Annotated in this window: 54 protein-coding genes, 1 tRNA gene and 1 pseudogene; 26 read left to right on the top strand and 30 right to left on the bottom strand. The window is 32.2% G+C overall.

Going from position 1 to position 51923, the window contains the following annotated elements; translation table 11 throughout:
- On the top strand, positions 1-162 hold the full coding sequence (locus tag FcAc13_RS12480; RefSeq protein WP_425499460.1) for a T6SS immunity protein Tli4 family protein: 162 nt from the start codon (positions 1-3) through the stop codon (positions 160-162).
- Positions 163-361: 199 nt separating this feature from the next.
- Positions 362-517, top strand: coding sequence for a hypothetical protein (locus FcAc13_RS00010; protein ID WP_187754167.1), 156 nt, complete (start codon positions 362-364; stop codon positions 515-517).
- A gap of 42 nt (positions 518-559) precedes the next feature.
- Here the strand turns inward: FcAc13_RS00010 and narL are convergent, their stop codons facing one another.
- Both narL and narX read right to left on the bottom strand, forming a co-directional pair.
- Positions 560-1213 carry a two-component system response regulator NarL gene (gene narL, locus FcAc13_RS00015; protein ID WP_187754168.1) on the bottom strand — a complete coding sequence of 218 codons (654 nt, stop codon included), beginning with the start codon at positions 1211-1213 and terminating at the stop codon, positions 560-562.
- Positions 1214-1216: 3 nt separating this feature from the next.
- Complete coding sequence (narX, locus tag FcAc13_RS00020) at positions 1217-3025, bottom strand: nitrate/nitrite two-component system sensor histidine kinase NarX (RefSeq protein ID WP_187754169.1); 1809 nt, start codon at positions 3023-3025, stop codon at positions 1217-1219.
- A gap of 219 nt (positions 3026-3244) precedes the next feature.
- On the opposite strand from narX, the gene rplU reads away from it, so the two are divergent.
- From rplU to FcAc13_RS00085, 13 genes are all read left to right on the top strand, one after another.
- Positions 3245-3553, top strand: a complete 309-nt coding sequence (rplU, locus tag FcAc13_RS00025; RefSeq protein WP_039103244.1) for a 50S ribosomal protein L21 — start codon at positions 3245-3247, stop codon at positions 3551-3553.
- Positions 3554-3568: 15 nt separating this feature from the next.
- The gene (rpmA, locus tag FcAc13_RS00030; RefSeq protein ID WP_187754170.1) at positions 3569-3829 is read left to right on the top strand and encodes a 50S ribosomal protein L27; all 261 of its coding nucleotides are present in this window, start codon (positions 3569-3571) and stop codon (positions 3827-3829) included.
- A 129-nt stretch (positions 3830-3958) separates the two neighbouring features.
- Complete coding sequence (locus FcAc13_RS00035) at positions 3959-4927, top strand: DMT family transporter (RefSeq protein ID WP_187754171.1); 969 nt, start codon at positions 3959-3961, stop codon at positions 4925-4927.
- Entirely contained in the window at positions 4924-6087 is a 1164-nt protein-coding gene (gene cgtA, locus FcAc13_RS00040; protein ID WP_187754172.1) for an Obg family GTPase CgtA, read from the top strand. Before FcAc13_RS00035 ends, cgtA begins: the two co-directional genes overlap by 4 nt.
- Before the next feature lie 536 nt (positions 6088-6623).
- Positions 6624-7187 (top strand): NADH-quinone oxidoreductase subunit J family protein, encoded by a 564-nt coding sequence (locus tag FcAc13_RS00045; protein WP_187754173.1) that lies wholly within the window; start codon positions 6624-6626, stop codon positions 7185-7187.
- The gene (gene nuoK, locus FcAc13_RS00050) at positions 7168-7470 is read left to right on the top strand and encodes an NADH-quinone oxidoreductase subunit NuoK (protein WP_187754174.1); all 303 of its coding nucleotides are present in this window, start codon (positions 7168-7170) and stop codon (positions 7468-7470) included. The genes FcAc13_RS00045 and nuoK overlap by 20 nt, the downstream gene beginning before the upstream one ends.
- Entirely contained in the window at positions 7467-9314 is a 1848-nt protein-coding gene (locus FcAc13_RS00055) for an NADH-quinone oxidoreductase subunit 5 family protein (RefSeq protein ID WP_187754175.1), read from the top strand. Before nuoK ends, FcAc13_RS00055 begins: the two co-directional genes overlap by 4 nt.
- A 29-nt stretch (positions 9315-9343) precedes the next feature.
- Positions 9344-10951: an NADH-quinone oxidoreductase subunit M gene (locus tag FcAc13_RS00060; RefSeq protein WP_187754176.1), complete on the top strand. Its 1608-nt coding sequence runs from the start codon at positions 9344-9346 to the stop codon at positions 10949-10951.
- A gap of 5 nt (positions 10952-10956) precedes the next feature.
- Positions 10957-12654 (top strand): NADH-quinone oxidoreductase subunit N, encoded by a 1698-nt coding sequence (locus tag FcAc13_RS00065; RefSeq protein ID WP_187754177.1) that lies wholly within the window; start codon positions 10957-10959, stop codon positions 12652-12654.
- 143 nt (positions 12655-12797) lie between these two features.
- Entirely contained in the window at positions 12798-13133 is a 336-nt protein-coding gene (gene yajC, locus FcAc13_RS00070) for a preprotein translocase subunit YajC (RefSeq protein WP_187754178.1), read from the top strand.
- A 48-nt stretch (positions 13134-13181) separates the two neighbouring features.
- Positions 13182-15038, top strand: a complete 1857-nt coding sequence (gene secD / locus FcAc13_RS00075) for a protein translocase subunit SecD (RefSeq protein WP_187754179.1) — start codon at positions 13182-13184, stop codon at positions 15036-15038.
- A gap of 9 nt (positions 15039-15047) precedes the next feature.
- On the top strand, positions 15048-16100 hold the full coding sequence (gene secF / locus FcAc13_RS00080; protein ID WP_187754180.1) for a protein translocase subunit SecF: 1053 nt from the start codon (positions 15048-15050) through the stop codon (positions 16098-16100).
- A 129-nt stretch (positions 16101-16229) separates the two neighbouring features.
- Positions 16230-16305 (top strand) — tRNA-Ala (locus FcAc13_RS00085).
- Positions 16306-17336: 1031 nt separating this feature from the next.
- Here the strand turns inward: FcAc13_RS00085 and FcAc13_RS00090 are convergent.
- From FcAc13_RS00090 to FcAc13_RS00120, 7 genes are all read right to left on the bottom strand, one after another.
- Entirely contained in the window at positions 17337-18035 is a 699-nt protein-coding gene (locus FcAc13_RS00090) for a hypothetical protein (protein ID WP_187754181.1), read from the bottom strand.
- Positions 18036-18096: 61 nt separating this feature from the next.
- Positions 18097-18780 (bottom strand): hypothetical protein, encoded by a 684-nt coding sequence (locus FcAc13_RS00095; protein WP_187754182.1) that lies wholly within the window; start codon positions 18778-18780, stop codon positions 18097-18099.
- A 61-nt stretch (positions 18781-18841) separates the two neighbouring features.
- Positions 18842-19519: a hypothetical protein gene (locus tag FcAc13_RS00100; protein ID WP_187754183.1), complete on the bottom strand. Its 678-nt coding sequence runs from the start codon at positions 19517-19519 to the stop codon at positions 18842-18844.
- A complete protein-coding gene (locus FcAc13_RS00105) occupies positions 19519-19818 on the bottom strand; it encodes a hypothetical protein (protein WP_187754184.1) in 300 nt (99 codons plus the stop codon). Before FcAc13_RS00105 ends, FcAc13_RS00100 begins: the two co-directional genes overlap by 1 nt.
- A 4-nt stretch (positions 19819-19822) precedes the next feature.
- Positions 19823-20749, bottom strand: coding sequence for a hypothetical protein (locus tag FcAc13_RS00110; RefSeq protein WP_187754185.1), 927 nt, complete (start codon positions 20747-20749; stop codon positions 19823-19825).
- A gap of 1064 nt (positions 20750-21813) precedes the next feature.
- On the bottom strand, positions 21814-22767 hold the full coding sequence (locus tag FcAc13_RS00115; protein ID WP_187754186.1) for a hypothetical protein: 954 nt from the start codon (positions 22765-22767) through the stop codon (positions 21814-21816).
- Between the two features lie 19 nt (positions 22768-22786).
- Positions 22787-23053 carry a hypothetical protein gene (locus tag FcAc13_RS00120; RefSeq protein WP_187754187.1) on the bottom strand — a complete coding sequence of 89 codons (267 nt, stop codon included), beginning with the start codon at positions 23051-23053 and terminating at the stop codon, positions 22787-22789.
- A 944-nt stretch (positions 23054-23997) separates the two neighbouring features.
- Between FcAc13_RS00120 and FcAc13_RS00125 the strand changes: the two genes are divergently transcribed.
- From FcAc13_RS00125 to FcAc13_RS00135, 3 genes and pseudogenes are all read left to right on the top strand, one after another.
- Positions 23998-25122, top strand: coding sequence for a glycosyltransferase family 4 protein (locus tag FcAc13_RS00125; protein ID WP_187754188.1), 1125 nt, complete (start codon positions 23998-24000; stop codon positions 25120-25122).
- Positions 25115-25918, top strand: coding sequence for a lipopolysaccharide core heptose(I) kinase RfaP (gene rfaP / locus FcAc13_RS00130; RefSeq protein WP_187754189.1), 804 nt, complete (start codon positions 25115-25117; stop codon positions 25916-25918). The genes FcAc13_RS00125 and rfaP overlap by 8 nt, the downstream gene beginning before the upstream one ends.
- A gap of 15 nt (positions 25919-25933) precedes the next feature.
- Positions 25934-26071 (top strand): annotated as a pseudogene (locus FcAc13_RS00135) (DUF2813 domain-containing protein); the annotation flags it as partial.
- Between the two features lie 20 nt (positions 26072-26091).
- Here the strand turns inward: FcAc13_RS00135 and FcAc13_RS00140 are convergent.
- From FcAc13_RS00140 to FcAc13_RS12265, 14 genes are all read right to left on the bottom strand, one after another.
- Positions 26092-26292, bottom strand: coding sequence for a hypothetical protein (locus FcAc13_RS00140; protein WP_187754191.1), 201 nt, complete (start codon positions 26290-26292; stop codon positions 26092-26094).
- 146 nt (positions 26293-26438) lie between these two features.
- The gene (locus tag FcAc13_RS00145; RefSeq protein ID WP_187754192.1) at positions 26439-27863 is read right to left on the bottom strand and encodes a hypothetical protein; all 1425 of its coding nucleotides are present in this window, start codon (positions 27861-27863) and stop codon (positions 26439-26441) included.
- Between the two features lie 4 nt (positions 27864-27867).
- Positions 27868-28638 (bottom strand): peptidoglycan-binding domain-containing protein, encoded by a 771-nt coding sequence (locus FcAc13_RS00150; RefSeq protein WP_187754193.1) that lies wholly within the window; start codon positions 28636-28638, stop codon positions 27868-27870.
- 96 nt (positions 28639-28734) lie between these two features.
- Positions 28735-29724 carry a hypothetical protein gene (locus FcAc13_RS00155; RefSeq protein WP_187754194.1) on the bottom strand — a complete coding sequence of 330 codons (990 nt, stop codon included), beginning with the start codon at positions 29722-29724 and terminating at the stop codon, positions 28735-28737.
- Positions 29725-29727: 3 nt separating this feature from the next.
- Positions 29728-30333 carry a hypothetical protein gene (locus tag FcAc13_RS00160; RefSeq protein ID WP_187754195.1) on the bottom strand — a complete coding sequence of 202 codons (606 nt, stop codon included), beginning with the start codon at positions 30331-30333 and terminating at the stop codon, positions 29728-29730.
- Between the two features lie 145 nt (positions 30334-30478).
- Positions 30479-31069: a hypothetical protein gene (locus tag FcAc13_RS00165; protein WP_187754196.1), complete on the bottom strand. Its 591-nt coding sequence runs from the start codon at positions 31067-31069 to the stop codon at positions 30479-30481.
- Between the two features lie 2 nt (positions 31070-31071).
- Positions 31072-31629 carry a hypothetical protein gene (locus tag FcAc13_RS00170; RefSeq protein WP_187754197.1) on the bottom strand — a complete coding sequence of 186 codons (558 nt, stop codon included), beginning with the start codon at positions 31627-31629 and terminating at the stop codon, positions 31072-31074.
- Positions 31630-31815: 186 nt separating this feature from the next.
- The gene (locus FcAc13_RS00175) at positions 31816-32358 is read right to left on the bottom strand and encodes a hypothetical protein (RefSeq protein WP_187754198.1); all 543 of its coding nucleotides are present in this window, start codon (positions 32356-32358) and stop codon (positions 31816-31818) included.
- Positions 32359-32757: 399 nt separating this feature from the next.
- On the bottom strand, positions 32758-33363 hold the full coding sequence (locus tag FcAc13_RS00180; protein ID WP_187754199.1) for a hypothetical protein: 606 nt from the start codon (positions 33361-33363) through the stop codon (positions 32758-32760).
- 414 nt (positions 33364-33777) lie between these two features.
- A complete protein-coding gene (locus FcAc13_RS00185; RefSeq protein WP_187754200.1) occupies positions 33778-34383 on the bottom strand; it encodes a hypothetical protein in 606 nt (201 codons plus the stop codon).
- Positions 34346-34636, bottom strand: coding sequence for a hypothetical protein (locus tag FcAc13_RS00190; protein ID WP_187754201.1), 291 nt, complete (start codon positions 34634-34636; stop codon positions 34346-34348). Before FcAc13_RS00190 ends, FcAc13_RS00185 begins: the two co-directional genes overlap by 38 nt.
- 161 nt (positions 34637-34797) lie before the next feature.
- Positions 34798-35403 (bottom strand): hypothetical protein, encoded by a 606-nt coding sequence (locus FcAc13_RS00195; protein WP_187754202.1) that lies wholly within the window; start codon positions 35401-35403, stop codon positions 34798-34800.
- A 27-nt stretch (positions 35404-35430) separates the two neighbouring features.
- On the bottom strand, positions 35431-35853 hold the full coding sequence (locus FcAc13_RS00200; RefSeq protein ID WP_187754203.1) for a M15 family metallopeptidase: 423 nt from the start codon (positions 35851-35853) through the stop codon (positions 35431-35433).
- An 18-nt stretch (positions 35854-35871) separates the two neighbouring features.
- Positions 35872-36000: a hypothetical protein gene (locus FcAc13_RS12265; protein ID WP_281382586.1), complete on the bottom strand. Its 129-nt coding sequence runs from the start codon at positions 35998-36000 to the stop codon at positions 35872-35874.
- Between the two features lie 281 nt (positions 36001-36281).
- On the opposite strand from FcAc13_RS12265, the gene FcAc13_RS00205 reads away from it, so the two are divergent.
- The 7 genes from FcAc13_RS00205 to FcAc13_RS00235 all read left to right on the top strand — a co-directional run bounded on the left by FcAc13_RS00205 (position 36282) and on the right by FcAc13_RS00235 (position 43672).
- The gene (locus FcAc13_RS00205; RefSeq protein ID WP_187754204.1) at positions 36282-38192 is read left to right on the top strand and encodes a BglG family transcription antiterminator; all 1911 of its coding nucleotides are present in this window, start codon (positions 36282-36284) and stop codon (positions 38190-38192) included.
- Positions 38193-38199: 7 nt separating this feature from the next.
- A complete protein-coding gene (locus FcAc13_RS00210) occupies positions 38200-38673 on the top strand; it encodes a fructose PTS transporter subunit IIA (protein WP_223064487.1) in 474 nt (157 codons plus the stop codon).
- 11 nt (positions 38674-38684) lie between these two features.
- The gene (locus FcAc13_RS00215) at positions 38685-38999 is read left to right on the top strand and encodes a PTS fructose transporter subunit IIB (RefSeq protein ID WP_187754206.1); all 315 of its coding nucleotides are present in this window, start codon (positions 38685-38687) and stop codon (positions 38997-38999) included.
- A 17-nt stretch (positions 39000-39016) separates the two neighbouring features.
- Positions 39017-40072 carry a PTS fructose transporter subunit IIC gene (locus FcAc13_RS00220; RefSeq protein WP_187754207.1) on the top strand — a complete coding sequence of 352 codons (1056 nt, stop codon included), beginning with the start codon at positions 39017-39019 and terminating at the stop codon, positions 40070-40072.
- Positions 40073-40091: 19 nt separating this feature from the next.
- Positions 40092-41363 (top strand): class II D-tagatose-bisphosphate aldolase non-catalytic subunit, encoded by a 1272-nt coding sequence (locus FcAc13_RS00225; RefSeq protein ID WP_187754208.1) that lies wholly within the window; start codon positions 40092-40094, stop codon positions 41361-41363.
- A gap of 252 nt (positions 41364-41615) precedes the next feature.
- Positions 41616-42566, top strand: coding sequence for a transaldolase (tal, locus tag FcAc13_RS00230; protein WP_187754209.1), 951 nt, complete (start codon positions 41616-41618; stop codon positions 42564-42566).
- Positions 42567-43012: 446 nt separating this feature from the next.
- Positions 43013-43672 carry an HAD-IA family hydrolase gene (locus tag FcAc13_RS00235; RefSeq protein ID WP_187754210.1) on the top strand — a complete coding sequence of 220 codons (660 nt, stop codon included), beginning with the start codon at positions 43013-43015 and terminating at the stop codon, positions 43670-43672.
- 346 nt (positions 43673-44018) lie between these two features.
- Here FcAc13_RS00235 and FcAc13_RS00240 read toward each other — a convergent pair whose 3' ends face one another.
- The 6 genes from FcAc13_RS00240 to metN form a co-directional block, all read right to left on the bottom strand.
- Entirely contained in the window at positions 44019-44708 is a 690-nt protein-coding gene (locus tag FcAc13_RS00240; protein ID WP_187754211.1) for a winged helix-turn-helix domain-containing protein, read from the bottom strand.
- A gap of 478 nt (positions 44709-45186) precedes the next feature.
- Entirely contained in the window at positions 45187-46530 is a 1344-nt protein-coding gene (locus tag FcAc13_RS00245) for a histidine-type phosphatase (protein ID WP_187754212.1), read from the bottom strand.
- Positions 46531-46618: 88 nt separating this feature from the next.
- Positions 46619-47314, bottom strand: a complete 696-nt coding sequence (tsaA, locus tag FcAc13_RS00250) for a tRNA (N6-threonylcarbamoyladenosine(37)-N6)-methyltransferase TrmO (protein ID WP_187754213.1) — start codon at positions 47312-47314, stop codon at positions 46619-46621.
- A 99-nt stretch (positions 47315-47413) separates the two neighbouring features.
- Positions 47414-48295 (bottom strand): MetQ/NlpA family ABC transporter substrate-binding protein, encoded by an 882-nt coding sequence (locus FcAc13_RS00255; protein ID WP_187754214.1) that lies wholly within the window; start codon positions 48293-48295, stop codon positions 47414-47416.
- Positions 48296-48315: 20 nt separating this feature from the next.
- Positions 48316-48975: a methionine ABC transporter permease MetI gene (locus FcAc13_RS00260; RefSeq protein ID WP_187754217.1), complete on the bottom strand. Its 660-nt coding sequence runs from the start codon at positions 48973-48975 to the stop codon at positions 48316-48318.
- Positions 48976-49087: 112 nt separating this feature from the next.
- Positions 49088-50119 carry a methionine ABC transporter ATP-binding protein MetN gene (metN, locus tag FcAc13_RS00265; RefSeq protein ID WP_187754215.1) on the bottom strand — a complete coding sequence of 344 codons (1032 nt, stop codon included), beginning with the start codon at positions 50117-50119 and terminating at the stop codon, positions 49088-49090.
- A 115-nt stretch (positions 50120-50234) separates the two neighbouring features.
- Between metN and gmhB the strand changes: the two genes are divergently transcribed.
- The gene (gene gmhB, locus FcAc13_RS00270) at positions 50235-50771 is read left to right on the top strand and encodes a D-glycero-beta-D-manno-heptose 1,7-bisphosphate 7-phosphatase (protein WP_187754216.1); all 537 of its coding nucleotides are present in this window, start codon (positions 50235-50237) and stop codon (positions 50769-50771) included.
- 36 nt (positions 50772-50807) lie between these two features.
- Here the strand turns inward: gmhB and FcAc13_RS00275 are convergent, their stop codons facing one another.
- Positions 50808-51527 carry a DUF4184 family protein gene (locus tag FcAc13_RS00275; protein ID WP_246415063.1) on the bottom strand — a complete coding sequence of 240 codons (720 nt, stop codon included), beginning with the start codon at positions 51525-51527 and terminating at the stop codon, positions 50808-50810.
- Positions 51528-51923: the final 396 nt, after the last annotated feature.

The following is a 51923-nucleotide window of genomic DNA, read 5'->3' on the forward strand; positions in this document are numbered from 1 at the left end:
ATTACCGATCCAAGCTATAAAACGCCCCGATTACGGGTAGAAATGACCTACCGAATTCCCGAAGACGAAACTCAGGGGTATACGCAAGAGCAGCTGATGGTAATTTGGCGAGAAATTACCAACAGTATTCGAGTGCGCGAGCGTGCTTTTGGATTGGAGTAAGGATAAATAATTGTGATATTGCCTTAATATATTGAGGTATTTTCTAATTAAAACTAATTCGATACTCGATCCCAAACGGCGGTGGTAGTATCCTCTAAAATGTGACGCTCTCCTTTAATGCGCCATCATTTTAACGAACAGTTTAGTTAACTCATTATTTCAGTTTATTTTCAAATTGAACAGGGGATAAATAATTCAAATGCGAATGTTTTGTTATCCAGTTATAGTAGGCTTCAAAATACCACAATCTTATCAATTAGCCTTTTTCGCCACGATTAATAAATATCGCAATGACATTGGTTTAGTGATTTTTGATGTTGGCAATATAGCAGTTATTTTTGTTTCTGTAGAATAATTGCTTATATATTGTTCAGTTATTATTATTTGATGATGACGATTATTCCTTGCTTTGTAAGTACCATACTGTCATTTCCATGCGTGATTTAAAATTGAGTTTTTTAAATATATTTTTAATATGGACTTTGACTGTACTTTCAACAATCGCTAATTCTTTAGCGATCAGCTTATTAGATAACCCCTTGACTAATAGATGAAAAATTTCCTGCTCTCTGGGAGTGAGTAAATTAACGTTATGTTGATGATTGGTTGTTGATTTATCACCATAACGCATATAGTCTAACATGATGTGAGAAATCGCATCATCCATCACCACTTTACCCATCGCAATATTGTGTAACGCTTTTAGAAAATCTTCTGGTTCCATATCTTTTAATAAATAACCATCAGCCCCGGTTTTTAGCGCCGTAATAATATCTTCTTTGGCATCTGAAACCGTAAATATGATGATCCGGCTAGCAATATTCTTAGCTCTTAAATGGCGTAAAATTTCTAATCCATTCATATCATTCATATTGATATCAAGTACAATGATATCGGGCTCAAAAGTTTCAGCTAATTGGATACCTTCGATACCTGATCCGGCTTCACCGATTACTAAAAGACGATTATCGGTACCAATAAGTTGTTTTATCCCGTTACGCAACATTGGATGATCGTCAATTAAGAGAATCGTATTGTGTATTTGATCCATTTATCACTCTTCAATTGTTTGATATGCAATCGCGGTGGTAGCTTTAAACGTTATCATTATTTGTGTTCCTTTATTGGGGTTGCTATCGATTGTAAGATTTCCATTTAACAAGTCAACGCGATCTTTCATTATAATTAGTCCGTAATGGTTTTCCTGTTTTATATTAGTAGGTAAACCAACACCATTATCGCGAATAGTGATCGTAATAATTTGATCATGGTTGATATTAAAATTAAGAGCTACTTCACTTGCTTTGGCATGTTTGAAGATATTATTCATTGCTTCACGAACAATTTGCAATAAATGAATAGCATATTTACTGGTGATCATATTTAACGGTAGTTGGTAATCAAATGCGATATTCAGTTGCAATTTTTGATTAAACTCCTCTATCAGTTCGGTAAGACTGGCGTAAAATCCCGTTTGATTTAAACGTAGACGAAATGAAGTGATTAATTCTCTCAATTGTGAATAAGTCATATTAACCTCCTTACGCATCGTATTGAGTAAATTAATGCTTTCAGGTGAGGTTAAATCGGCTTGCATTTGTAAACAGCTAAGATGAATTTTGATGCAAGAGAGTGACTGAGCAATCGAATCATGTAGTTCTCTCGCCATTGCGGTACGTTCTTTTATTAATAAATAATGTTTTTGCTGTTCAATTTGCCGATCGAGCATTATCGCCGTGGTCATCTGTTCAATAATACTGTTAAGTAAATTTTCTTGTTCTTCGGTTAGAGGATTGGTTGGCGATTGAACGGCAAATAGTATGCCATATTTTTGTTGATTATCTTGCAAATACCAGTAACGTTGCCTGCCATTTTTAGGGTGAGGTTTAGCCGGAATTAAGCAAGCATTGCATTGTGGATCTTGACAATAAGGGTGTTTTTGTTGATTTGCATAGCTAATTTGTTGATAGCGTTCTGGAGCATCTGATTCATATAAACGAATCTGAAATTGGCTTAATGGGACTAATTGTTCTAGATTGTGTAAAATGGTCAAAAAGCGTTCGCATAGCGGTAAGGAAGAATGTAACTGTTTTATGGCTTGATATTGAAAAGAAACAATATTATTTTTTTGCTGTAGTTCGGCAGTTTTTTCCGCTACTTTTTCTGCTAATAACGAGTATTGAAACTCAATTTGGTCGGACATTTTATTTAACGCTTGTCCTAGCAGATCAAATTCATTCATTCTGGGTCTAACAGTAAAACGTTCAGTAAATTGATGTTGTGCAATGGCTTCTGCCATAGAAATCAACTTACGCCAAGGGGCAAATAAATAACGTCGCAAATAATAAATTTGTATGATTAAGCATATGCTAATGAGTATAATAAATAAAATTTGTAACTGGGTAATATAACCAATTTGGTTTTCAGTTTTTAGATCGATTTGATGCACTAAAGCGTCAATACGTGCTACGTATTGATCAATGTCGTTACGTATTGTTTCGATATGTTGTGCTTGTTTGAGTTTTGGACTAATGTCAACTAACCAATCGTTTTTTAATTGATAAAATTCATTAATTAAATGGTAACGATTGAGAGTCTCAAGGTGTTGTGTTGTTGGTAAAAGATTATCAAAAAGATTAAGTCGAGAGTATTCATCCTGTTGCAATGGGATCATGGATAATAACTGATAATTTTTCATTCTTAGCAATCCTAATTGATTGATCATATAGGCACTGCCTTTAGTGTCATTAGCAAAGCGATTTGAAAGCGATAAAGCTAGTAAGGCGATCACGCCTAAGAAAAACATTAATAGCGTTAACCAATTGATTATTGATACACTATGGTTAATTTTTCTTTTTAGCATGGTAATGAGATGAATTCGATTATTGATATTTATTTTTAGTAATATTATAACGTTAAAATTTAATACGCTGATCTTTTTTTGTTACTTTTTGCGATCTTTTACTAAACAGCACTTGCATACCATATAAAATTTGCGTAAAATTCACGCCCTATATGATTAATCTATGCAGACCGTAAAGAATTTAAACGATGTTGTCTGCTTTTTATTGCGGAGTTAGATATGTACGCAGTTTTCCAAAGTGGTGGTAAACAACACCGAGTCAGCGAAGGGCAAGTTATTCGCTTGGAAAAATTAGAAGTCGAAACCGGTTCAGAAGTTGTTTTCGATAAAGTTTTAATGGTAGCAAATGGTGAAGACATCAAAGTTGGTGCTCCGTTTGTTGAAGGTGCAACAATTAAAGCAGAGATTGTTGAACACGGTCGTGGTGACAAAATTAAGATTGTTAAATTCCGTCGCCGTAAGCATTACCGTAAACAACAAGGTCATCGTCAGTGGTTTACTGATGTTAAGATCACTGCAATAGCTTAATAGGAGTAATTAACAATGGCTCATAAGAAGGCTGGTGGTTCATCACGTAACGGACGTGATTCCCATAGTAAACGTTTAGGTGTTAAACGTTACGGTAGTCAGGAAGTTTTAGCGGGTAACATTTTAGTTCGTCAACGTGGAACTCAATTCCATCCAGGGACAAATGTTGGTTGTGGTCGTGACCATACTTTATTTGCTTTAGTAGATGGTCAAGTGAAGTTTGAAGTTAAAGGCCCTAAAAACCGTCGCTATGTTAGTGTTGTCGCTAATAGCTAATTAAAGCGAATCTGATTGATGAAAGCCCCACAAATCCTGTGGGGCTTTTTTGCATTTTATTCTTTAAATCAATCACTTATCCCAAAGATGATGTAAACTATACATAATTATTCTTTGGGTGATGCGCTTATGAGTAAGCAACAAAACGTTAAAATCGGTTTTATACTCGCAATGTTAACCGCTATATTGTGGGGAGCTGTACCTATTGCAATGAAATATGCAATGGTATCTATTGATGCATATACCGTGGTATGGTATCGATTTTTGATCTCCGCCATCGGATTAACTGTTTGGTTAGCTTATAAACAACAATTCCCTAATTTTCAAATTTTTAAAAAACCACGGCGTATTATCATGTTAATTATTGCCGGATTGGGTTTAATGGGGAATTTTGTATTATTTGCGTCAGGGGTAAAGTATTTATCACCAACAACCTCGCAAGTTGTTGCTCAACTAGGAATTGTTATTTTTATGATCGCAAGTGCGATTGTTTTTAAGGAACATTTAAAAGCTTCGCAAATCGTCGGTATGATTATACTGCTTATTGGATTGGGATTGTTTTTTAATAAAAGTATTATTGAGCTTTTTACTAACATCTCGCAGTATGGTAAAGGAGTATGGTTAGGTGTATTAGCGGCTATTGCTTGGGCAATTTATGCGTTGGCACAAAAGGTATTATTAAGTAAATTACGAGCGGAACAGTTGCTGTGGTTGCTTTATATTATGTGTTCGATTGTTATTATCCCGATTACTACTCCGAGTGAGATTTTTAACGCTGATGCTGGACAATTATTAGCGTTAATTTTTTGCGGAATCAATACAATCGTATCGTATGGTGCATTAGTGGCAGCAATGGAACGTTGGCAAGCTGCGCAGGTAAGTGCCGTAACCACTTTAACCCCATTATTTGCGTTGATATTTTCCGATCTATTTGCGTTATTATGGCCAGAAAAATTTGCCATGCAATATCTTAATATTTGGGGTTATATTGGTGCGTTAGCTGTAATTTGTGGCGCCATGTTTGCTACGATTGGGCATCAGATATGGCATCAAGGAAAAGGTTTTCTGTTTAAGCAGAAAACGGGAGAAAAAGAATGAAATTTGTTGATGAAGCTTCGATTCGTGTTGAAGCAGGTGATGGCGGAAATGGTTGTGTAGGTTTCCGTCGAGAAAAATATATTCCAAAAGGTGGACCTGACGGCGGTGATGGTGGTGACGGTGGTGATGTGTATTTTATTGCCGATGAGAACTTAAATACCTTAATCGATTTTCGATTTGAGAAAGCTTATCGCGCAGGTCGTGGGCAAAATGGTCAAGGTTCTGATTGTACTGGAAAACGTGGCGAAGATATTACGGTGAAAGTGCCAGTGGGAACTCGAATTACCGATAAATATACTAATGAGGTGATTGGTGATTTAACACAACATGGGCAAAAGATCATGGTTGCTAAAGGGGGATTTCATGGTTTAGGCAATGCCCGCTTTAAGTCATCGATTAATCGAACACCACGACAAAAAACCAATGGAACACCTGGTGAAAAGCGCGATGTATTATTAGAGCTATTACTACTAGCGGATGTGGGGATGCTTGGTTTACCTAATGCCGGTAAATCGACATTTATTCGTAGTGTTTCAGCAGCAAAACCGAAAGTAGCTGATTACCCTTTCACGACCTTAGTGCCTAGTCTAGGGGTGGTGAGAATGGATAATGAGCAGAGTTTTGTGGTTGCTGATATTCCTGGTTTAATTGAAGGTGCTTCTGAGGGAGCGGGTTTAGGTATTCGTTTTCTTAAACATTTGGAACGTTGTCGGGTGTTAGTACATTTAGTTGATATTGCTCCGATTGATGAATCTGATCCTGCGGAAAATGCGCGCGTTATTGTTCAAGAATTACAACAATATAGTGATGAATTAGCCAATAAACCACGTTGGTTAGTTTTCAATAAAACCGATCTTATTGGTCAGGAAGAAGCAGAACTTAGAGCTAAGCATATTGTTGAACAATTAGGTTGGCAAGACAAGTACTACTTGATTTCAGCGGTTAATCATGATGGACTGAAGTCGTTGTGTTGGGATTTAATGACTTATATTAATGAGCATCCAAGAGAACAGGCGCAAGCTGATGATAAAAATGAGAAAGTAGAATTTATGTGGGATGACTATCATCAACAAGCGATGGAAGACGCATTAGCCGATGACGACTTTGACGATTGGGATGAGAGTGATGAAGAAGGTGTAGAGATAATTTATAAAAAATAGTTATAATGTGTGAGTCATTAATTGATTTTGAAATATTAAAACAATATAAAAAATAAAACTTGATTTTGCAAATGATAATTATTATCATCAAAGCCGTACTTGATTAGTTGCAGATGCTTCTAGAGAGTATGACATTGCTCACATTGCTTCCAATGTTTGCCAGCTTGATTCGTTATTAAGCTGGCTTTTTTATTTTATATGATTTTATATACCTTTTGAAATATCCAAAAGTTACAAAAATTGGTTATTATGGATTGTATTTAAAAATTGATGGTCTGTTTAATTTTTAATTTAATTTAAAGAAATTTACGATAAATTTTATTTAATTATACAAATTAGCTAGACTTTTTGCTTAATAAGCATAAGAATAAGTTAATAATGTCAATAAATAGTTTATATATTGCTATCCTTAATTAACTGCAAAGTAAAATTTCCGTGGAAGGATATCGAAACTAAAGTAGCTAATTTTATTTTGCTAAATGTTAATTGGTATCGTTAAATAAGATATAAACTATTATATAGATATGGATAATTAAATGGTTTGGGTTTTTTATATTGCTGCTATTATCACTGTCATAGCAAGTATTAAAGTCATTATTAGCAGAAATACGATGCAGGCTTTATTATATTTTGTCATTTCATTATTGGCAACGTTAATGGTTTTTGTCGCCATGAATGCTTATCTTTCTATTTTTTTAGTTATTATACTTTTTATTGGTGCGGTCTCATTAATTTTCCTTTTGCTGTTGTCTTTACTCAAATTACGAACGGATGTTGTTGAACAAAATAAATATGGCATCAATCCTAAAATATGGTTAGGTCCTTTAATTTTAGCATTTATTCTATTTGTGATGCTGATATATGGTATCACCAGCACGGATTATTCTACATTGCAAAATGGCCGGATTGATGAAGTCGCTACAGCCAATTTACTTTTCGAAGAATATATTTTAATCATTGAATTAGCTGTATTATTACTTGTTGGAGCGTTAGTGATTGCCTATCATTTTGTATATCGTCTATATATTAATCAAGACACTAAATTACCAACACAAAATAAAAACGATTCTGGGGAAAAACATGATTCCGTTAATGCATAGTTTTATTTTCGCCGTATCGCTGTTTATGGTTGGATTATTAGGTGCAATGATTCGTCGCAATTTCTTTTTTTTATTATTAAGTTTAATGATCATGATTAATGGTGCAGTTATTGCATTAGTTGCCGCAGGGGCTTATTGGCAGCAACAAGATGGTCAATTGATTGCAATGCTTGCTATTAGTACAGCATTAGCTGAAACATTAGTGGGTTCAGCTTTATTGATTAAAATGTTTTATCGACGTAAAACCGTCAATATTGATTCTTTGAGTGATATGAAAGGATGAATTTACTTTATTTAACCATTGTCATTCCCATACTATCTTTCTTACTATTAGTTTGTTTAGGTCGTAATATTGGTAAGGGTAACATTGTTGTTACAGGCATTAGTACTATTGGATTATTATGCTTATTAATGGTGTTTATTTGTATTGATTATCATGTTAATTCAGTACCGGAAACCTCATTAATTTATACGCGTTTTTTATGGAATTGGTTTACTATCAATGATCTTACTATAACGGTAGCGCTCTATTTGGACGGTTTATCTTTAATCTTTCTGATCATTATTGTATTTTTTAGTTTAGTCATCTATATTTTCGCTGCTTGGTACTTTTCGTCTTCTAATGATATTTATCCCTTTTATGCTTATGGTAATTTACTGATTGCCAGCATATTTTTACTGATTCTAGCCGATAATTTATTTATGCTTTTTGTTGGTTGGGAAGGTGTTAGTATTAGTTGTTATTTATTAATTGGTATTTATTACCGTGCCATGAGAGTAAGTTATTCAGCCATTAAATGGTTTGTGATGACCCATATTGTAGATGTGTTTCTGTTAATTGGTATTTTTTTGATTTATTGTGGCTTAAACACACTTAATATTCGCGAAGTTCTAAGTCTTGCTAATAATGATTTGGCTGTCGATTCAGACATTATTTTTGGGATAACATTAATGCTCTTTATTGGTGTAATGGGGCGTTTAGGATTATTTCCTTTTCATCTGGGCTGTGCACAATTTGTGGTTGCACCTATGCCTTCAGTGGCTCTTTTACAATCTTTCACAACAGTATTATCTGGCGGATATTTGATTTTAAGACTTAGTTCGCTGTTTGCCATGTCGAGTGATATCTTCGTATATATGGGAGTTATCGCCGGTATTAATATTATTTTCGCTAGTTGTATTTCACTTGTACAAAATGATATTAAACGTTTAGTAATATATATTAATTTAAGTCAAATTAGTTATATATTCTTAGCTTTCATGATCCAAAATTGGATTTTATCTCTAAACTTCATAATCAGCTATGGGGTAACGAGTGCATTATTATTGTTGTCAACTGCCATTCTGATTAAAGCATGTAATGGTGAACGAGACATTAATAAAATAGACTGTTCATATCGTAACCATCCATTATTATATGGTTGTTTTTTACTATCAGCGGGATCTGTCTCCGCTTTACCTTGGATTATGTCTTCATTTTATACTGAAGGTGACATTATTTGGGGATTAATAACAGCGAATAAAATGGGCTTAGGGATAATTGCTTTGGTGGGGATTTTATTATCAACATTAAGTATTTTAAGGCTAATTTTCCTCGTATTTCATCACAAAAGAAAAACCTTACCTAATATAAAGGTGAGTTATTGGATTTATATTCCGTTAATTGTTTTAGCAATTTTAGCGACGGCGATATTTGTTTATTTACCATTACCAATTCAAGGAATTATTCCTATTATTGATTTTAATAACCATAATCAATTAGCCTTACAATTATTATTAGTATCCATTACTATTTTAGGTATTCTAATTGCTTACATACTTTTTTATCACCCGAATCCAGAAATTAAGGAAATTGCTAGTACACCAATTAGTAAGGTTTTGATCAGATTATGGGGTAATGACTGGTATTTTGATAAATTAATATTGTTATTATTGGTAAGGCCATATATTTATATCGCACAATTAATCCAAAGGGATCCGATATCAAAATGGATGTATTTTATTAATTGGGGAATTAAGAAAATTAATTTTCAGATTATTTCCTTAGAAAGCGGGCGCTTACGATGGTACATTATGTCTATTGTGACTGGTAGTATTATCATATTATTCCTGTTAATTTTAATTTAATTGATTCATCACTCTAGAAAGGATTTTACGTGTTAGTTTGGCTGGTATTTTTACCTTTATTAGGTGGATTGGTAGGCTGGTTACTCGATGCCTATTTGCAACGCTCTTTTGCCCAAATAAAGCAAAATAAACGCAATCTGGATAATAGCTCAGATTTAATCTGTAAATTGCGCGATGAGTTCCGTTTGTTTTCGGCTAACTGGATTGCGTTAGCGTTTGTGCTAGGATCATTGGTTATAACAGGCATATTTATGCTTAAAGCGTTTAATGGAGAAAATCCAGAGTTAAGTCGGATAGAAGTTGTTGATCTTGATTGGATGCCATTACTCGGTATACGTTTTCATTTGGTGTTAGACGGCTTAGCTGTTTTGATGATTTTTCTAACCCTGATTATTACCGCGATTGCTATTATTTATTCTCGTAGAGAACGCCCCAATAGTTCAGGGTTGTTCTATTTTTGCTTATTATTTATGTCTTCAGCTGTAATCATGTCATTTGTAACTGTTGACTTATTTTTATTTTTACTAATATGGGAGGCGGTTTCCATTCCCGTATATTTTCTAATTGTATTGTGGGGCAGGCGAGATTCTAATGCACAATTGCGATTTAATGGTGCGAGTAAATTTTTGATTTACACTCAAGTCAGTAGTTTGCTTATGTTGATATCAATAGTATCGTTAGCTTTAATCAATTGGAAACTGACTAATAAATGGTCTTTTGATAGTGCGACGTTAATCAATACCCCAATATCAAGTTATGTTGAATTTTTATTGATGTTAGGATTCTTGGTCGCCTTTTTAGTTAGAATTCCTTTATTGCCTTTTCATGGTTGGTTTATTCAAGCACATATCGAATCTTCGACTACGGGATCAATTATGATCAGTGGATTACTGGTCAATACGGCGATTTATAGTTTGTTACGCTTGGTTATTCCATTATTTCCCAATGCGTCATTAACCATTATGCCTATTATGGTGGGGCTTGCCATAATCACATTATTTTATGTGGCAATATTATGCTTTAATCAAAATGATATAAAACGGTTAATCGCCTATGCTCATATTGGTTTAATGAGTGTCATGACAGCCGTACTTTATAGTGGTTCATTATTGGCATATCAAGGTATTGTTATTGAAATTATTGCTATTAGTTTGGTGATAGTTGGATTATTTATTATTAGTAATTTATTAATCGAACGTTATTTGACACGCAATATTAATCATTTTATCGGTTTAAAATCACATGTTAAATATCTATCCACTTTAACATTATTTTTTATTTTAGCTATTTTAGGCGTGCCAGGTACGGCAAACTTTGTTGGTAACTTTATGATGTTTTTAGGGAGTTATGAATCTTCAGCTTATTTTGGTGTATTATTGATAATCGGACTCTGTTTACTTTCGATTTCTATTATTATTCGAATCCAACCGATGTTTTATGGTCTGGTTGATAAACCAATCATAGATAAAAAACATATTTCCGTTAAAGATTTGTCATTATTAATCTTTATTTTAATCATTTTATTTTTCATTGGATTATATCCACAATGGTCATTGGATCTTTGCTACCCGGCGATGAATAAAATTCAGCAGATTATTGGCAGCGCACAAACCAATCTGATTAAAGGGGATGTATAAGTTATATGATGGCGATAACAACTTATGAATTTATTTATTTATTGCCTTTGCTGATATTAGGTAGTGCAATAGTCATATTAATATTTTTTCTATTGTTTAATCGAATTAGCACACAACAAACAGCAATGTTGGCAATTTTTTGTTTACTCTTGTCGTTGGTATCCTCTACGTGTATTGGTTATAAGATTATTTCCGGTTCTGATAATGATGCCCTTATTTTGACAAATCTGGCACAAAACGTTGATGAGGTTACGGATAAACCAACTGAAGTGACGGATGATATTAATGACGCTGCAACTAATGAGCAAATGTTACCGGAAATGCATACTGTTGAATTACCACCTTCAATGTTAAATGATGGAGCGTCGATCGAAGATGATATAGTAAGAAATAAAAACGTCATTTTAACACTATTTACTATTGATGGTTATGGTGCACTTTACACGAGTCTTATTCTGTTTTTATCTATTATTGTTTCTACTTTAGCTGCGACTTGGTTTAAGAATGAAGCGACACATCACGATTTATTTTATTTGATGGTGCTTTTCTCTGCTTTAGGGGCAACGACTTTAATTTACTCTAGCCACCTGATTTCATTTTTTATCGGTATGGAATTGTTGTCGATTATGATTGTCGGTTTAGTTGGCTATCAATATACACAAAAATACTCCTTAGAAGCTGCAATAAAATATATGGTGTTATCGGTTATCTCAACTTCCTTTCTGTTAATGGGTATTGCTTTTTATTATGCTGCAACAGGTGAATTAACATTTAGTGGTTTAAGTTATCAGTTATCAACATTATCATCGCCAAGCATATTATTATTGTTGGGTGTATGCTTAATGCTAGTTGGAATTGGTTTTAAACTTTCTTACGTTCCGTTCCAATTATGGTTACCTGATGTCTACCAAGGTGCTCCGACTTGTGTCTGTTTGTTATTAAATACGATCGGCAAAATTGCGATTTTTTGCGCTGTTGCTCGTTTATTTTTATTAGCGCCAATTGTTAATAATGAAACCATACGCATCATTATGACTATAATGGCATTTTGTTCCATAATTTGGGGAAATGTATTTTCCATCACACAGCATAAAATTAAACGTTTATTAGCTTATTCATCAATTGCTCATTTAGGTTATTTATTGATAGCCCTGATAGCCGTTCAATATCAAGTGTTAGCTTTGGAAACAATCGGTGTATATCTAATCGGTTACATGTTAGCCAATATTTGTGTGCTTGGTGTAATCAGTTTAGAGTCATGTTCAAATGCTAAAGAGGATCATGATAATGATGTAGATCTTTACGGATTATTCTGGCGCAGACCGATTATTGCATTGGCAATGGGAATTGGTTTGCTATCTTTAGCCGGTCTTCCATTGACAGTTGGCTTTATTGGTCGTTTCTCATTGATATTACTCGGTGTTACGGCAGAACTATGGTTGTTAGTTGGTACCGTAGTTATTGTAAGCGCCTTTAGTTTGTATTTTTATTTACGATTAGTGATTATTCTCTTCATAAAACCCGATAATATGATAAAGACTAATCTCACAAATACGAATATTTCTATTTTTGCCAAATTTAAACAGATTGGCATAAATGAAGTTTTTATTGTTGGTTCAGCCTTATTCATTGTCTTTTGTGGGGTATATCCGAAATGGTTATTTAATTTAGTGAGTATTGCACAATATTTAACACCACAATAAAGATATTATTTATTTTCCCAAATTATGGATTTAATGAGCAGCGGTTAACGCCACTAAATTTATGAATTAGTATGCTATAATTATGTTTTCATGTATTATTATGCACCGATATTATTTAACAATAACTGACTTAAGAGGAAAGTATGAACTTTTTTATCAGTAATGCTTATGCCAATGATGGCGCCTTTGTTCCAACTGACTCAAATACTATGACATTGATTATGTTAGTTATATTTGGGATTTTTTTCTATTTTATGATTATGCGCCCACAGCAAAAGAAAGCAAAAGCTCACAGAGAGTTGATGGCTGCCATTTCTAAAGGTGATGAAGTCTTAACTACTGGCGGATTAATTGGTCGTGTTGCTAAAGTGAGCGATAATGGTTATTTATCAATAGCACTTAACGATACTACTGAAGTCGTCATTAAACGTGATTTTGTTGCTTCAGTTTTGCCTAAAGGAACAATGAAATCTTTATAATTCATTGTGTAGAATGAATAATTAACATTAACCACAAGAGATTACGTCGTGTTAAATCGCTATCCTTTGTGGAAGTACATTATGTTGGTCGGCATTATCCTTGTCGGCCTACTCTATGCTCTTCCAAATATTTATGGTGAAGATCCTGCCATTCAAATTTCAGGTTCAAATAATAGTACCATAGTCGATATCAATACCCAAAAACAAGTCGAACAAATTATCAATAATAATAAGATACCTTTTAAATCAATTATTTTTGAAAATAAATCGATCTTAATTAGAGTAGCCACGAATGATATTCAACTCAAAGCAAAAGATGTGATCACAAAAGCGCTTGGTGATAACTATATTGTGGCTTTAAACTTAGCACCAGCAACACCATCTTGGTTGAATGCAATTGGTGCGGAACCGATGAAGTTAGGTTTAGATCTTCGCGGTGGGGTGCATTTCTTGATGGAAGTTGATATGACAACTGCCTTAGATAAAATACTTGATGCTACCCTTGATACATTACGTGCTGATTTTAATGCCAATAAAATAAATTTCACTGGTTTAAGTAAAAATAGTCAGCAACAAATTATTGCTTCTTTTGATAATAATGATGCGAGGAATGCGGCAATAACCAGAATTAGCTTGTCACCAGATTATCAACTTATTAAGCAAAACGACAAGCAAATCGTGATTGGTATTAGTGAAAGGCGCTTACAACGTGCCAGAACCGATGCTGTTGCGCAAAACACCACCATATTACGCAATCGAATAAACCAATTAGGTGTTTCTGAACCGATAGTTCAAAGACAAGGTGCGGATCGCATTGTTGTCGAGCTACCGGGTATTCAAGATACTGCTTTGGCTAAGAAAATCATTGGTGCAACAGCAACCTTAGAGTTTAGGCAGGTTAATACTTCAAATGCCTATGATATTAATGATATTGTAACAGGAAAATCAAGAGTACCTTATGGTTCAGAGGTCAAATTTACCAAAAACGGTTATCCCGTTTTATTGTATAAAAACGTTATATTGACAGGTGATCATATTATCGATTCGTCATATAAACTCGTTGGTGAAAATTCTCAAGTTTCCATTCAGTTGGATAATGAAGGTGGCAAAAAAATGTTAGCTTTCACGCAGAAGAATCTAAAAAAACCAATGGCAACCTTATATGTAGAATATAAAGATACTGGTAAAGTCGATAGTGACGGTAAGCCAATTATGGAAAAACAAGAGCAAGTTATCAATACAGCAACCATCCAAGATATATTTAGTAATAATTTCCAAGTTACTGGTATAAAAGATTATGACGAAGCGAAACAATTATCGTTATTATTAAGGGCTGGTGCGTTGATTGCTCCGATGAAGATCGTTGAGGAATTAACTATTGGACCATCAATGGGGCAAGAAAATATTATTCAAGGTTTAGAGTCGTGCTTATGGGGATTATTGATTTCCGTTGCATTTATGTTGGTTGTTTATCGTTTATTTGGTCTCTTTGCTAGTTTGGCATTAATAGCTAATTTGATTTTGATTGTAGGCATGTTGTCTTTATTACCAGGTGCAACCTTAAGTATGCCTGGTATTGCTGGTATCGTTCTAACGGTGGGAATGGCTGTTGATGCAAATGTGTTAATTAATGAACGCATTAAAGAAGAATTACGCAATGGTCGTGGTGTACAGCATGCTATTGATGAAGGTTATTCTGGGGCATGGAGTAGTATTTTTGATGCCAACATTACCACTTTAATTACTGCAGTAATTTTATATGCTGTTGGTACCGGTTCAATTAGAGGTTTCGCTATTACGTTAGGTATCGGTATTTTGACATCGATGTTTACCTCTATTGTCGGAACCCGTGCTTTAGCTAATTTAGTATACGGTGGACGCCGTATTGAAAAGCTATCAATTTAGGAGTCGAAGGTGGCAAATTTAAAATTACAGAAAGATAACGAAAAAAATCCATCGACGAATGTTGAATCACTCAATCACGGTCGTCGTGTTATCGATTTTCTTCGTTTTGGTTTTATTGCATTTGCGATTTCTATGCTGTTAGTTGTCGGTTCAATTGTTGTCGTTTTGGTAAAAGGTTTTAATTTAGGGCAAGATTTTTCTGGTGGTACTACGATTGAAATCACATTAAGTAAACGAGTTGATTTAGACGATATTCGTGCAAGTTTGAAGCAAGCTGGTTACGGTGAACCAATAGTACAAAATTATGGTTCCAGTCAAGATATTATTATTCGTTTACCACTTATTAAAGAAGATAATACGACTGACATCGATTCAAATCTGACAGAAGAGCAGAAAATTCAGAAAATCAATAGTGCATTAGGTGCCAAAATAGCTGATTTGATGCATAAAAACATTGATAATAATGCTGAAATTAAACGTGTTGCTTTTGTTGGACCATCAGTTGGTTCTGAATTGGCACAAGATGGTATCTTAGCTATTTTAGCGGCATTGGTATCAATTCTAATTTATATTGCCTTACGTTTTGAATGGCGTTTTGGCACTGGTGCCGTTGTTGCGTTAGCCCATGATGTCATCATTACAGCGGGTTATTTGTCGTTGTTTGAGCGTGAATTGGATCTAACCATTATTGCGGCAATGTTATCGATTATTGGTTATTCGCTTAATGATACGATTGTCGTTTTTGACCGAATAAGGGAGAATTTTAGGAAAATACGTCGTGCTTCACCGTACGATATAATTAATATTTCTCTGACACAAACCTTAAGTCGGACCTTGATGACATCAGGTACAACATTGGCGGTAGTAATCATCCTTTATTTTTTTGGTGGTAGTATGTTACGTGGTTTCTCTGAAACACTAGGGATTGGGATTGTACTTGGTACTATCTCTTCTATCTATGTTGCCGCCTATATGTCATTAAAGATGGGAATTAAACGAGAACATTTTATTCAACAGAAAGTTGAAGTAGAAGGAGCTGATCAAGCGCCTATTTTACGCTAATTGATGTTAAAAACACCTATTTATGTTGGTTATATAGCAATATAAATAGGTGGATAAGAAAATAAAAAATTATTCCATTTAACTATCTTGACAGAACGTCTTGAGTTGCATATCATTGCCTAGGTTCTTGGGGCCATAGCTCAGCTGGGAGAGCGCAACGCTGGCAGCGTTGAGGTCAGGGGTTCGATCCCCCTTGGCTCCACCAATTCACTATTCTGCAATATTCATTAATACCCATTTAAACACCTCTAACACACTAATAGTAAGCATTAAGCTGTATTTTAATATTTTATTAGTATTATTAAGATACATATACAACCATAATTTTTGGTATACGATTCGGTATATGGTTATCGTTTACTTTTTTACCGAATACCTTAAAATTTATAATTATGGCAAGGAAAATCACAGCATTGATAGATAAACAAATCAAAGTAAGCCTAGTGATAAAGAATTGGCATTGTTTGAAGTTGATAATAGATAATTGCTTGTTAAATCTAATAGATCAAAGATAAAAAATATGGTGTTTAATCCATACTTTCCCCATATACCAAAAAAGGACAATCAGGATTGAAGTAACCGTTGATTATCCTCATGTGATAAAACCCAATCGTTTAGCGTTTTGACCGTCAACTCTGGTTCATTATCTACTCTTATTTTTAAGTGATAGCCATACTATTCGGCTAAGTTGTCGAGCTTACGTGCCATTCTACCAGTCGGTAAACTGATGGGGTTATCATCGCAATATTTTTATATTTTGTTAATGATGAGTAAATTGATATTCAAGGGATAGTTATCTTGTACTTTCTTCATTATTAAGGTGAAATTGTAATTTATTCTTACTTATTTGGGCCTTCCCCAAAGGTTCATAACCACTCACATAGAAATCTATAGGGATTTTTTTACTTTTATGCTTAAAAATATATGGCGGTAACATATCTGTTTGTTGTATTTTTGTACTTCAAACAGCTAATATATTAGCTTAAAAGAATTTTATATATTTATTGATTTTATAATAAGTTAGGCAATATCAATGATATTAAAATTAATGGTTTCATAAACTATCCTTATTTATCGTAAGGATTTCCTATTATAATTGGTGACCTTGAATATTTATCATTAGAGAATAGAATTTTGACTTCATAAATCCCTAAGACCGCCTTAAAAATCACTGTAAAACTAGATGATTGAGATCCCTAAATTGATGTAGTACTTTACTCAATTAAAGCAAGCTGACTATTTATTTTTAAAATTTTTATTTTTACAAACCAATTTAAGACCGCCATTTTCGAACTGACATTTGATTTCATCGAGCAAATTAAACTTTCCTTTGTTATTAATTTTGTAATGTTGCCACAAAGAAGCCATTGCACTTTCTTCGAAGAAGAAATGTTCAAATAGCCAAATATTTAATTGCTTATCGATGTAAAAATCTAATGTCTTTTGAGACATGCTACGCTGATTATATTCACTTGAATAAACAATAAGTTGATTTATTATTTTGCTCGATGATTCAATAAACATCGTAATAATAAACTGTTCGGGGGAAACTGCACATTTACCTTCAAGCTGTTTTCCTTCAACAAGGCATTTTTTTGTATCGGTCGTTTTTTTTAAATAAATATTAAATTGATTGGATTGATATAAATAGACAATTTTATTTTTTTGTAGTTCTTCAAATATATTTCTAACATTCTGAGTTGAAGAAAAAGTCGATAATTTACACTTTTTATGATACTCTTTCTGCTTTTCCTCTGTATAAGAAAAATAATCGTCAATTCTACAATTATCGTTAATATCCTTAACCAGCTTTTTATTTATAATTTGAGGCGTTCCCACAGGTAATAAATTAGTATGAGTTAAAGCGTTCAACGAATGTGAACATGCTAAAATAGGTAAAAATAATAAACCATAAAATAAAGACTTTATCTGCATTATAGAAACACCCTTATTATTTCATATTGAAAGTTCTCAAATTACTGAATTGATATGCTGACTATTTATTTTTACAAACCAATTTAAGACCGCCATTTTCGAACTGACATTTTATTTCATCCAGCAAATTAAACTTTCCTTTGTTACTTATTTGGTAATGTTGCCACAGAGTCGCAGATGAACCTTCTTCATCTAAAATATGTTCAAGTAGCCAAACATTTAATTTTTTATCGATGTAAAAATCTAATCTCTCTTGAACCAATCCATTATGATAATATTTACCATAATAAACAATAAGTTGATTTATTATTTTGCTCGATGATTCGATAAACATGGTAATAATAAACTGTTCGGGTGATATTGCACATTCACCTTCAAGTTGTTTTTCTTCAACAAGGCATTTTTTTGTATCGGTCGTTTTTTTTAAATAAATATTAAATTGCTTGGATTGATATAAATAAACAATTTTATTTTTTTGTAGTTCTTCAAATATATTATTAGTATTCTGGGTCGAAGAAAAGGTCGATAATTTGCATCTTTTATCATATTCTTTCCAGCCATTCTTTGCATAAGAAAAATAATCGTCAATCCAACAATTATCGTTAATATCCTTAACCAGCTTTTTATTTATAATTTGAGGCGTTCCCACAGGTAATAAATTAGTATGAGTTAAAGCGTTCAACGAATGTGAACATGCTAAAATAGGTAAAAATAATAAACCATAAAATAAAGACTTTATCTGCATTATAGAAACACCCTTATTATTTCATATTGAAAGTTCTCAAATTACTGAATTGATATGCTGACTATTTATTTTTACAAACCAATTTAAGACCGCCATTTTCGAACTGACATTTTATTTCATCCAGCAAATTAAACTTTCCTTTGTTACTAATTTGGTAATGTTGCCACAGAGTCGCAGATGAACCTTCTTCATCTAAAATATGTTCAAGTAGCCAAACATTTAATTTTTTATCGATGTAAAAATCTAATCTCTCTTGAACCAATCCATTATGATAATATTTACCATAATAAACAATAAGTTGATTTATTATTTTGCTCGATGATTCGATAAACATGGTAATAATAAACTGTTCGGGTGATATTGCACATTCACCTTCAAGTTGTTTTTCTTCAACAAGGCATTTTTTTGTATCGGTCGTTTTTTTTAAATAAATATTAAATTGCTTGGATTGATATAAATAGACAATTTTATTTTTTTGTAGTTCTTCAAATATATTCCTAACATTCTGAGTTGAAGGAAAGGTCGATAATTTGCATCTTTTATGATAATCTTCCCTAGCTTTATCAGAAAAATAATCTTCAATCCAACAATTATCGTTAATATCCTTAACCAGCTTCTTATTTATAATTTGAGGTTTTCCTACAGGCAATAGATTAGTATGAACTAAAGCGTTCAATGAATGTGAACATGTTAAAATAGTTAAAAATAATAAACCATAAAATAAAGACTTTATCTGCATTATAAATAGACCTCAGCTACTTCGTATTGAAATTTATCAAAGTGCATATGATTATTATGTAAATTATCACCATTTTCTCCGCCAAGAGTGATTAATTTTTTATAGTGAGGAATATATGGTTTAAATGTATCCTCATCGGTATTAGGGTTACCAACTAAGATTTCTGTAAAATGAAATTTTTTCATTGCCAATAAAAAATTTTCATCATTAGCATTATAAAAATAGTGAATATCAATACAGGCACCATTTGCGTGATTTGCACTCGGAAAACACGAGCCTCGCTTATTTTTCCAGTTCATTGAATCATTTCTTCAGTTTATTTATTTCATCTTTATATTCATCTATAAAACAAGACATGACTTTTATTAAATAAGAATCAAACTTATCATCATAATTAGGAGGGGAAAAACTTAGACATTTTGAGTTTATTCTATTTTTTAACGAAACAATTGATTTGTTTTTGGTTTTATTTTTTTTATTAAACGCTATGATCTTATTCTCTAGTAGACGTTGATAATGGCTATATAAATCAAAATAACAACTACAATAGTAGCCTTCTTCGCATTCATTTAAACATGAATCATCAAATTGTTTATTAGAATTTTCCGAAAATTTATTATTCGAAATTGCACTAAATTTATCAGGATAAACAATTTTAAATTGATCATAATATCGGTTTATTGACATTTCTTTAAGAATAAATTTCTTATTTTTGCTATCAATTTTATAATGTTTCCAAAGTGTAGGCGAAATACCATCTTCTGTTTCTATTAACCATAAAGTATAAATATCGCCGTTGGATGAAATATAATAACGTTGATAAGCAACCCAACCTCCACATGCACTGCTACCATCACTCATATAACCATAAAGATTAATCTTATCTTTCACCTGATGATTATGAATTAAAGATAAAATTATGTCGTCACTTGATAAACTTATTTCCAGCTGAAAATTATCATCTTTGTATACAATGGGATCTTGCTCAATTAAATTATATACATTTCCATAATCAAATTTAATAGAATTTAGAGGACAACGGCGTTCTTCCTCATCCTGGATATCACTATCATTCCAATACTCGACACTCCTTGAACAATCCTCTTCTAATTTTTGCATATTTACATTTTTAAAGAAGGGGTCTCCTTGGTAACTTTTATTGATATTATACAATGCACTATTTGCATAAAAACTAACCAAACATAAAATAAGATACAATAAACCTTTCATAAATTAATCTTCCATTACCAATCTTTGAAAAAGGAAACACAGCGTGAAAGAGAGAATTACTTAATGTTGCGTCATTTTTCACGCCAGATAATCTAAAAAAATAATCTTTCGGCGCAGCATTTGCATTAAAATTGATGTTTAATATTATCAAAGTTTATAATAAAAATATGGTTATCGCTGTAATTTTTCGCATTTTCTTCCTCTATTTTATTTTTTGTTTTTCCGATCGTTGTTCCAATGCAGACATCTTTCTTTTATTATTTCTGAAAATATTTTGTTTAAAACTCTTTTGTCCCGAAATTAATTTAACTACTTTTCAAAGGGTTAAACTTTTCATTCGGTTCAGCTATTATTCCGGAAATAATAATTGAACGACTATTTAAATGATGCTCTATAGAAAATTCATTTTCATCTTTTATTAAAGAGGCATTAGGTAATCCAATTACTTTGTAGGAGAGTCAGTTTATAATCTCTTCACAAATTGCGCCTCCACCATATCCGTAAACCTTAAGTTTTGTATTTTTAGTTTTTTTAAGTGAAAATCGTTAAAATTTATTTTAATCGGTTTTTTATTTTGAACCATGAAAGAATAACTAACTGAAAAATATAATTAACATAAAATAGCAAATTTAATCTTCTTCATATTTATTTCCAATTTTCATTTTTCGCTTCTCTTAAAGCATCAACCATTTTGTCTGGTTATATATGGACGGAATTCAGCCCATCACCTTGATAATATGATAATCGCCAAAAGCTGCAACGCTTACCAGTCAAATATCGTTTTATCTTTAGGTACTCTGATGATACGAATTCTTCAGTCAAATCATAAATAGCATCTTCAACATCACCATTATGCTCAAAATATTTTTTTCTTTTTAATCTTTACTAAATTATTAATAGTAAATCTAATTTCAAATAATGTAGAGCTGAGTTTAAAGTTTCAGGAATTATTTGAAAACGCCCAGCTGCAAATATTTCTTTTTATACTTTCATAGTTATTCATTAATTAGCAAACTTATAATAATGGCTTAACCTTTAAAATTTATTTAACAGCCAAACAAAATTTATTGTTTTTCTAATTTAATAAAAACTCCTTTTTCACTAATAACATATTTTGTTTGATTTAATAATTTTGTTTGTTTTTTAGAGCCATCATAAGGGCTTTCGATTTTTTGTATTGTGATGCAGTAATTTTTATCAATAAGGAATTTGTTCCAAACACCACCATCCTCTAATTCAAAATGTTCACCTAACTCCAATCGATCAATGAAATTAAACTCATTGGAAAGGCTGACTAATGATAATTGAGGTGAACCCGAAAGAGAATATGAAGATAATAATAGTAATTTTATATTGTTAAATTCTTTTAATTTTATTGCTTTAAAATAATCGTCATCTAGCATACCTTTAAAAAAATAATTAAACTCATCAGGTATAGGTAAAAAACCATCATTTTTTTCTGGTGGCCAATAACGATCATTTAATGGGAGAGTAACAGTATGTAATTGATTATATATACTTTCCAATTCTTTGCGCATCTTCTGTTTATTTTTGTATGTTAAAATAATATCGTTATTATTGAATAAGAAAAGATAATCAGAATTTAACACTAATGATTCATTTAAATTATATTGGTTTGGTAATGTTTCAATCATAAAATTTTGATTATCTTGCTGATTATCAATTAAATTTAGTCGTTTCAATTCGTTGTGTAATAAATTATGAATATTTGCTGCTAAATTGGCTTTATTTTGTTTTATATTTAACAAATATTTATTATCAAATATTAATTGATATTTATTACTTTTAACTGATATTTCTTTTAAGCGTCTGTAAATTTGGTCAATTAGCTCAAAGTCAGTTGTAGAATTAGATAGGTAGTTAATATTAATTAATTGCCATTCTATTGTGTCATCTTTTACCGAATCATTGGCGTTATTTTTTGCTTCTGTATTGGCTATTATTGCGATGTAACAAAACAAAAATAACCCGACAAACCTACTTATAATTTTAAACATTATTAACCTCAACCATAAATTAACTATGAATAAATGTAATTAATTTTTCTTCATTTAAAGTTGTAGCATCAGTACAAAAATATTCATCTAATAAATATCGTTTTTCAAACGTTCTAACATCCATATGAATCCAACTATAAGTGTGCTGCTCACCTGTTATTGAACTATGATTATTTAATCTAATTGGTTCAATGCTAAAAAGATTTGTATCGTTCCATTTTTTGTATTTTAAGGCAAGTGATAAAAAAGTATCACGTATATAGTAAAGGCTCAATATTTTTATCATTTTTACCACCAATAGCCCAATTTCTTTTGTAAAATTGAATATCTATCGCTTTTCCTGTGTGATTGGTAGTTTTTCCCTTCTGGATGCTGACTACAACGATAATCAGATAAAATTAATCTAAATTTATAAACATCTTGTCTACCTAAATAAAAACTTAACCTATATAATCCAAAAAACAATCATCTATGTAACCCTGAATGTTCAAATATTTTTGTTCATCAAATAATGTGATTACATACCATTTATAATCTTTGGGAAGTAACTGAAGATCAAAATTCACTTTGGTGTCGACTTGTAATACATAAAAAATGTTGTCTTTTTTGAGTCAGGTAATTTTCGAAACGGGTCACCTCTCTCGTTTTTATACTTAAATTGGCGACAGTATTCATTTAGATAATTTCCCGATTTATCCAGACATTTAGTCTTTATTCGTTTATTACGATTATAGCCTATGTATTAAAAATCATCTGTGTACGATATTTGGTCATTTTCTTTTTACCCAGACAAAATTGGTAACTAGTGGAAGTTTTTGCTTTATCATTCAATATAATAAATTGTTGTTGGGGTTTGTCATAAGCGTAATATTCTATTTTTTATTAAGACCATAATTGCTGCATTTTTTGAGATATAAATCATTATTATCTCCATCAAAATTTTCATTAGTAATGAAACTCACATAAGCGTTAAAGTGACAATCTTTGCCAAGAACTTTCAGAAAATACCTACTTTTCAATATAAAAACCCAGTTTTTCTTTTTTTATACAAGATTAACAAAGTTAATTGTTATATTCACAGTACTATTAACTAAAAATCATCTAAACAATTAAATTAACAAATAGAACAAAACCACATATATTTTCTGTAAAACGAAAGATTAAATCTATTTTTTGTACCTTGCGCAGCAACAAGTATATAATACTTCTTTCACTCTTGAGGCAATGTGCATGCAACTAGCTTTTTGTATCTATAAATATTTTCCTTACGGCGGTTTGCAACGTGATTTCTTGCAAATTGCCCGAGCTTGTCACGCTAAAGGGCATAAAGTTCGTGTTTATGTTATGCAGTGGCAAGGCGATAAACCGACTGAGTTTGAGATTATTTTAGTCCCGAAAAAGGGGCTATCGAATCATAGCCGTAATCTAGCTTATTATCATTGGGTCAAAGATCATCTACAGACATATCCGGTTGATTGTGTCGTTGGCTTTAATAAAATGCCGGGATTAGACGTCTATTTTGCCGGCGATACGTGTTTTGCCGAGAAAGTCTCCCATAAAGGCTTTTTTTATAAATTATCTAAACGCTGTAAACACTATTTGGCGTTTGAAGATGCGGTATTTAATCAGCAGCATGATACCAAAATTATGGTGCTAACTAAGCAACAAATTAGCGATTTTGAAAAATATTACCATACTCAAGCATCAAGATTTGTTTTACTGCCACCCGGTATTGCAAAAGATCGGCAATATCATATTGATTCACCAATTAAACGCCAGCAATTTAGGCAAGCCAATCACATTGCGCAAGATGCTTTTGTGATTGTACAAATTGGTTCTGACTTTAAACGAAAAGGCGTTGATCGCACATTAATTGCGATTGCCTCTTTGCCCGAAGCGTTAAAAAAACAGGTGTGCTATTTGGTTGTCGGGCAAGATAAACCCGATAATTACCAAAAAATGGCGAAACGGTTGGATATTTTTAATCAAGTCCGTTTTTTTTCAGGGCGGGATGATATCCCCGATTTTCTCTTTAGCGCAGATCTGCTACTGCATCCAGCTCGACAAGAAGCCGCTGGTATGGTTTTAATCGAGGCTCTAGCTGCTGGCGTGCCGGTGATTGTAACCGGGATAGCCGGTTATGCTTATCATATTACAGATGCAAATGCAGGTGTGGTACTTAGTGAGCCTTTTGATCAATCAGAATTAAATAGCACACTGGAAAATGCTCTCACTAATCAAGCACAACGAGCTGCATGGCATCATAATGCGATTAAATATGGCCAAAACGCCGATTTATATCACCTTGCTGAGCGTGCTGCCGATATTATATTAGGTTGTCATCATTATGAATGAAATTATACTCAAATCGCCTTTTGAGAATTTATGGAAAGGCAAAGATCCGTTTAGCGAAGTTGAGCAGATTTCCGGTGAAGTTTATCGGGCGGTTAAACAGCGTAAAACATTGAATTTTAAACTTGATGATGAATCTTACTTTATTAAAATTCACCGTGGCATAACGGTAAAAGAGATCGTCAAAAATTTATTGTCCTTGAGATTACCAGTGTTAGACGCCAAACAAGAATGGACAGCCATTCACCGTTTAGCGCAAGCGGGAGTAAATACCATGGACGGGCGTGCTTTTGGTCGTAAGGGGTTAAACCCACTAACACGGCACTCGTTTATTATTACCAAAGATCTTAACCCGACAGTAAGTTTAGAGGATTTTACTCGGTCTTGGTTAACCAATCCGCCGAGCTATCATCTGAAACGTTCATTAATAATCTATCTAGCAAAAATGACCGCCAAAATGCATGCCGCCGGGGTCAATCACCGTGATTGTTATTTATGCCATTTTTTATTGGATTTACCGTTATTTGAACATCATCAGCAAATTAAATTATCCGTTATTGATCTGCATCGGGCACAAACCCGAAAACGAGTGCCAACCCGTTGGCGTGATAAAGATTTGATTGGGCTGTATTTTTCATCGACCAAAATCGGGTTAACTAAACGTGATATCTGGCTATTTTTAAAAACCTATTTCAATAAACCATTAAAAACGATTTTGCATGATGAACATAAACTGTTAACAACCGCGGAAAAAAAATCGGCGCGAATTGCAAAACGAACTGAAAAATATCAGCTTTAATAATAAGGAAATCCTATGTTTATTGAACAAATTGAGATTACCGGATTTAGAGGAATAAGTCAGTTATCTTTAACATTTAATCCGGAATCGAGTGTGCTTATTGGTGAAAATCGGTGGGGAAGATCGCGCTTAATTAGCGCTTTAAAGTTGTTATCACTCGATAACTAATTTTATCAAATTGTCGATAGCGATTTAACATGTAAGTAAGGGGTACTAATTCCTTTAGCATTATCGGTATCACCAGCGTTAACCTTTCTTCTTGTTAAAATCACTGAACATAAATGGTAATCGCGTCGATAGAAATATGCACTATTTATATCTAAATTACTGGCTTGCACTATCTCAGTTTGCTTTTTTTCAATAAAGACAACCATCAATAGCTGAACAATGAAGCCATTTTTTTTGATTTACTCACCTTTAACCAGACATTCATAATGTCGGTTTTTATCCCAAATCACAGCCAAAATTCAACAAAATTGTTTTTTATTAGATAAAGATCTGATGCATCATTATTTTTACATCAATCATAATCCATTTCTTGATCAGTTAATTCACTTTCTGTAGGTTGCCTGTAGGCTGCGAGATAATTTTCACCCACAATAAAGAGCATTTCGTTCATATAAATCGCTTTATTTCCATTTAGTAGATATTTAGCTAATGGTGATTTGTCGATATTGTCAAATGTGATATATTCCAACTCGTTACTAATATCTATATTAAATTCTTTAAAATTTTCGACTTGCTGTTGATAGCGTTTTTCGTTACCAAATAACTGTTTTGATTTCGCTTTACCAAAGGTGAATGAATAAGCTTGTTGATAATTAATACAAAGCTTTTTATCAGCAGGATTTAAGGTTAGTGTGATATCATCAAGTTCATCGAATGTAATTTTCTTAAAGCGCATATAATTATTTGCTTGTTGACTAGTTAGTAAAAGGCTTTTTGTTGAATGTATTTTGTTATCTTTAACCGCTAATTTACTGTAGCAATTTGACGTGACAGGTAATTCTTGAAACTTCCCTTCTTTAGTCACTTGAAAATGTTGTACTTCTATTGTTTCATCTTCAAAACGTTGGCGACGCTCAATAAAATAGTTTTTATCTATGGTAAAATAACGATAACCAACCGTGTAACCGCTACCACCAGGACCGCCTCGAGTTGTAGTCCGATAATCAAATAACACCAGTTTATCCAGAACGTTATAATCATTAGAAAATAGATATAAATATGAATCCGACTCACCACTATCCCAGCCTACATCAATAAATATTGGATTTATAATCGGTGAAATAGAAGGATACTTTGCTCCAAATATATCTGTTGCAAACCAAGGAAGATCTAAAAAATTTTTAAAATGAATGGATAAATTTTTTAATACATCGTCTTGATATAAAATAAAAGCATCGTTTGCATTAAACGGAACATTGATTATGGGCAACAGAGGAACTTGTTTAATAAATTCTTTTTCAAAATAAGGTTTTGAATAAAATACTGGCTTACCATCTTTTCCAAACAGAAGCAGCATATCATCCAATAATACTACCTGCCGGTTTTGTGTTACATACTGTTTTAATAGGCTGTTATCAATATTTTTATCGAATTGAAGATAAGTAATGTTATCATTTAATTTAATATTATAATTATATTCTAATAATGCTTGCTGTTTTTTTAAAGCAAAATATGTTTTTTCTATATTATTGCTTACAAAAAAATCTTCTGCAGGCATCGTATTACGTTTAATTAAAAACGACTGATTATTGAAATAAAATTTATTACCACGTAATTTTATATCAAAATCAATTGTTGTTTCATCTACCGATGTATTGCTAATACCATAAATAATTCCCCAATTATCTGGCGCTTTTTTTTCATCAGCCATCGCTGATGATGCTATTAAATTTAATAATAGAGAAAATACTACAAAATAGTAATTACTTTGTTTCATATTGTTAACCTTTAGTAGTAATTAATGTTTGCATTGATGCGCCATTGACTTGTTCAACACTTTGAGCAAAAAATGTTTCGATTGGGTACTCTTCTTGAAACTTATCAATCGCTTTAATTACTTGCATATTAATAACTTCCGTTTCTTCATCTTTCAAATAATCACGTTGAAACTGTTTGATCATGTTTTCTGTTCTTTCCGTAAACTCATCAGTCGGGACATTGCCACCAAAACCAACTAGACGGATATTGATCTCTCGAATTATTTCATCTTTATCGCCTTTTTGGAAAAGAACTTTATTATCAGAGAAAAAATTTATCCTAGATATAGGATGCATAAACCACACCCGACCATTTTGACTCAAGGTGGCTGGCGTTGATGAAGTTTCTGCTTGTTGTTTTGAGCTGTCTTCTGCCTTATCTTTTTCAGTGTCGCTTTGTTTTGTCTTTTGACTTTGCTTAGTTAAACCTTTGGCTACACCGTCCCACCTAAGCATTTTTGTCGCTTTTTCTTTGGCGTTTTCCCATATGATTAATTTCTTTTTAGACTCCGCTTTATCATCTTTCAGAAAACTTTGATAATCTTTTCTTTGTTGCTCTAAGCTTTGTTTTGTTGATTCTTGTTGGCTTGCGTCTAACTTACTAACATATGCATCACGTTTTGCTTCATCACCGTTTTTTATATAACCCAAATAGTTTTCCGCATCATCTGTCATTTCACTGTTTAACTCTTCCCATTCCGGTCGTTTACCTTCAGTATTTAGTTCGGCATACATTCACTTTCATATTTAACTAACAGATGCCCTATACGCTCTGCTGTCCAGCACTAGTAAAACAGTATTACTAAACGATCAAAATTGTAGAAGTTATTACTATTTAATATTTTGGTGAGGATAATATTCCGCCAATTTTTGATCTATGTCCTCTATTTTTTGATGTAGTTGTTCTGTTAAACATTTGGTAATCTTATAGGTAAAATTCTTCGTTTCATCCTGATAATTTGGAGGTTGTGAAGTTAAACACACCATATTGATTTCTTTATCTATTATTTCCATGAACTCGTTAGCATGAGGATTTTTAGTTTTAAGAAAATTCAATTTTTGAGATAAAATATTATGATAGTAACGATAAGATTCTATACTACAACTAGTTGAGTATTCTTCTTGATAACAAGTTTTTAGTTTATTAATTTGATATTTTGATGTTTCAAGCGAACCTTCGAGAATTTTAAATTGATCAGGATAAATAATTTGATATTTATAACCTTCGTCAATTAATAATGCTATAAGTTGAAACTGTAAGCTTTTTTTATCTATTTGGTAATGTTTCCAAAATATTGGTTTTACACTGGTTTCGACATCTTTTGCCAATAATACATAAACATCCATATTAGGTGATATATAATAGTATTGATTACTTAACCAATAATAACCTTCAACATCATAAGAACTATTTGCCAATATAATTTTATCTTCAAGGTTTCCTTCATGACTGAGAGATAAGTTAAGCTCTTTAACTGGATATATTTTATTATTAACGGTTTTATTATAGATTTTTTTATCAATTGTAAGCGTTACATCATCTACATCATATATAACAACATTATTTCTAATAACGTCATATAAATTATCAAAATATGAAGCCATTTGATTAATTGGACAACGCTCAAGTATTTCTTCTCGTTCAGTATTTGAAATATGCCAAAAATTATCGTTCTTTTCGCAATCTTTTGTTAGTTTAGTGATATCTATCGCGTTAAGAAAAGATTTACCTTTATAGTTCTCAATAACATTAATTTCCTCTCCATAACAACAAAAACTGACAAAAAATAAAACTATTTGGATAAACAATAAATTTTTCATTACTTAATCCTTTATTGTGTTAAAAAAGCCTGAAGAACTCATTTGATATTTCTTTTCTTTGGTATAAATTTTTTTATCTTTTGGATTTTCATCTAGCTCAAATAGATTTTGTTGTTGATGTTGTTTTATTAATATTTTACCATCAGGCTTTATTACAAAATCATTCCAATAGGATATTTCGCCATTTTGAATTTTGTACAAAAGTATAGCATCAATCAAATTTCCATTATTACCATAACTATATAATTGAAAAGTAAAAACTTTTTCATCATTTTCACCTATAGCCATTTGAATAATGCCTTTATATAAAATGTCCTTATAATAAAAATAGCCATGAGGAAAATAAAAAGTTGTTTTAGTAAGATATTCAAATAATTTTGGTTTAAATGAAAATTCTTTATTGGTAAATCTTAATGGAAATGGCATATTAGGGGAAAGATATAAGCCATATTCTCCCCAATAATAATATTTTTTTAACTGATTGGAAGAATAGGGTAATTTAATTTTATGATAGTAAGGTAAATCACTCTTAAAATTTTCTGACAATGCAATATTTACATTAAATAATGATAATAGACAGATTATGATAAATCTTTGAATATATTTCATTATTAAATTTCCTCAATGTTATTCATGCTTAATACAATATCTTAATTAATATTGTATTTTTTATTAGAATATTATTTAATATAGTAAAATAAAGGCGATAAAGAAAATGTCTTTGGTTAGTCTAATTTAAACTTTGTCACAATCGTTATTCAAAATTAATATTACCCATATTATCAATTAAATAATAACTTACCTTATGTTGTTCAGTCATAAGCTTGTCTGTTTCTATATCAATGCAATATTCTGATTCTATTATTTCAAATTTCTTATTTTTATAAATACGTGTTCTTTTATTGATTGAGCACTCTGCTTGTGCACCATCCACAACAATCATTTTACTAATCAGTTGATTACTCTTATCAAAAATCTGTAATTCAAGAGATGGAAGGTTATAATATGAATCTTGATCATTACGATCCCAATAAGCAAAAAGGTACACATTTAGCTTGTTATCAAGCGGAAGCTTTTTAAATAATATAGCTTCACCTGTGTAAGGTTTTCTATGCTCAACCATGCTTAATAAAGGTGTATTGGGATCAAAAAGCGCATTCAATGGATTTTTTTCATCATATATTTGATTATTATCCGCAAAAAAGTCTTTCAAAGAATGATAGGAAGAGGTTTTTTTTGAATATCCTTTAAATTCATAAAGGATATTATTAAGATTTTTATCTTCTGCAAAAGAAAAGAACGAGACTAATAAAATACATATATAGAAAAATTGAAATCTGATCATTTTTAATCCTGTACATTTATAATTAAGTTAAAATCAAAACCGCATATATGTAAATGATGATGATGTCTATATCCATTTGGCGGATCTTTTTTCATATGTTTTGTATATTTAAGTAAAGTATTTGATTGTTTCTTATATGTAAAATATTCCGAATACATTAACGATGTTCTAGCCCAACCAAATTTATATAATGCAGTATTAAATTTTTCTTGCTCATCAAAATCAAAAGTTGAATAAGATAGCCATGTTAGCTCACCATTTCTTTTTTCTGATATATACCTTAGATCTCCTGCAATCCCATTTATATGAGATTTGCTCTCTACATATTTAGCGTCATGAGTGCTAAATCCGTTAAAGCCTAAATAATCAGCATTTAGTTCTAACATAGCGCCGAGCAAACCAGCAAAACAATTAGGATTTAGATACCATCTATTATGATCACTATTAAATGTTGCAAATTTTGCTTTAACACTACCATCAGATGAAATGTATCCATTTTCAAATTCCTTAACATTAATTAATTCCACGTCATGTTCTTGCGGAATATTTCCTCTCGCCATAGCCTTAGTCACATAAACAGTAAAAATACCTAACTCATGTATTTTTTTATTCTTATCATGCTAGATATGATAAGTCACAATTCCCGCTCCAGGAAAATAATCAACCATTGCGCTGGGGTAAATAAACCAAGCTTTGAGATGAATCGATATAAAACAGATTAGGTGTATTAACTTTTATTATTTTATTCATAATTTATCTAAATGTGCACAACCCTCAAATATTTCACCTTTATAGTCGATAAAAATTTCATAGATTGAAGCAGGTTCATCAAGATTTGCTTCGCAAAAAGTTCCATTAGAAAGACTACGAATTAAACCATAAATACCATTATTAGAATGGAAGATTGTCACAAAATTATTTGTTAAAGCAGAAGATTTTATATCTATAGAAATTTTAACGTTTTCTTCTTTATTAAGCCTAAATTGCAATTTATTCTTACTTATTATGGCATTCCAAAAAGGTTCATAACCACTCGCATGAAACCCTATAGAATTTTGTTTGACTTTATCCCAAAAAATATGCGGTGATAATATATCTATTTGTTGCATTTGCTGTAATTCTGACAGGCTTATCCAATCTATTTTTTTATTTTTAAGATTTAAAAAATTTCGCTTACCATTTTCTGTACTTCCTAAAGATAAATATTCTTGATTAGAAGAATTTTCATATATTTCCTGTGCTAATAATAAATTAGGTAATATCAATAATAATAAAATTAATTGTTTCATATAATATCCTTATTTACCGTGAGGGTTGCCTTTTAAAATTGGTGTCCATGAATATTTATTGATAGCAAATAGAATTTTTGATTTGTTATATCCCCAATGTTTTGTCTGTTGGTTTAGCTTCGCTTTGTTAAACCTTTGGCTACATCATCCTACCACAGCTATTTTGTTGCTCTAATCCTTGTTTTGTTGATTTTTGTTCGCTCAGTTCTATTTTACTCAGAAAAGCATCACGTCTCGTTTCATCACCGTCTTTATCTTTTTGTGTGTCTGTATTTTCATTTTTTAATTGAAATTTTGTGACAATGCACCTATTAGTAAAAAACCTGATTTAAAATATATCTCCACTTAGCATAATATATTTATCGGGCTACTTACTGTTAGATATATAAAGAAAAATTGTTAATTATAGCATTTATCGATAATGGTTTTTCGTTCAATTGATTTGTCCAGATTATTACTCAGATAATCAATAATATCAGTTAAGCACTCAATACGTTGTTTACTAATAAGCAACATGTTTTTTTCTTTGTTTTCTAATATGCCTTTTTTTTCTAGCATAGAAGATAAAATTTTGTATTGTTTAAGCATAAAGGGGTAATTGAAACAATCCGAACATACTGGATCATCCCAATTTATTTGTTTACTATCATATTCATATGTCCTGCTAACTTTTTCATCTATTTGTAATTGAATAAACAGTACTTTTGATGTTGGATAATCCTTAAAAAGATAAGCAAGCTCCTCAGCTATAACCCATACAGGTACTGTCCTTTTGTCATCTACAATTCTTTTAAACTCATCTTCAAAATATTGCTTTTGCGTTGCCGTCAATGATGAAATTTTCTTTTCATATAAATCTGTGCATTCTTCAATAGGATGCTCTACCATCCAATTCAAATCACAGTCATGAAAACTCTTAGCAAGAGCTTGACTTGCACTGCAGCTAAAAAAACAGATCAATAAAAATTTACTTATTAACTTCCAAAAGTGCGACAATATTATCATTATTTTTTCCTTTTCCTCTATGTTTAACTAGATAATCATGTAATTCTGGATATTTTTCATAATCAACAATAGATACACAACCATTAAACAGATGCCAAATATGAATAAATCGTTCTTCAGAAGGAATTTTACCTGCATCTGCCGGCGTTTGGGTGATGAATTTCGGCTAATTTTTACAAGTAAAACATTCCACGTGTAGACATGTTTTAAATTAACTTGTTAATAAACCAGTTTTTAGCGGTAAAGTCGCCATATCTATATCATTAGCATTTTTTTGTGTATCAGTGTTTTTATTTTTTAATTGAGATTTTGTGACAATACACCCTTTAGTAACAAACCTGACTTAAAATATATCATCACTTAACATAATATATTTATCAGGTTACTTACTGTTAGGTGTATAAAGAAAAATTGTTAATTATAGCATTTATCGATAATGGTTTTTTGTTCAATTGATTTGCCCAGATTATTACTCAGATAATCAATAATATCAGTTAAGCACTCAATACGTTGTTTACTAATAAGCAACATGTTTTTTTCTTTGGTTTCTAATATGCCTTTTTTTTCTAGCATAGAAGATAAAATTTTGTATTGTTTAAGCATAAAAGGGTAATAGTAACAATCCGAACATACTGGATCATCCCAATTTATTTGGGTACTATCATATTTATATGTCTTGCTAACTTTTTCACTTAATTGTAATTTAGTAAACAGTACTTTTGATGTTGGATAATCCTTAAAAAGATAAGCAAGCTCCTCATATATACCCCATACAGGTACTGTCCTTTTGTCATCTACAATTCTTTTAAACTCATCTTCAAAATATTGCTTTTGCGTTGCCGTCAATGATGAAATTTTCTTTTCATATAAATCTGTGCATTCTTCAATAGGATGCTCTACCGTAAAATTCAAATCACAGTCATGAAAACTCTTAGCAAGAGCTTGACTTGCAATGCAGCTAAAAAAACAGATCAATAAAAATTTACTTAATAACTTCCATAAATGCGACAATATTATCATTATTCTTTCCTTTTCCTCTATGTTTAACTAGATAATCATGTGATTCTGGATATTTTTCATAATCAACAATAGATACACAACCATTAAACAGATGCCAAATATGAATAAATCGTTCTTCAGAAGGAATTTTACCTGCATCTGCCGGCGTTTGGGTGATGAACGTCGGCAAATCTTCACAAGTAAAACATTCAACATGTAAACTTGGTTTATATTGACTTGCTGTTAAACCTGTTTTTAGCGGTAAAGTCGCCATCTCTATATCATTAGCATTTTTTGGTGTATCAGTGTTTTTATTTTTTAATTGAGATTTTGTGACAATACACCCTTTAGTAACAAACCTGATTTAAAATATATCTCCACTTAGCATAATATATTTATCAGGTTACTTACTGTTAGGTGTATAAAGAAAAACTATTAATTATAGCATTTATCGATAATGGTTTTTCGTTCAATTGATTTGTCCAGATTATTACTCAGATAATCAATAATATCAGTTAAGCACTCAATACGTTGTTTACTAATAAGCAACATGTTTTTTTCTTTGGTATCTAATATGCCTTTTTTTTCTAGCATAGAAGATAAAATTTTAAATTGTTTAAGCATAAAGGAGTAATATAAACAATCCGAACATGTTGGATCATCCCAATTTATTTGTTTACTATCATATTCATTTGTCCTGCTAACTTTTTCATCTATTTGTAATTTAATAAACAGTACTTTTGATGTTGGATAATCCTTAAAAAGATAAGAAAGCTCCTCAGCTATAACCCATACAGGTACTGTCCTTTTGTCATCTACAATTCTTTTAAACTCATCTTCAAAATATTGCTTTTGCGTTGCCGTCAATGATGAAATTTTCTTTTCATATAAATCTGTGCATTCTTCAATAGGATGCTCTACCATCCAATTCAAATCACAGTCATGAAAACTCTTAGCAATAGCTTGACTTGCACTGCAGCTAAAAAAACAAATAAATAAAAATTTACTTAATAACTTCCAAAAGTGCGACAATATCATCATTATTTTTTCCTTTTCCTCTATGTTTAACTAAATAATCATGTATTTCTGGATATTTTTCATAATCAACAATAGATACACAACCATTAAACAGATGCCAAAGAGGATAATCTTTTTGCTTTTTCCAATAGCCTCTTCAAGAAAAATCATTTCTATAACATCTATTACTAGTCCATAGTTATGATAACTATATTCCCCTATAACCCAAGTCACTATAAAACCTGATGTAGTTCTACCTTGCTCATAAAGCCTATTTTGTTCTTCAATAGTTCTAAGCCAAGTTGTAACTCTTATCTGTATACCGAATTCTTTTTCAACTTCATTGATGAAATTCACCGCTTTTTGACGAATTTGCGGATGTAATAACGCTATCCTTGAGTTTGTTACTTTGTCCCACGTTTCAGTTTTTTTCACTTCGATATTAAAATAACCCACCATTACAAATGGATGCATAAACCACTCCCTAACGTTTTAGCTAAAGGTGGTAGGCGTTGATGAAGTTTCGGTTCGTTGAGTTGAGGTGGCTGGTGTTTTAACCTTTTCAGTGATCGCGTTACTTTGTTCTGCCTGTCCGTTTTGCTTAGCTAAAACTTTTACCACTTCTTTTACCAAAGTACTCTCGCTATCTTCTATTATATACCCCAAATAGTTTTAAGCATCTTCAGTTCTGACTCATCGCTGTTTTTTATTCTTTAAATAACTTAACTGCTGATTATTGGATAAACTCTGATTTAGTAATTTATTATTAAAAAATCAATATGTGGTATTTCTATGAGTAGCATTTTTATTGCAACAATTTATTGAAGATCTTTGTGATATAAAAAATATGCTAGCTAACTATAATCAAACCATAGTTTTGGTTTTGAACAAGGAGGCATCATATGCTAACGCAAAGGCAAGCGTGTTTAGCTAGGTTGCTAATTAAACAAAATGGATACAAAACTGTAAAGTATTATGCTCAAGAACTCAATATTTCACAACGCACAGTCCATTCTGATTTAGTACAAATTGGTAATAGCTTATTAAAACAAGGTTATGTTTTAGATAAAAAACCAGGCATTGGTATAGCGGTAAAAAAGACTCACAAAGCCAGTTCTGGCTCCAAAGTTAGAACGCTGACCTTATCCAAATTTAATCGACGAAAAAAAATTATTGAACTAATGTTGCTTGAGGGAAAAACCGTTACGTTTGAATATTTGTCAACATTATTTTCCGTCAGCAAGTCTTCCATTGAACACGATCTTAAATTTGTGAAAAAATTGTTAACTTCCAAAAATAGACTACAACTGATAAGTGATGCTGCAGGAACTCGCTTATTCGGTTCCGAAATCGACATTCAAAATGCTTATTTAATCTTCAATTTTTTCATTTATGAAGCCAGCTTGGATATTTTAGATGATGGTAATGCAAAATTAATGACATTAACTCATTATTATGGTGAACAAAATGTTAAAACCTGTTTTCGTGTTTTGTATGCATACGTACGTTTAGATAGCAATTTTATTGCTGAACATTATATATTTAATGTATTGAATATGTTGGTTATTATGGTTTATCGGGCAAAAAATAATCACCACATTGATGAGAATATTACGATAAATGATAATGTTCAATTATTCAAAAATAGTGCAAAAAATTTATTAAAAAAAATATCATCAAGACTCAATTTTTCTTTTAGTGATGGTGATATCAATTATTTATCAAAGTGTCTGCTATCCAATCGAATTGACATATGTGCTTCTAATCAATGTGATATTACACTGGTTGATAAAATTATTTCGAGCGTAGGCGCTTCGCTATACATTGATTTTAGCAAAGATTATAAATTACGTGATTATTTGATACAGCATATTCCGCCGATGCTATATCGATTAAGAGAAGGGATTAAAATTAATAATCCTTTTGCAACACAAGTTAAACATGATTTTTCTGTTTTATTTAATTTAATATGGATTATTGCTAGCGAATGTGAAGATGAATTGGGTATAACATTCAATAGTGATGAAATCGGTTTTTTAACAATTCATTTTCAGGCAGCCATTGAGCGGGTCAAACATGGCAAGAAAATTTTGGTGGTTTGTCAAAATGGTATTGCAACAACTGAACTTTTAGTCAATCGAATTATCAGGGTATTACCATCATTAACTACAATAGAAGTCGCCTCGGTGAGTGAATTAAATAATGAAACACTTGCGAATGTTGATTTAATCATATCTACAATTAATTTATCGCTTGATTGTATTAAAGTCATTGTCGTTTCGCCACTATTAAGCGAACAAGATATCCGGAATATCTTGAATATTTATGGTGAGCAGCTGGTATTAAATGATCATATTCAAGAAGGTGAATTAACCTTTTTTTATCTTAATAATTATCTGAATAAAGATTTTATTTATTTAAATCAAAATTATAACTCAAAAGAAGAGTTGATAAATTGCATTGGTGAAAAATTAATTGCTCAGCAAATCATTCAACCTGAGTTTGTTCAAGGCATGATTAATCGCGAAGCTTTAGGTGGAACTGACTTACCAACTGGAGTGGCTATTCCTCATGGCAATCCTAAATTCGTTAAACAGACCCAAATAATCATGGTTACCAATTTCAAAGCGATTAAGTGGAATGAACATTTAGTCAAGATGATCATTATTGTGTGTATTGCCGAAAAAGACACCAAAAATTTAAAGAAAATCTTAGCTGAGGTGTATTCGTTAGTAAAAAATAAATCTGTTATAAATCAATTATGTGAAATATCAAATAATCAAACTTTTATCCATTATTTAAAAGGTGCTTGAGATGAATATGTCAGCCAACAGAGTAATTCGAAATGATATGATTTTTTTGAACGAAAGAATTAGTTCTAAGGAAAATGCCTTATATTTTCTGACAACGAAAGCTGTACAAGTAAAGATAATTACTCAGCAAGAAGAATTTTTAAGTAAGGTATTAGAACGTGAAGCAATGGTATCAACCGCAGTCGGGTATCAAATTGCAATGCCGCATGGTAAAAGTCAGGCAGTACAACAACCTTTTATCGGGTTTTTACGCACCTTAGAGCCTTTCGTTTGGTCAACACAAGATAATGAAGCAGTCAATATGGTTTTTTTGATCGGCGTACCCGCTGAAAATCAAGGAAACATTCATTTAAAAGTGATATCTCAATTAAGCAAAAAATTATTACACGATTCATTTCGCGAGCAATTATCGCAATTGAATCAGGTCGATGAAATCTATTCACTATTAGCATCGCTTAATAAAAATTTATCCGCAAAATAGGAGTAATTGTCATGAAAATTGTTGCTGTAACAGCGTGCCCAACTGGGATCGCTCATACCTATATGTCACAAGAAGCGATTGAACGCGAATGTAAAAAACGTGGTTATCAAGTCAAGGTTGAAACACAAGGGAGTATGGGCATCGAGAACGAATTAACACAATCTGACATTGAAGAAGCTGATGTTGTTATATTGGCCGTAGGTATTGGCATTGATGGTGAAGAACGGTTTGATGAAAAACGGGATAACGGAAAAGTTATCGAAGCCAATCCTAGTTTAGTCATAAAAGATCCGAGTAAATTTATTGATGAAGCAGAAAAATTATAAATCCAAGGAGGCGGTATATGTCAAAAGCTAATCTGATATTAAAAGATATTCAAAAAGCATTTAATACCGGTGTTTCATTTATGTTACCTGCGGTTGTTGTTGGAGGGATTTTTTTAGCTATAGCCCTATCAACCGGGGAGGCCGGTGATTCAGGAATGCAAATAACCAATCAATTTATGAAAAATTTGAACGATCTTGGTGCGATTGGTTTCACTATGATGATTCCGTTGTTATCTGGTTATATTGCCTATTCTTTAGCCGGCAAACCAGGGATTGTACCGGGAATGATACTCGGTTATTTAGCAAACACCCCAGTAGGTAGTGAAGCAATAAAAACCGGATTTTTAGGTGCAATGATATTAGGTGTGGCTGCTGGTTACTTTGTTTGTTGGTGTAAAACGTGGAAGGTTCCCGCAACAATCAGAACCATAATGCCAATTTTGATTATCCCGATTTTCGTTATTTTTGTATTAGGCATGTTCTATATTTATGTGATTGCCTATCCAATTGGCGTTGCAATGAATTGGTTAGTTAGTTTCCTAAGCAGCTTACAAGGTAGTAGTGCCATTTTATTAGGTCTGGTTATTGGTGCTATGACTGCGATTGATATGGGGGGACCAATAAACAAAACAGCAACCGCATTTACTCTTTTTTTAATGGCTGAAGGTGTGTATGGTCCAAATGGCGCACATCGCATTGCCGTTGCTATTCCACCGTTAGCCATGGGGGTATCTGTATTTATTGATAAGAAAAAATATAGTAGCGAAGAACGTGATTTAGGACTTCCTGCTTTCTTTATGGGGTTAATCGGTATTACCGAAGGAGCAATACCTTTTGCAGCTAGAGACATGAAGCGCGTATTACCTGCAATTATGATTGGTAGTGCAATTGGTGGTGCGTTAGGCATGATGAATAATGTTGAAACCTTGGTACCACACGGTGGTTTAATTGTTTTACCAGCCGTAAATGGCAAGCTTTGGTACGCACTTTCAATGTTTATTGGTGTGGCAATATCGGTGTTAATTCTACATTTCACTAAACCAAATATCGATCAAGCTGATAGTAACGTCTAACATTAATTGGAGAAATAAAATGAATAAATTATCCATCAAAAAAGTAGTTCATGGTCTATTAGAATTACAAAATACAGGGGAAAGCGCTGTTATTTTAGGTATTGGTCCTATGTCTAAAAATTGTGTACAAGCTGCGTTGGAGTTATCTAAAGAAGATGATTATCCGATAATGTTTATTGCTAGTCGTAACCAGGTTGATGCCGATGAGTTAGGTGGTGGATATGTCAATAATTGGAACCAGTTTACTTTTGTGCAAGCGGTAAAAGATGTTCAAAGGGCAATTGGCTATGATAATTTATGCTATATCTGTCGTGATCATGGTGGTCCATGGCAACGTGATAAAGAACGAAATGATCATTTGCCCATAGAAGAGGCGATGAAATTAGGTAAAAAATCGTATGTTGCTGACATTGAAGCAGGCTTTGATCTCTTAATGATAGATCCAACAAAAGATCCAATAGAAGTGGGAAAAGTAATCCCTTTAGATACTGTCTTGGAACGCACTGTAGACCTCATTGAATTTTGTGAGCAACAAAGAATTGCCAGAAACCTACCTGAAATTGGTTATGAAGTCGGGACTGAAGAAACCAACGGAGGATTAACCTCAACAGATACTTACGAAAAATTTATTTTGAAACTCAAAGTTGAACTAGGAAAACGTAACTTACCTATGCCAACTTTTATTGTAGGTCAAACTGGCACTTTGACGCGTAAAACAGAGCAAATTGGTAAATTTAACTTTAAAAATGCATATAGCTTAGCAGAGATGGCAAAACAGTACGGTGTAGGGTTAAAAGAACACAATGGTGATTATTTTGATGATGTGACATTATTGGAACATATCCCTTCAAATATTGTTGCATCGAATGTGGCGCCACAATATGGTACACAGGAAACGCGAGCTTATTTGAATTTAGCTAAAGTAGAAAAACGTTTGAAAGAACAAGGTTTAATTGAAAATGTATCTGCAGTAAGGGACGTATTATTAGAACATGCCATTAAGTGTGAACGTTGGCGTAAATGGATGGTGGGTGAGCAGAAAAATTTAACTATTGCCCAAATAACCAATGATTCAACTTTATCTGAAGAAATACTGGATATAGCGGGTCACTATACGTTTAATGAAGATAAAGTTAAGCAAGAAATAGAAAAAATGTATCGTAATTTGAAAAAGAATAATATTGATGGTCAACGATATGTCATTGATTATATCAAAAGACCTATTCGAGATTATGCAGAGTCTTATCATTTAAAAGGCGTCACAACACGAATTAAACGTGTTTTGGCATAAATTATATAAATAAATATCTGTAATAAATTCTAAAAGCTAAATCAACAATAGATTGCTTATTTTTTGAGGATAGGCAAAAGGGGAACTTTTGCCTATTCAAGTGTAAAACACTATTACAGATATCATTCATAGAGTCTAAGTAATGATCAGATATAACTTGTTTTAGTGTATAGCAAAAGTAGCCTACCCCAAAACAATATGAGTGTTATCTGAAATACACCTTTGTCGCTCTTAAATTGTAGGACATGTAATATGAGTCAATTAGATGAGTTTAAACATTTCACAGTTGTGGTAGCCGATACCGGTGATATCGATTCAATTAAACAATTTGCACCGGAAGATGCGACAACTAATCCTTCTCTAATACTAAAAGCTGCACAATTATCACAATACCAATCTTTAATTGATTTGGCAATCGAAACAGCTAAAACTAAAGGTGGTAGTAAACAAGCGCAATTACTTAATGCTAGCGATCAAGTTGCTGTTAATATTGGGGTTGAAATTCTGAAAATTATTCCCGGCCGTATTTCAACTGAAGTCGACGCCCGACTATCTTTCGATAAACAAGGTAGTATTGATAAAGCACATAAAATTATCAAGCTTTACCAAGAAAAGGGTATTGATAAATCACGAATTTTGATCAAAATAGCTGCAACTTGGGAAGGGATTAAAGCAGCAGAATATCTTGAAAAAGAAGGAATAAACTGTAATTTAACGCTTTTGTTTTCATTTGCACAAGCTCGGGCATGTGCTGAAGCCGGGGTGTTTTTGATCTCTCCTTTTGTTGGGCGCATTTATGATTGGTATCAAGCAAAAGAAATAATCGATCCTTATATTGTCGATCAAGATCCCGGTGTTGTTTCTGTTCGTAATATTTATAACTACTATAAACAACATGGTTATAAAACGATTGTCATGGGAGCTAGCTTCCGTAAAATCGAACAAATATTGGCATTAACTGGATGTGATCGTTTAACTATTGCCCCCGATTTTCTAGCAACAATGAAAAAATCGACCGCCTCGGTAAGCTGTAAATTATCTGCCAATCAACCTGTTGTAACTAGGCCAAACTTAATGAGTGAATCAGAGTTTAGATGGCAACATAATTCTGATGCAATGGCTGTTGAAAAGTTAGCTGAAGGTATACGCGCGTTTGCTATTGATCAAGGTAAACTCGAAGCTATGTTAGCTAATCGGCTATAAATTATTTGTATACAAAGCTATCTTGTTGAGATAGCTTTTTAGCTCGTTAAAAATATTATTTGTGGACTTTTGTTATATAAAAAGCAAATATTACCGCAATTAATTTTACGAACTATCTGATCCTCACAAAAAAACAGAAGTCGCTACCATGATATTAACTAAATGAGTACGTTAAAAGGTTATTTGATTGGAAATGATGTGACAAATTTAATCATAAGAGTGGCTTTAATTATGGATCAAAAATTCTGCTGTTTGCTCTATGAACATAGAGAAGCGGCTTAACCTAGCAGTTGGTTAGCGCATTTTAGTCATTATTTAAATGATAAATTCCATTTTGACAAGCTTGGTTAATACTATAGAAATAGCATAATCTTCATTGTGGCTTTATAATTCATATGACTCATAATAGTAATTTATTATTAACTACACATATGGAATTAAATAATATGGCAATACATGAAATTAAAACAAAAGCATTCCTTTTTGATATGGATGGTACATTAGTTGATTCAAGACCTGTAGTCGAAAATGTACTTAGAAAATTTTCTGAAAAACATAATCTCGAATTACAAAAGGTTATTGATTATGCACATGGTCGGCAATCTATTGATACTGCTACTCATTTTCTAGGTAATAATGATTTTGCTATGCAAGAAGCCAAATTTCTCGAGCGTGAAGAGCTCTTACCGCAATCTTTAAAACTTGTTAAAGCTATGACTGGAGCAAAAGAACTATTAGACTTAATTGACCCTAATGATTGGGTGTTAGTCACTTCAGCAAGTAGAGAAATAGCACTAGAAAGAATGAAAGCGGCCCAATTACCTATTCCTAAAATTACCGTTTGCGCTGAAGATGTCACAAATGGTAAACCTAGTCCCGATGGTTATTTATTAGCAGCAACAAAAATTGATATACCTATTCAACAGTGTGTTGTTTTCGAAGATGCTGAAGCAGGCATCCAAGCTGGTATAAATAGCGGTGCACAAGTGTTGGCGGTTAATGGCTTTGTCAATAACGTACCAAATTCAGTATATCAGGTAAATTCACTGGATAAAATTACCATAACGCATGAACAAGATTTTTATAGATTAAGTTTTACAATCTAAATAATCGTAAATGATATTAATGCGTAAGAATGGCCTCATTGAAAGGTGTTTAGAATATATTAAGGTAACTTATTACGCGCTAATCTGATAGTGTTGCATTGTCTATCAATAAAACTAGCCACTAGTTAATTTAGTGGTTAATTTTCTATTTTTTAATATCAATTTTATACATGTAGTGAAAATAAATTCAATCATCGACATAATATTTTTAACAAGAAATTTATTCATCAATGATGATAAATATGATATTTAATTCACAATATTTTATTGTCATAGAGCGTGGGCGAAAATTCAAAATAACAAAAGACTGCTAAATCAGCTTACGTTAAAAAATTGCTGCGATGTATCATTTTCTTAGTTCTAAAACATAACCCATGCCACGTATTGAGTGAATTAGTTTTCTTTTAAAACCTTGGTCAATTTTATTTCTTAATCTTTTAATTGCCACATCGACTAAGTTAGTTTGATTGTCGAAATTAATGTCCCAAACATGGGAAGTAATAAATGTTCTGGATAGAGGTTCACCGATATGCTGCATCATTAATGCTAATAATGAAAACTCTTTAGCCGTCAGGTGAATCGTTTTATTGCCTCGAACAACATAATGGCGTCGCCAATTTAACTGCAAATCATCAATGACATATATTTCATCCTCTTCAATTCGATGATGCTGATTACGCCTTATAAGGGCTTTTATTCGGGCTAATATTTCTTGAAAAGAAAAAGGTCTGGCAAGATAATCATCCGCACCAGCTTCTAGAGCTCGGATATGCCACTCAACTTGATTTTTATCTGAAAGTAATAGAATAGGGACTTGTTTATGGCTATAACGGATAGTTTGCAACACATCCCAACCGTTCATTTTTGGAAGAAGGATATCTAAAATAATAATATCAAATTGTTTAGTTAATAGCAGTTCGAGACCATCTAATCCATTATGAGCAGAATCAATATGGTTATAGCCTGATTGATTTAACAGACCGATCAGTTTTTCAACTTTATTTGAATTACTAATGATAAGTATATTTATAGACATTAATTAGCTTCTTTAAAGTGATATTTTTACTAAGAATCCATAATTCAATCTTTGCCAAACAACTTAAATTAATTGAAACCGTTTACTCATTTGATTGGAAAAACATATCGAGTAATCATTTACAAAAACGCGATATTATGTTGAATTATGTAGCAGATTTACTTACCTAAGTATTTAACAAAATAATTTATTAGATAGTGAATTTGACACCTTTTCCATATAAGACTCTCTGATATTTTAATTATTGTTATCGTTAACTAATGACATCATATGCTTTTTCAAATTACTTTTATATGACATATTTATTACAAATTTCGCAATAAATTTACTATTAAATAAAAATTCTAAATAAAATGGCTAGTTAAGCTATCATAATCATGATAAGAAATCATACCTATCCACCAATTTTTTAAGATCTAATATGGCATCAAATATATTGAGCTTGGCAGGAAGTTAAAATAATTAAGAAATGAGTAAGTTAATTTAAATTCAAAAGCCAATGTTTTATATCTTCCTCTTCTGTTAAACCTAAATGATTTAGCTTATTAATATAGAATTGTTTAACATCAGTCCATTGGTAATAAGGATAGCGAGTCGTCTCAACCGGTAGATGGATTTCTCTTTCGTTCAATAACACTTTAACTAACAGTGGTTGAGTGATATCAGTACTTCGATAGAATATCAATTGTATATTGGCTCCCATCGGGATAATTTGTTCAGCGTGCCAGAAATGTGGATAATTTTCTATAGTATCAGTGATTTGAAAAGTACCTTCTAATTCCATTAGTGTGGCTAAAGGTGAAAGTGTTTCAGCATGAGCAAAACGAAAATTGGCATCGGTATCATTAGAATGAATTGCGTGATCAGACGATCTTATTATTTCAAGAAGTAGCGGTGCGGCAATTTTGATTTGTATACCATTGTTGTCAAAGGCTGGACCGATTTGTAAATAGTTTTTGGCTGTTACTACCGTTGTAAACCACTCTTTTTCTAGTGGAGTAAAATAATTATCAAAGTTAATTTGATTCGAATGAAGTATTTCTGGTGTGAAAGAGAACGTTTCCTGAAAAATATTGAATAATGCTATTACAAAATCGGTACTTGTAATGATAGTTTCATCAGTCATTTTTATTCCATTGTTCAATTTTGAAATAAATGATGGCGTAAAAATGCGGTGAATAATATGTTGACTGAAAAATTTTGTTAAATCTGTTTGTTCAAGTGTATGGATTTGTTGTTTTAGCTGGTGGCTGTTTTTATATTTTGTGTAAGCGGGGGAATAATCAAAAAAACGGAGTAATGTTTGATTATGTTCGGGCTGCTGTTGAATTTCCAGATTAGCATATAATGCTTCAAAGGGGGATAAAAATGCTCGAGCACTATCTATGGTGCGCTGAGAAGTTGTCGACATTGTGGCAATATGGTTGCCATGAAAGATAGTTGGATAATGATGTAACATTCGACTAGCGATTTGTTTGAGATCATCTTTCCCTAGTTCAGTTAATTTGCCATATTGATTGTGGTTTAAGGCAATAATTTTATTTAATTGTGTCAGTAAATCCCTGCCTAGAATCGTTAATTGTTGTTGTTCTGCTAATTGTAAAATTTGTTGTATGATGGTTTCGTATTTAGATTTACTGATATAGCGTGCCCCATGCCGGCCAATGTGATTGATATAAAATGGTTGATAGCCTGGAGGTGCGGCAGTTAATGTCGGTATAGTACTATAGTGATAGCTAGATTTTGAACCAGAAATTGACTGTTCAGCAAAACTAAAAAATGCGCTTAATAAAAGTAAGCTCGCGATATAGTATTTCATCATAATACCATGCCATCATTTAATAATGAATAATATATCATAATAATAACAATACGTTATCCTAAATTTATCCTTTTGAGTCGATATCCGGTTAACCTATTATTTTTTCAACATTAAGCACAACAGCATGATTATTTTCAACTTGCCAACGAATATTAAAATGATATAACTTGATACCAAACTCTTGTTTCCCCGATTTATTTTTTTTATAGGCGGGTCTAGGATCTTGAGCGATGACCTGAATAATTAAATTGCGTAGTTCAAGCTGATTGACAAGTTCCCGTTCCACTTGTGGACTAAATTCGACCGTCAATCCACAATCTGGTTTCTCTACGGCATAGCTTGCTTGGGCATCGGGGTAGCTATCACTATATGGGATATAAGGTTTTATATCAATGATAGGAGTTTGATCAATCAGATCAACACTACCTAATTTTAAAATGATTTGTTCCTTATGTATAACAATATCATGCAATTCAACCGCCGAAAGACCAATAGGATTTGGCCTAAAAGTTGAGCGGCTTGCAAAAACACCAACGCGTTCATTCCCGCCAAGTCTGGGTGGTCTGACGGTATTATGCCAACCTTGTTGAGCGGTACCAGAGAATATGAAGAGCAACCATAAATGTGAAAACTTTTCTAAACCTCTTATACAATCAGGATGATTAAAAGGCGTAATGAAATGAAGTTCACCTCTGGCTAATGGAACTAAATTGGGTTGTCGGGGTACACCAAACTTTTCTTTATAGGGTGAACGTATGATGCCAATAGTTTTAAGATCAATCATAATGATGTTTGATAGCTTGAAAAATGGAGAAGATAATTAAAGGATTTAATATTGTATCATCCCTTAATTATCATATAGTTTTTTTGTATAAAATAGTAATTACCAACCTTTCACAGCACTACCATTAAACACTTCATTCGCTTTTTGTACCGCAGCATCACTATGTCGTGCATTGATATATTTAACAATGTTTGGATCATCTTTGTTGTCTTCACGAGCAACGATAATATTGACATATGGGGAATCTTTATCTTCTACAAAAATACCATCATGATTAGCAGTTAAATTAATTTGCCCTGCAAATGCGTTATTGATAATCGCAAAATCAACCTGCGCATCATCCAGTGAACGTGGTAATAATGGTGCTTCAATTTCTAGAATGTTTAAATGATAAGGATTGTCAGTAATATCAACAACCGCAGGGAATAATCCTTTATCAGGATTTACTGTGATTAATCCTTGTTTTTGTAACAATAATAACGCTCGACCTAAATTAGTCGGATCATTTGGAATTGCAACGGTTGAATAAGGTTTAATTAAGTAAGATTCACCACGAGGTGAAGTTACAATCATACCCTCTTCGTGATTTACTACGTCTGTAATAGGTTTAAGTTTATGGGTATAAGCGGCAATTGGGTGGACAAATGTTTTACCCACTGAGACTAATTTATAACCTCTTTCCTCAATTTGTTGATCTAAGAAAGGTTGGTGCTGAAAATCATTAATATCAATTTGTTTACTATCTAAAGCTTGATTAGGAATTACATAATCATTAAAAATCACTAATTCCACATCTAAATTATATAATTTTTTAGCTTGTTCTTTAGTGGCTTCGGCAACTTCTTGATCTGGACCAGAAACCACGCCGACTTTTAAAACCGTTGGTTTTATCGAAGCATCAACTGATTTTTTATTATCACATGCCGTGAGTAATACACTGCTAGCAAGGGCTGTTACAATGGCAAGTTTTTTTAATAGCATAATCTATTCCTTTTCTAATGTTAGTGGTGTGTAACGCGTTTAACAATCATATTACCAATAAATTGTATTGTAAAAACGATAAGAATCAATATGATAAGTACAGTATTCATGATTGCAGGTTTATAGCTATACAGACCATAATAGCGTGCTAATTCTCCCAATCCACCCGATCCTATCGCACCAACCATTGCGACATAGCCATTTAATGTAATTAGCGTAATGGTTAAGCTATTGATAATAACTGGCATTGCTTCGGGTAATAACACTTTGCGGATGATTTGCAATGGTGTTGCTCCCATAGAGCGAGCAGCCTCAATCAAACCAGTTTGGATATCTAATAGGGCATTTTCAATCATACGTGCAATAAGCGGCGCAACACCAATACTCAGTGGCACAATAGCCGCTTGTCGACCTAAGAATACTCCTTGACCAGTCATAATAAGCATAATGAAAGTCGTAAATGGAATAATCCAAAACAATAAAATAATAAAGGGAATTGAACGTAATAAATTGGTAAAAAACGACAATAATCCCGAAGCAATTTGGCACTCTAAAATCTGATTTTTGCGCGTGGTATAAAGTAAAATACCTAAAGGGAGACCAATAATTGTGCCCCATAATCCGGATAATACTGTCATATAAATAGTATTATCGGTTTCTTGAGCGATTTTAAAAATCATTTTTTCATTAAAGCCATCAAACTGTGCACAGAGGTTGACAAAGTTTGACCAAAAATCATAACCGGATAAATGACGGATCAAGGTTTCAAATGGTTTAAAAGAGGGAATAAAATCAAACATATCCAAGAACCTCTACAGTAATATTATTGGTTTGTAAAAATTTAATTGCATTTTGTGTATTTTGCGAGTTACCAATCATTTCCGTTAGCATAATGCCAAACTTAATACCACCAGCATAATCCATTTGCGCACTGATAATATTATTATCAATATTAAACTCTTTAGCTGCTTGCGATAAGCATGGCGTATCAACCGATACGCCAGCAAATTTAAGACGTAGTAGAGGATATAAACCATCTTGAGGTATTGGTGATAATTTTTGTAGATAGTCGTCAGGAATATCCAAATGTAAAGTCGATTGAATAAATTGTTGTGTGACTTCATTTTTAGGATGCGAAAAGATTTCACCTACGGTAGATTGTTCAACTAATTCACCTTGACTAATTACGGCCACTTGATCACAGATCTGTTTAACAACATCCATTTCATGAGTAATTAGCAGAATTGTTAAACCTAACTTTTGGTTGATATCTTTTAGTAATTCCAAAATAGAACGAGTAGTTTCGGGATCCAAAGCACTTGTTGCTTCATCACATAATAAAACTTTAGGATCGTTTGCCAAAGCTCTGGCAATCGCTACACGTTGTTTTTGTCCACCAGACAGATTAGCTGGATAAACATTCCATTTATCTTGTAATCCAACTAATTCAAGAAGTTGATTGACCTTAGGTGTGATCTTTTTCTTGGGTAAACCAATAAATTCTAAGGGTAAAGCAATGTTTTCGAAAACCGTTCTTGATGATAACAAGTTAAAGTGTTGAAAAATCATACTAATTTTTCGACGAGTTTGTATTAACATTCTGTTTGATAATGTGGTTATATCTTGATTGTCAACGATCACTTTACCGGAAGTTGGTCGCTCCAGTAAATTAACACATCGAATTAGTGTGCTTTTTCCTGCACCTGATTTACCAATAACGCCAAATATTTGTCCGGCAGGGACATGTAAGTTTATATCTTTTAGCGCATATATTGGTTGTTTATTATGAATAAACGTTTTAGAAATATTTTCGAGTTTGATCATAAAATTCTAAATAATGGATGTTAGTTTCAGAATGTTAAGACGTCTAGACATCTAAGTCAATAACTATTATGCTAATGATCTTGATTAAGATAATTTCCACAATAGAGTAAAAATAATGAAGCCAGCTATTTTTTTGGATCGTGATGGAACAATAAATATTGACTATAATTATGTGCATAAAATTGATGATTTCCATTTTATTGATGGGGTAGTTGATGCATTAAAAGAATTAAAAAACATGGGTTTTTTGTTGGTTATCACGACTAACCAATCAGGTATTGCAAGAAATAAATTTACTGAAGAGCAATTTAATACCTTAACTGAGTGGATGGATTGGTCATTACAAGACCGAGGTGTTGACATTGATGGTATTTATTATTGCCCACATGATCCTCTGGTTGATGACTGTGAATGCCGAAAACCAAATCCCGGTATGATACAAACAGCAGCGAAAGAGTTAAAAATTGATATTGCCAACTCTTATATGGTCGGTGACCGAGTGTCTGATTTATTGTCGGGGAAAAAGGCCGGAGTTAAAAAAACGGTTTTGGTGAAAACCGGTGATGCCATTACTGAAGAAGCATTAGCGCAAGCTGATTGGGTAATCGATAGCTTGGCGGATTTACCCAATAAAATAAAAGCAGAGTCATAATTTTCTAAAAATACTATCGTTATACGGCATTTAAAATTAATGTCGTATAATTCTCACGATAAGAGGTGATAATATTAACCCCAAAAATAGTGCATTAATAAAGTTCACCACACTTTGACCAAAGGTATGAATAGTATTGGCGAAAAAAAGAGAAAAACAACTTAAAAAAATCAAAAATACTGCCCCCCAATATAGAAAGCTAATTTTATTTGTCTTATCAACCAAGATCGGTAATTTGAGAATAAAGAGGCATATTAAACTCAATCCTATCAAAGTACTTCCATGTTGGAGTAATTGGTAGATAGGAATATCTGTATTTTTTAATGAGAGAGTCTGTTGTAAAAATGGAAGTTGTTGTACAAAAAAGCCAGTCAAGTGAGTAAAACTATCCCAACCTAAATGAGACAGTGCGCCAATTAATGCAGAAGTTATGACTATAAACCAATGATGGTAGCAATATTCACTCCAATTAAAATTTAAATAATGAGCAAATCGTTTATAAAGAAAATGAGGCAAATTCTTAATCAATTCATTACGAATAATAAAGTGAAAGATAAAAGCAAGCGTTAATGTTATTGGTAGGTCAAAATAAAAGATACCTGATAAAGTATGGCTCATATCACTTTTTATTTTCATTCTAAGAAAATATTCAAAGTCAGGTGACATACTACCTATAATTAAGGTTGTCATGGAAAAAAATTTAGGCTTTTTGTAAAAAGGTAAAACAATTGCTGGATGTGCAAAAGTGAAAGGCATAAAAAATCCACTTAAAAAGTTAGACTGAAAAGATAAGTAACGATTATATAATCAATAGTAAATTAAAGAAAAGTTTGTAAAATTTGTATAGGATTAGTTTATTTTCAATACGGCATGGGTAAAAAAAGCACAAACAGAAATAAAATTTCAATAATCGCTTGCATGATTTATTTTTGCTCTTATAATGCCGACCCACTAACCGATGATGATTCGCAATGATTAAATGTTTCATCAAGGTAAATTGTGAAGTAAAGATTTTTTAGTTTGTTTTAAGAATATAAATAAAATTAAAAAAGTTACTTGACAATAAAGTAAGGTAAGCGTAACATACGCAACCCTTGAGACAGTAAACCTAGAAGGTAAACTGTTAGCTCTTTAAAAAGTAAAAACAGACAA

The organism is Frischella japonica (assembly GCF_014489845.1).
GTDB classification, from domain to species: Bacteria; Pseudomonadota; Gammaproteobacteria; order Enterobacterales; family Orbaceae; genus Frischella; species Frischella japonica.

Bases quoted from the DNA above. Each gene is read 5' to 3' on its own strand.
- FcAc13_RS00010 (WP_187754167.1), top strand. From the start codon at position 362: ATGCGAATGTTTTGTTATCCAGTTATAGTAGGCTTCAAAATACCACAA.
- narL (WP_187754168.1), bottom strand. From the start codon at position 1,213: ATGGATCAAATACACAATACGATTCTCTTAATTGACGATCATCCAATG.
- narX (WP_187754169.1), bottom strand. From the start codon at position 3,025: ATGCTAAAAAGAAAAATTAACCATAGTGTATCAATAATCAATTGGTTA.
- rplU (WP_039103244.1), top strand. From the start codon at position 3,245: ATGTACGCAGTTTTCCAAAGTGGTGGTAAACAACACCGAGTCAGCGAA.
- rpmA (WP_187754170.1), top strand. From the start codon at position 3,569: ATGGCTCATAAGAAGGCTGGTGGTTCATCACGTAACGGACGTGATTCC.
- FcAc13_RS00035 (WP_187754171.1), top strand. From the start codon at position 3,959: ATGAGTAAGCAACAAAACGTTAAAATCGGTTTTATACTCGCAATGTTA.
- cgtA (WP_187754172.1), top strand. From the start codon at position 4,924: ATGAAATTTGTTGATGAAGCTTCGATTCGTGTTGAAGCAGGTGATGGC.
- FcAc13_RS00045 (WP_187754173.1), top strand. From the start codon at position 6,624: ATGGTTTGGGTTTTTTATATTGCTGCTATTATCACTGTCATAGCAAGT.
- nuoK (WP_187754174.1), top strand. From the start codon at position 7,168: ATGATTCCGTTAATGCATAGTTTTATTTTCGCCGTATCGCTGTTTATG.
- FcAc13_RS00055 (WP_187754175.1), top strand. From the start codon at position 7,467: ATGAATTTACTTTATTTAACCATTGTCATTCCCATACTATCTTTCTTA.
- FcAc13_RS00065 (WP_187754177.1), top strand. From the start codon at position 10,957: ATGATGGCGATAACAACTTATGAATTTATTTATTTATTGCCTTTGCTG.
- yajC (WP_187754178.1), top strand. From the start codon at position 12,798: ATGAACTTTTTTATCAGTAATGCTTATGCCAATGATGGCGCCTTTGTT.
- FcAc13_RS00090 (WP_187754181.1), bottom strand. From the start codon at position 18,035: ATGCAGATAAAGTCTTTATTTTATGGTTTATTATTTTTACCTATTTTA.
- FcAc13_RS00095 (WP_187754182.1), bottom strand. From the start codon at position 18,780: ATGCAGATAAAGTCTTTATTTTATGGTTTATTATTTTTACCTATTTTA.
- FcAc13_RS00100 (WP_187754183.1), bottom strand. From the start codon at position 19,519: ATGCAGATAAAGTCTTTATTTTATGGTTTATTATTTTTAACTATTTTA.
- FcAc13_RS00105 (WP_187754184.1), bottom strand. From the start codon at position 19,818: ATGAACTGGAAAAATAAGCGAGGCTCGTGTTTTCCGAGTGCAAATCAC.
- FcAc13_RS00110 (WP_187754185.1), bottom strand. From the start codon at position 20,749: ATGAAAGGTTTATTGTATCTTATTTTATGTTTGGTTAGTTTTTATGCA.
- FcAc13_RS00115 (WP_187754186.1), bottom strand. From the start codon at position 22,767: ATGTTTAAAATTATAAGTAGGTTTGTCGGGTTATTTTTGTTTTGTTAC.
- FcAc13_RS00120 (WP_187754187.1), bottom strand. From the start codon at position 23,053: ATGATAAAAATATTGAGCCTTTACTATATACGTGATACTTTTTTATCA.
- FcAc13_RS00125 (WP_187754188.1), top strand. From the start codon at position 23,998: ATGCAACTAGCTTTTTGTATCTATAAATATTTTCCTTACGGCGGTTTG.
- rfaP (WP_187754189.1), top strand. From the start codon at position 25,115: ATGAATGAAATTATACTCAAATCGCCTTTTGAGAATTTATGGAAAGGC.
- FcAc13_RS00140 (WP_187754191.1), bottom strand. From the start codon at position 26,292: ATGGTTGTCTTTATTGAAAAAAAGCAAACTGAGATAGTGCAAGCCAGT.
- FcAc13_RS00145 (WP_187754192.1), bottom strand. From the start codon at position 27,863: ATGAAACAAAGTAATTACTATTTTGTAGTATTTTCTCTATTATTAAAT.
- FcAc13_RS00150 (WP_187754193.1), bottom strand. From the start codon at position 28,638: ATGTATGCCGAACTAAATACTGAAGGTAAACGACCGGAATGGGAAGAG.
- FcAc13_RS00155 (WP_187754194.1), bottom strand. From the start codon at position 29,724: ATGAAAAATTTATTGTTTATCCAAATAGTTTTATTTTTTGTCAGTTTT.
- FcAc13_RS00160 (WP_187754195.1), bottom strand. From the start codon at position 30,333: ATGAAATATATTCAAAGATTTATCATAATCTGTCTATTATCATTATTT.
- FcAc13_RS00165 (WP_187754196.1), bottom strand. From the start codon at position 31,069: ATGATCAGATTTCAATTTTTCTATATATGTATTTTATTAGTCTCGTTC.
- FcAc13_RS00170 (WP_187754197.1), bottom strand. From the start codon at position 31,629: ATGGCGAGAGGAAATATTCCGCAAGAACATGACGTGGAATTAATTAAT.
- FcAc13_RS00175 (WP_187754198.1), bottom strand. From the start codon at position 32,358: ATGAAACAATTAATTTTATTATTATTGATATTACCTAATTTATTATTA.
- FcAc13_RS00180 (WP_187754199.1), bottom strand. From the start codon at position 33,363: ATGATAATATTGTCGCACTTTTGGAAGTTAATAAGTAAATTTTTATTG.
- FcAc13_RS00185 (WP_187754200.1), bottom strand. From the start codon at position 34,383: ATGATAATATTGTCGCATTTATGGAAGTTATTAAGTAAATTTTTATTG.
- FcAc13_RS00190 (WP_187754201.1), bottom strand. From the start codon at position 34,636: ATGGCGACTTTACCGCTAAAAACAGGTTTAACAGCAAGTCAATATAAA.
- FcAc13_RS00195 (WP_187754202.1), bottom strand. From the start codon at position 35,403: ATGATGATATTGTCGCACTTTTGGAAGTTATTAAGTAAATTTTTATTT.
- FcAc13_RS00200 (WP_187754203.1), bottom strand. From the start codon at position 35,853: ATGCATCCATTTGTAATGGTGGGTTATTTTAATATCGAAGTGAAAAAA.
- FcAc13_RS00205 (WP_187754204.1), top strand. From the start codon at position 36,282: ATGCTAACGCAAAGGCAAGCGTGTTTAGCTAGGTTGCTAATTAAACAA.
- FcAc13_RS00210 (WP_223064487.1), top strand. From the start codon at position 38,200: ATGTCAGCCAACAGAGTAATTCGAAATGATATGATTTTTTTGAACGAA.
- FcAc13_RS00215 (WP_187754206.1), top strand. From the start codon at position 38,685: ATGAAAATTGTTGCTGTAACAGCGTGCCCAACTGGGATCGCTCATACC.
- FcAc13_RS00220 (WP_187754207.1), top strand. From the start codon at position 39,017: ATGTCAAAAGCTAATCTGATATTAAAAGATATTCAAAAAGCATTTAAT.
- FcAc13_RS00225 (WP_187754208.1), top strand. From the start codon at position 40,092: ATGAATAAATTATCCATCAAAAAAGTAGTTCATGGTCTATTAGAATTA.
- tal (WP_187754209.1), top strand. From the start codon at position 41,616: ATGAGTCAATTAGATGAGTTTAAACATTTCACAGTTGTGGTAGCCGAT.
- FcAc13_RS00235 (WP_187754210.1), top strand. From the start codon at position 43,013: ATGGCAATACATGAAATTAAAACAAAAGCATTCCTTTTTGATATGGAT.
- FcAc13_RS00240 (WP_187754211.1), bottom strand. From the start codon at position 44,708: ATGTCTATAAATATACTTATCATTAGTAATTCAAATAAAGTTGAAAAA.
- FcAc13_RS00245 (WP_187754212.1), bottom strand. From the start codon at position 46,530: ATGATGAAATACTATATCGCGAGCTTACTTTTATTAAGCGCATTTTTT.
- tsaA (WP_187754213.1), bottom strand. From the start codon at position 47,314: ATGATTGATCTTAAAACTATTGGCATCATACGTTCACCCTATAAAGAA.
- FcAc13_RS00255 (WP_187754214.1), bottom strand. From the start codon at position 48,295: ATGCTATTAAAAAAACTTGCCATTGTAACAGCCCTTGCTAGCAGTGTA.
- FcAc13_RS00260 (WP_187754217.1), bottom strand. From the start codon at position 48,975: ATGATTTTTAAAATCGCTCAAGAAACCGATAATACTATTTATATGACA.
- metN (WP_187754215.1), bottom strand. From the start codon at position 50,119: ATGATCAAACTCGAAAATATTTCTAAAACGTTTATTCATAATAAACAA.
- gmhB (WP_187754216.1), top strand. From the start codon at position 50,235: ATGAAGCCAGCTATTTTTTTGGATCGTGATGGAACAATAAATATTGAC.
- FcAc13_RS00275 (WP_246415063.1), bottom strand. From the start codon at position 51,527: ATGCCTTTCACTTTTGCACATCCAGCAATTGTTTTACCTTTTTACAAA.